This window comes from Cellvibrio sp. GW822-FHT04B05, from assembly GCF_058800985.1.
On record NZ_JBXAMU010000005.1, the window covers coordinates 1 to 57,671 of the forward strand.

The 57,671-nt window shown below is 45.9% G+C and carries 55 protein-coding genes and 1 tRNA gene; 35 read left to right on the forward strand and 21 right to left on the reverse strand.

The genetic code is table 11. The annotated features are described in order from the left end of the window. Positions 1-237: 237 nt before the first annotated feature. The 6 genes from AC1RJL_RS15765 (at position 238) to AC1RJL_RS15790 (ending at position 7,938) form a co-directional block, all read left to right on the forward strand. A complete protein-coding gene (locus AC1RJL_RS15765; protein ID WP_492915730.1) occupies positions 238-858 on the forward strand; it encodes an NAAT family transporter in 621 nt (206 codons plus the stop codon). Between the two features lie 197 nt (positions 859-1,055). Next, the gene (locus AC1RJL_RS15770; RefSeq protein ID WP_492915732.1) at positions 1,056-2,684 is read left to right on the forward strand and encodes a pectate lyase; all 1,629 of its coding nucleotides are present in this window, start codon (positions 1,056-1,058) and stop codon (positions 2,682-2,684) included. A 177-nt stretch (positions 2,685-2,861) separates the two neighbouring features. Continuing rightward, positions 2,862-4,781: a biosynthetic arginine decarboxylase gene (gene speA, locus AC1RJL_RS15775; RefSeq protein WP_492915734.1), complete on the forward strand. Its 1,920-nt coding sequence runs from the start codon at positions 2,862-2,864 to the stop codon at positions 4,779-4,781. A gap of 77 nt (positions 4,782-4,858) precedes the next feature. Beyond that, positions 4,859-6,058: a saccharopine dehydrogenase family protein gene (locus AC1RJL_RS15780; protein ID WP_492915736.1), complete on the forward strand. Its 1,200-nt coding sequence runs from the start codon at positions 4,859-4,861 to the stop codon at positions 6,056-6,058. 102 nt (positions 6,059-6,160) lie between these two features. Then, on the forward strand, positions 6,161-7,348 hold the full coding sequence (gene nspC / locus AC1RJL_RS15785; protein WP_492915738.1) for a carboxynorspermidine decarboxylase: 1,188 nt from the start codon (positions 6,161-6,163) through the stop codon (positions 7,346-7,348). An 86-nt stretch (positions 7,349-7,434) separates the two neighbouring features. Next, positions 7,435-7,938 (forward strand): RNA methyltransferase, encoded by a 504-nt coding sequence (locus AC1RJL_RS15790; RefSeq protein ID WP_492915740.1) that lies wholly within the window; start codon positions 7,435-7,437, stop codon positions 7,936-7,938. Here AC1RJL_RS15790 and AC1RJL_RS15795 read toward each other — a convergent pair. Genes AC1RJL_RS15795 through AC1RJL_RS15805 form a run of 3 tightly spaced genes read right to left on the reverse strand, consistent with a single transcriptional unit; the run spans position 7,928 to position 10,536 of the window. Next, positions 7,928-8,341 carry a hypothetical protein gene (locus AC1RJL_RS15795; RefSeq protein ID WP_492915742.1) on the reverse strand — a complete coding sequence of 138 codons (414 nt, stop codon included), beginning with the start codon at positions 8,339-8,341 and terminating at the stop codon, positions 7,928-7,930. The genes AC1RJL_RS15790 and AC1RJL_RS15795 overlap by 11 nt on opposite strands. Positions 8,342-8,361: 20 nt before the next feature. Then, the gene (locus tag AC1RJL_RS15800; protein WP_492915744.1) at positions 8,362-9,123 is read right to left on the reverse strand and encodes a TSUP family transporter; all 762 of its coding nucleotides are present in this window, start codon (positions 9,121-9,123) and stop codon (positions 8,362-8,364) included. A gap of 36 nt (positions 9,124-9,159) precedes the next feature. Next, the gene (locus tag AC1RJL_RS15805) at positions 9,160-10,536 is read right to left on the reverse strand and encodes a class II fumarate hydratase (protein ID WP_492915746.1); all 1,377 of its coding nucleotides are present in this window, start codon (positions 10,534-10,536) and stop codon (positions 9,160-9,162) included. Positions 10,537-10,684: 148 nt separating this feature from the next. Here AC1RJL_RS15805 and uvrB point away from each other — a divergent pair, with 148 nt between their 5' ends. The 4 genes from uvrB to AC1RJL_RS15825 all read left to right on the forward strand — a co-directional run bounded on the left by uvrB (position 10,685) and on the right by AC1RJL_RS15825 (position 16,087). After that, entirely contained in the window at positions 10,685-12,697 is a 2,013-nt protein-coding gene (uvrB, locus tag AC1RJL_RS15810; RefSeq protein WP_492915748.1) for an excinuclease ABC subunit UvrB, read from the forward strand. 110 nt (positions 12,698-12,807) lie between these two features. Beyond that, positions 12,808-13,809, forward strand: a complete 1,002-nt coding sequence (locus AC1RJL_RS15815) for a hypothetical protein (protein ID WP_492915750.1) — start codon at positions 12,808-12,810, stop codon at positions 13,807-13,809. A 15-nt stretch (positions 13,810-13,824) separates the two neighbouring features. Further along, positions 13,825-14,238: a hypothetical protein gene (locus tag AC1RJL_RS15820; RefSeq protein ID WP_492916590.1), complete on the forward strand. Its 414-nt coding sequence runs from the start codon at positions 13,825-13,827 to the stop codon at positions 14,236-14,238. A gap of 382 nt (positions 14,239-14,620) precedes the next feature. Continuing rightward, a complete protein-coding gene (locus tag AC1RJL_RS15825; protein WP_492915752.1) occupies positions 14,621-16,087 on the forward strand; it encodes an amino acid permease in 1,467 nt (488 codons plus the stop codon). A gap of 84 nt (positions 16,088-16,171) precedes the next feature. Here the strand turns inward: AC1RJL_RS15825 and AC1RJL_RS15830 are convergent, their stop codons facing one another. Continuing rightward, complete coding sequence (locus AC1RJL_RS15830) at positions 16,172-17,254, reverse strand: Gfo/Idh/MocA family protein (RefSeq protein WP_492915754.1); 1,083 nt, start codon at positions 17,252-17,254, stop codon at positions 16,172-16,174. Between the two features lie 217 nt (positions 17,255-17,471). Between AC1RJL_RS15830 and AC1RJL_RS15835 the strand changes: the two genes are divergently transcribed. Continuing rightward, positions 17,472-18,905: an RsmB/NOP family class I SAM-dependent RNA methyltransferase gene (locus AC1RJL_RS15835; protein WP_492915756.1), complete on the forward strand. Its 1,434-nt coding sequence runs from the start codon at positions 17,472-17,474 to the stop codon at positions 18,903-18,905. Between the two features lie 19 nt (positions 18,906-18,924). Here the strand turns inward: AC1RJL_RS15835 and AC1RJL_RS15840 are convergent, their stop codons facing one another. The 5 genes from AC1RJL_RS15840 to AC1RJL_RS15860 form a co-directional block, all read right to left on the reverse strand. Further along, a complete protein-coding gene (locus AC1RJL_RS15840) occupies positions 18,925-21,288 on the reverse strand; it encodes a bifunctional serine/threonine-protein kinase/formylglycine-generating enzyme family protein (RefSeq protein WP_492915758.1) in 2,364 nt (787 codons plus the stop codon). Between the two features lie 67 nt (positions 21,289-21,355). Continuing rightward, on the reverse strand, positions 21,356-22,222 hold the full coding sequence (locus AC1RJL_RS15845) for a PP2C family protein-serine/threonine phosphatase (RefSeq protein ID WP_492915760.1): 867 nt from the start codon (positions 22,220-22,222) through the stop codon (positions 21,356-21,358). Positions 22,223-22,359: 137 nt separating this feature from the next. Beyond that, positions 22,360-25,278 (reverse strand): insulinase family protein, encoded by a 2,919-nt coding sequence (locus tag AC1RJL_RS15850; protein ID WP_492915762.1) that lies wholly within the window; start codon positions 25,276-25,278, stop codon positions 22,360-22,362. Positions 25,279-25,312: 34 nt separating this feature from the next. Beyond that, positions 25,313-25,933, reverse strand: coding sequence for a tRNA-uridine aminocarboxypropyltransferase (locus AC1RJL_RS15855; protein ID WP_492916592.1), 621 nt, complete (start codon positions 25,931-25,933; stop codon positions 25,313-25,315). After that, on the reverse strand, positions 25,930-26,256 hold the full coding sequence (locus tag AC1RJL_RS15860) for a GIY-YIG nuclease family protein (protein ID WP_492915764.1): 327 nt from the start codon (positions 26,254-26,256) through the stop codon (positions 25,930-25,932). The genes AC1RJL_RS15855 and AC1RJL_RS15860 overlap by 4 nt, the downstream gene beginning before the upstream one ends. A gap of 38 nt (positions 26,257-26,294) precedes the next feature. On the opposite strand from AC1RJL_RS15860, the gene AC1RJL_RS15865 reads away from it, so the two are divergent. Beyond that, a complete protein-coding gene (locus AC1RJL_RS15865) occupies positions 26,295-27,113 on the forward strand; it encodes a methyltransferase domain-containing protein (RefSeq protein WP_492915766.1) in 819 nt (272 codons plus the stop codon). On the opposite strand, the gene AC1RJL_RS15870 is transcribed toward AC1RJL_RS15865, so the two are convergent. Together AC1RJL_RS15870 and AC1RJL_RS15875 are read right to left on the reverse strand one after the other, a co-directional pair. Next, the gene (locus AC1RJL_RS15870) at positions 27,100-27,609 is read right to left on the reverse strand and encodes a J domain-containing protein (protein ID WP_492915768.1); all 510 of its coding nucleotides are present in this window, start codon (positions 27,607-27,609) and stop codon (positions 27,100-27,102) included. The two genes, AC1RJL_RS15865 and AC1RJL_RS15870, sit on opposite strands and share 14 nt — an antisense overlap. A gap of 124 nt (positions 27,610-27,733) precedes the next feature. Next, positions 27,734-27,946, reverse strand: coding sequence for a hypothetical protein (locus tag AC1RJL_RS15875; protein WP_492915770.1), 213 nt, complete (start codon positions 27,944-27,946; stop codon positions 27,734-27,736). 28 nt (positions 27,947-27,974) lie between these two features. Between AC1RJL_RS15875 and AC1RJL_RS15880 the strand changes: the two genes are divergently transcribed. The 8 genes from AC1RJL_RS15880 to yajC all read left to right on the forward strand — a co-directional run bounded on the left by AC1RJL_RS15880 (position 27,975) and on the right by yajC (position 34,587). After that, on the forward strand, positions 27,975-29,447 hold the full coding sequence (locus AC1RJL_RS15880; protein WP_492915772.1) for a hypothetical protein: 1,473 nt from the start codon (positions 27,975-27,977) through the stop codon (positions 29,445-29,447). A 15-nt stretch (positions 29,448-29,462) separates the two neighbouring features. After that, the gene (locus AC1RJL_RS15885) at positions 29,463-30,056 is read left to right on the forward strand and encodes a hypothetical protein (RefSeq protein ID WP_492915774.1); all 594 of its coding nucleotides are present in this window, start codon (positions 29,463-29,465) and stop codon (positions 30,054-30,056) included. Positions 30,057-30,129: 73 nt separating this feature from the next. Further along, positions 30,130-31,173 carry an agmatine deiminase family protein gene (locus tag AC1RJL_RS15890; RefSeq protein ID WP_492915776.1) on the forward strand — a complete coding sequence of 348 codons (1,044 nt, stop codon included), beginning with the start codon at positions 30,130-30,132 and terminating at the stop codon, positions 31,171-31,173. Beyond that, complete coding sequence (locus tag AC1RJL_RS15895) at positions 31,173-32,087, forward strand: carbon-nitrogen hydrolase (protein WP_492915778.1); 915 nt, start codon at positions 31,173-31,175, stop codon at positions 32,085-32,087. Before AC1RJL_RS15890 ends, AC1RJL_RS15895 begins: the two co-directional genes overlap by 1 nt. Before the next feature lie 129 nt (positions 32,088-32,216). After that, positions 32,217-32,915: a GGDEF domain-containing protein gene (locus AC1RJL_RS15900; RefSeq protein ID WP_492915780.1), complete on the forward strand. Its 699-nt coding sequence runs from the start codon at positions 32,217-32,219 to the stop codon at positions 32,913-32,915. 94 nt (positions 32,916-33,009) lie between these two features. After that, positions 33,010-33,483 carry a thioredoxin-dependent thiol peroxidase gene (gene bcp / locus AC1RJL_RS15905; protein ID WP_492915782.1) on the forward strand — a complete coding sequence of 158 codons (474 nt, stop codon included), beginning with the start codon at positions 33,010-33,012 and terminating at the stop codon, positions 33,481-33,483. A gap of 215 nt (positions 33,484-33,698) precedes the next feature. After that, positions 33,699-34,142, forward strand: a complete 444-nt coding sequence (locus AC1RJL_RS15910; RefSeq protein WP_492915784.1) for a helix-turn-helix domain-containing protein — start codon at positions 33,699-33,701, stop codon at positions 34,140-34,142. 100 nt (positions 34,143-34,242) lie between these two features. Beyond that, a complete protein-coding gene (gene yajC, locus AC1RJL_RS15915; protein ID WP_492915786.1) occupies positions 34,243-34,587 on the forward strand; it encodes a preprotein translocase subunit YajC in 345 nt (114 codons plus the stop codon). Positions 34,588-34,646: 59 nt separating this feature from the next. On the opposite strand, the gene AC1RJL_RS15920 is transcribed toward yajC, so the two are convergent. From AC1RJL_RS15920 to rne, 7 genes are all read right to left on the reverse strand, one after another. Next, positions 34,647-34,973: a TusE/DsrC/DsvC family sulfur relay protein gene (locus AC1RJL_RS15920; RefSeq protein ID WP_492915788.1), complete on the reverse strand. Its 327-nt coding sequence runs from the start codon at positions 34,971-34,973 to the stop codon at positions 34,647-34,649. 1 nt (position 34,974) lies between these two features. Further along, entirely contained in the window at positions 34,975-35,283 is a 309-nt protein-coding gene (tusB, locus tag AC1RJL_RS15925; RefSeq protein ID WP_492915790.1) for a sulfurtransferase complex subunit TusB, read from the reverse strand. Position 35,284: 1 nt separating this feature from the next. Then, complete coding sequence (gene tusC, locus AC1RJL_RS15930; RefSeq protein ID WP_492915792.1) at positions 35,285-35,647, reverse strand: sulfurtransferase complex subunit TusC; 363 nt, start codon at positions 35,645-35,647, stop codon at positions 35,285-35,287. Position 35,648: 1 nt separating this feature from the next. Next, positions 35,649-36,041, reverse strand: a complete 393-nt coding sequence (tusD, locus tag AC1RJL_RS15935; RefSeq protein ID WP_492915794.1) for a sulfurtransferase complex subunit TusD — start codon at positions 36,039-36,041, stop codon at positions 35,649-35,651. Positions 36,042-36,105: 64 nt separating this feature from the next. Next, on the reverse strand, positions 36,106-36,789 hold the full coding sequence (locus AC1RJL_RS15940; protein ID WP_492915796.1) for a Bax inhibitor-1 family protein: 684 nt from the start codon (positions 36,787-36,789) through the stop codon (positions 36,106-36,108). A gap of 221 nt (positions 36,790-37,010) precedes the next feature. Continuing rightward, a tRNA-Ser gene (locus AC1RJL_RS15945) sits at positions 37,011-37,100 on the reverse strand. Positions 37,101-37,256: 156 nt separating this feature from the next. After that, complete coding sequence (gene rne / locus AC1RJL_RS15950; protein WP_492915798.1) at positions 37,257-40,133, reverse strand: ribonuclease E; 2,877 nt, start codon at positions 40,131-40,133, stop codon at positions 37,257-37,259. Positions 40,134-40,975: 842 nt separating this feature from the next. Here rne and rluC point away from each other — a divergent pair. Together rluC and AC1RJL_RS15960 are read left to right on the forward strand one after the other, a co-directional pair. Continuing rightward, positions 40,976-41,974, forward strand: coding sequence for a 23S rRNA pseudouridine(955/2504/2580) synthase RluC (gene rluC, locus AC1RJL_RS15955; protein WP_492915800.1), 999 nt, complete (start codon positions 40,976-40,978; stop codon positions 41,972-41,974). Between the two features lie 16 nt (positions 41,975-41,990). Then, the gene (locus tag AC1RJL_RS15960; protein ID WP_492915803.1) at positions 41,991-42,638 is read left to right on the forward strand and encodes an HAD-IA family hydrolase; all 648 of its coding nucleotides are present in this window, start codon (positions 41,991-41,993) and stop codon (positions 42,636-42,638) included. Here AC1RJL_RS15960 and AC1RJL_RS15965 read toward each other — a convergent pair. Then, the gene (locus AC1RJL_RS15965; protein ID WP_492915805.1) at positions 42,605-43,222 is read right to left on the reverse strand and encodes a Maf family protein; all 618 of its coding nucleotides are present in this window, start codon (positions 43,220-43,222) and stop codon (positions 42,605-42,607) included. The two genes, AC1RJL_RS15960 and AC1RJL_RS15965, sit on opposite strands and share 34 nt — an antisense overlap. A 130-nt stretch (positions 43,223-43,352) precedes the next feature. On the opposite strand from AC1RJL_RS15965, the gene AC1RJL_RS15970 reads away from it, so the two are divergent. From AC1RJL_RS15970 to AC1RJL_RS16025, 12 genes are all read left to right on the forward strand, one after another. Further along, positions 43,353-43,886: a YceD family protein gene (locus tag AC1RJL_RS15970; protein WP_492915806.1), complete on the forward strand. Its 534-nt coding sequence runs from the start codon at positions 43,353-43,355 to the stop codon at positions 43,884-43,886. A gap of 40 nt (positions 43,887-43,926) precedes the next feature. Then, on the forward strand, positions 43,927-44,109 hold the full coding sequence (gene rpmF, locus AC1RJL_RS15975) for a 50S ribosomal protein L32 (protein WP_310070006.1): 183 nt from the start codon (positions 43,927-43,929) through the stop codon (positions 44,107-44,109). A gap of 24 nt (positions 44,110-44,133) precedes the next feature. Further along, positions 44,134-45,135, forward strand: coding sequence for a phosphate acyltransferase PlsX (gene plsX / locus AC1RJL_RS15980; RefSeq protein WP_492915809.1), 1,002 nt, complete (start codon positions 44,134-44,136; stop codon positions 45,133-45,135). A 38-nt stretch (positions 45,136-45,173) separates the two neighbouring features. Next, on the forward strand, positions 45,174-46,115 hold the full coding sequence (gene fabD, locus AC1RJL_RS15985; RefSeq protein ID WP_492915811.1) for an ACP S-malonyltransferase: 942 nt from the start codon (positions 45,174-45,176) through the stop codon (positions 46,113-46,115). A 61-nt stretch (positions 46,116-46,176) separates the two neighbouring features. Next, positions 46,177-46,923 (forward strand): 3-oxoacyl-ACP reductase FabG, encoded by a 747-nt coding sequence (gene fabG / locus AC1RJL_RS15990; RefSeq protein ID WP_492915813.1) that lies wholly within the window; start codon positions 46,177-46,179, stop codon positions 46,921-46,923. A 194-nt stretch (positions 46,924-47,117) separates the two neighbouring features. Continuing rightward, positions 47,118-47,354 carry an acyl carrier protein gene (gene acpP, locus AC1RJL_RS15995; protein ID WP_012487300.1) on the forward strand — a complete coding sequence of 79 codons (237 nt, stop codon included), beginning with the start codon at positions 47,118-47,120 and terminating at the stop codon, positions 47,352-47,354. Positions 47,355-47,545: 191 nt separating this feature from the next. Then, on the forward strand, positions 47,546-48,784 hold the full coding sequence (gene fabF, locus AC1RJL_RS16000; RefSeq protein ID WP_492915815.1) for a beta-ketoacyl-ACP synthase II: 1,239 nt from the start codon (positions 47,546-47,548) through the stop codon (positions 48,782-48,784). Positions 48,785-48,855: 71 nt separating this feature from the next. After that, complete coding sequence (gene pabC / locus AC1RJL_RS16005; protein ID WP_492915817.1) at positions 48,856-49,737, forward strand: aminodeoxychorismate lyase; 882 nt, start codon at positions 48,856-48,858, stop codon at positions 49,735-49,737. 10 nt (positions 49,738-49,747) lie between these two features. Then, on the forward strand, positions 49,748-50,812 hold the full coding sequence (mltG, locus tag AC1RJL_RS16010) for an endolytic transglycosylase MltG (protein ID WP_492915819.1): 1,065 nt from the start codon (positions 49,748-49,750) through the stop codon (positions 50,810-50,812). A gap of 165 nt (positions 50,813-50,977) precedes the next feature. After that, positions 50,978-52,699: a glutamine--tRNA ligase/YqeY domain fusion protein gene (locus tag AC1RJL_RS16015; RefSeq protein ID WP_492915821.1), complete on the forward strand. Its 1,722-nt coding sequence runs from the start codon at positions 50,978-50,980 to the stop codon at positions 52,697-52,699. A gap of 1 nt (position 52,700) precedes the next feature. Then, positions 52,701-54,101 (forward strand): cysteine--tRNA ligase, encoded by a 1,401-nt coding sequence (gene cysS, locus AC1RJL_RS16020; protein ID WP_492915823.1) that lies wholly within the window; start codon positions 52,701-52,703, stop codon positions 54,099-54,101. A gap of 341 nt (positions 54,102-54,442) precedes the next feature. Beyond that, on the forward strand, positions 54,443-54,661 hold the full coding sequence (locus tag AC1RJL_RS16025) for a hypothetical protein (protein WP_492915825.1): 219 nt from the start codon (positions 54,443-54,445) through the stop codon (positions 54,659-54,661). A 31-nt stretch (positions 54,662-54,692) separates the two neighbouring features. On the opposite strand, the gene AC1RJL_RS16030 is transcribed toward AC1RJL_RS16025, so the two are convergent. After that, complete coding sequence (locus AC1RJL_RS16030) at positions 54,693-55,496, reverse strand: cytochrome C assembly family protein (protein ID WP_492915827.1); 804 nt, start codon at positions 55,494-55,496, stop codon at positions 54,693-54,695. 252 nt (positions 55,497-55,748) lie between these two features. Between AC1RJL_RS16030 and ffh the strand changes: the two genes are divergently transcribed. Then, positions 55,749-57,140 carry a signal recognition particle protein gene (gene ffh, locus AC1RJL_RS16035; RefSeq protein ID WP_492915829.1) on the forward strand — a complete coding sequence of 464 codons (1,392 nt, stop codon included), beginning with the start codon at positions 55,749-55,751 and terminating at the stop codon, positions 57,138-57,140. Between the two features lie 57 nt (positions 57,141-57,197). On the opposite strand, the gene AC1RJL_RS16040 is transcribed toward ffh, so the two are convergent. Continuing rightward, complete coding sequence (locus AC1RJL_RS16040) at positions 57,198-57,659, reverse strand: secondary thiamine-phosphate synthase enzyme YjbQ (protein ID WP_492915831.1); 462 nt, start codon at positions 57,657-57,659, stop codon at positions 57,198-57,200. Between the last annotated feature and the right edge of the window lie 12 nt (positions 57,660-57,671).

Here is a 57,671-nt window from a genome sequence, read left to right on the forward strand (position 1 = left end):
GTAATTTAAAGCCTAACGTGTAATCACGCTGGGTGCGTTTTATGGGAGGAGTAACGGTTGTTTCCATAATAGGTCTCTAATGTGTAAACCTATTTCAGGACGGGACATCAGGTTTCTGCGAAAAGGCGATCTTCGGATCGCCTTTTTTATTGTCATTTTAAATAGCCTGCACTACAGCAGTTGCTTTAAACCGGGCCTACACTCAAAAACAGGTTCCGCAGCAAAAAGTTTAATAACATGCTGGAAATAACTGAATACACCAAATTCCTTATTGGCCTGCTGGCGATTGTAGACCCGCTCGGTGCGATCCCCGTGTTTATAGCACTCACTGTGCATCAAAACAGAGAGCAGCGACATAAAACGGCGCGCCTTACGGTCGTCTCGGTATTTTTCGCATTGATGATCGCCTTGTTATTCGGTGAATGGATTCTCTGGGCTTTCGGCATCAGTGTGGATGCCTTTCGCTGTGCAGGTGGCATTATCTTGTTGCTGATGGGACTGGGAATGTTGCAGTCGCGCGGCCACACACTGGCAGAGATTGAGGCTGCGCAGGATGAAACTATCGCTTTGGTACCGCTCACTATGCCATTGCTCGCCGGCCCGGGTGCGATGAGCGCGGTGATTGTCTATGCGCACCAATCCAATTCAGTTACCCATTATTTATCCATCACTTTTTGTATTTTGTTGGTGAGCGCCTCGCTGATGTTGTGTTTTAAGTTTCTGCCCTGGTTTAGTGAACATCTCAGTAAGCGAAGTATTGTTATGTCCACTCGGGTGATGGGATTGTTATTGGTGGCGATTGCCGTGGAATTTATAGCTGGTGGTATTAAAGGGATGTTTCCGTATTTGACGGCATAGGCAGGTCACGGACGAAACACCGATAAAAAATGTTAAGCGACTACACGATAGTAGGGATGACGCTTATTATCACCGCAAAGCCCCTCTCAAGTATTACTTATAAAAACGGTGCTAAGTATTTCTCAGCAAAGGCTTTTCGGTCGCAAAATTCATAACCATAGAATCTATACCCGGATATCTATAATTAGAGAGCGGCTATGCGTATCATCAACCAGAACTTGATCCTGCTTGTTTTCCTTGCCCTTGGTTATACCGGCTCTGTGCTGGCTGCCCCCACGCTTGAGCAAACACAAAACACCATGAAAACTGCCTCCCAATTTATGTTGGATAAGGTGAGTTATCGCGGCGGTTTTGTCTGGTCTTATCTGCCTGATTTTTCCCGTCAGTGGGGTGAGCTTGAGGCGCGTCGCTCCATGATCTGGATGCAACCGCCGGGTACCGCAACTGTGGGGCATTTGTTGCTCGATGCCTATCATGCGACTGGCGATGAGTTTTATTACCTGGCCGCCGAGCGGGTGGCGGGAGCGATTATCTATGCGCAGCATCCGAGTGGTGGTTGGAATTATGTGGCCGATTTTAATGGAGAAGCTGCACTCAAGGATTGGTACGCGACTATCGGTAAACAGGCGTGGCGGTTGGAGGAGTTTCATCATTATTACGGTAATGCCACCTTTGATGATGTTGGCACTGCAGAGGCGGCAAAATTCCTGTTGCGCCTCTACGTTGAAAAGCTTGATCCCAAATACCGCCCTCCGCTCAACAAAGCTATCGACTTTATGTTGGATAGCCAATATCCGATTGGCGGTTGGCCACAACGTTTTCCTTTGATGCATGACCATCCGACCAAAGACCAACCTGACTACACATCTTTCATCACTTTTAATGATGATGTTGCTGCCGAGAATATCGATTTTCTGCTGATGTGCTATCAACTGCTGGGCGAAGCGCGGGTGCGTGAATCAGTTATTCGTGCAATGAATAGCTTTCTGGTCACCCAAATGGGCCAACCGCAACCTGGTTGGGCATTGCAGTACACAACTGAGTTGGTGCCTGCCGGGGCGCGCTCTTACGAACCAAAAGCCCTGCATACGCCGACAACGGCCGAAAATATCCAGCAACTGATTAAGTTTTATCGGATGACAGGTGAATCAAAGTTTCTCGCCCGCATTCCGGATGCGCTGGACTGGTTGGATAGTTTACAATTGTCTGCAAAGGCAGAATACGAGGGGCGTAACCACCCATCATTTCTTGAATTGGGCACCGATAAACCGCTATTTACACACCGGCGCGGCGCTAATGTGAGTAATGGAGAATATTACGTCGATTACACACCGGGCAATATGTTGGCCCATTACAAGTCCACCAGTAGCATTAATGTGACTAAATTACGCGCCGCTTATAAGTCAACATTAGCGCTTAAACCAAGACAAGTGACTGCAAATTCGCCGCTTAAAGCGATGGGTAATGTTGCGCTGCCAAAATATTTCACGCTCGGCAAGGTGAGCGTATCCGATTTAAACTTTCGCGCGCAAAAAAGCGTTGAAGAAAAAAAACTTCCCGATCAGGCTGCAGAATTGATCAACGGACTGAATAAACAAGGCTACTGGCCGACACCACTGTATTACACAACCAACCCATATAAAGGCACTGCGCCAGCCAAAAATGCCACCATCATCACCAATGAGTATGCTGCTACTATGGTTGGCGATGAGTGGGATACTTCGCCATATCCGGTTGAAAATCCGGTAATGGGGATTTCTACTGGCAATTATGTTAAAAATATGGGGATATTGATCCAGTATCTGCAACAAATTTCAGCTAAATAAAGCCTGCTTCACAGGCTAATTTCTATTCATATCGGCGCGATGCTTTATTTTTCACAAAAAATGTGGACAATTGCGCGCCATTTCCAATTTTCGCCATGGGCACTGATATCAATATCTATGCCTCCTGGTTTTTTTTACTTGCGGAAAAAGCCTGTTAATCACAAGGGGCGACATATTTTGAATAATTCAGAGCAATCAATCTCCTGGTCTGCGCGTAAGTCAGCTGAACTCTATGGCATTGACGAATGGAGCAGCGGCTATTTTGGCGTTTCACCACAAGGTGATGTTGTCGTGCGTGCACCAACCGCCGAAGGCGAAGTCAATGTGTCGATAATGGATATCGTCGATGGATTGCAACAGCGCGGTTTACAAATGCCGGTATTGTTGCGCCTTGAAAATATTGTCGATTCGCGTATCAGCATTCTTAATGATTCATTTGCGCAAGCTATTGCTGCAAGTAATTATCGTGGCCAGTATCGCGGCGCTTTTCCAATCAAGGTGAACCAACAGAGTCATGTGATTGCAGAAATTGTGCGGTTTGGTCAGCGTTACAACCATGGCCTTGAAGCAGGAAGTAAAGCAGAATTAATGATTGCGTTGGCCACGATTACCAATCGTGAGAGCATTATTATCTGTAATGGTTATAAAGATGCCGAATTTATTTCACTCGGTTTGCAGGCGCGCAAACTCGGATTTAAATGTTTTTTTGTGCTGGAAACCCTTACGGAATTGCAGTTTGTCATTGAACGTAGTCGCGCACTCGATATTGAGCCATTAATTGGGGTGCGGTTAAAATTGTCCACTAAAGTAGAGGGGCATTGGAGCGCGGATAGCGGTGACCGTAGTTTATTTGGTTTAAATACCAATGAATTGGTTACTGTGATTGATACATTGCGCGATGCCAATTTATTGCATTGTTTCCAGTTGCTGCATTTTCATTTGGGCTCACAAATTCCTAATATTCGCAGCATCCGCGCCGGTGTGTTGGAAGCCTGTCGCTATTACATCGAACTGGTGGGCGAGGGTGCTCCGCTCGGTTATCTCGATTTGGGCGGTGGTTTGGCAATTGATTACGATGGCACATGCAGTACCAACGGTCACAGCCGTAATTATTCTGTGCAGGAATACTGTATTGACGTAGTGGAATCGATTCAGGAAAGTTTGGATGCCCACAAAATTCCACATCCGACCATCGTTACCGAGTCAGGCCGTGCGACCGTCGCACATACATCAATTTTGTTATTTAATATTCTCGATGTAACCCACTTTGAGCCTATGGCTTTGCCTGAGGTCTTGCCCACCAATTGCCACGAAATGATTGCAAACCTGTGGTACACGCACAGTGTAATAAGCGTGGCTAATTTGCAAGAGTCCTATAATGACGTAATTTACTATCGCGATAAAATTCGCGATTTATTTAATTCCGGCGATATCAGTTTACGTCACCGCGTGTTGGGCGAAAATATTTACCTTGCCGGTCTGCAAAAAATTGTAGCTTTCTTGCCGCAACTGAAGCGTATTCCCGCTGAATTGGAAAGCTTGCCGCAATTGTTGGCGGATATTTATTATGGCAATTTCAGTGTATTCCAATCGCTGCCAGACTCATGGGCGATAGGGCAAGTCTTTCCGGTAATGCCAATTCATCGCTTGGACGAAGAGCCGACTCGCCAGGCAATCATTGCGGATTTAACCTGTGATTGTGATGGGAAATTGCAAAAATTTACCAGTCCTGAAGGTGAATCAACTACCTTGGCGCTTCACCCGATTAAGGCGGGTGAGGAATATTATCTCGGTGTTTTTTTAGTGGGTGCATATCAGGAAACCCTGGGTGATTTGCACAACCTGTTTGGCGATACCAATGTCGCCAGCGTGCGCATTAATGCCAACAGCAGTATTGATTTTGTGCACGAATTGCATGGCGATAGTATTGCAGATGTATTGAGTTATGTTGAGTATAAGCCGAATGAGTTGTATGAACAGTTTCGTCAAACCGCCGAGCAGGCTGTGCGTGAAGGTATTATCAGCGTGGCTGATCGCCAACAAATGCTCTCGGCCTATTCGGAAGGATTGCGCGGCTATACCTATTTTGAAAAATAATGAATGGTAGGTGTTAATCCAGTAGCGCAGTTATCGGTAAGAGATTTTATTTATAGATTGTTGTGGAGTGTAGATTAATGGCAAAAGTGTTAATTATCGGTGCGGGTGGTGTGAGCGGTGTTGTGGTGCATAAGTGCGCACAATTACCAGATATATTTTCAGAAATTGTGTTGGCAAGCCGCACTGAATCAAAATGTAAAGCTATTGCTGCGCAATTAAATCGCCCGATAAAAACAGCCCAAGTTGATGCGGATAATGTGCCCGAGCTGGTTGCATTGATCAACGCTGAAAAACCGGATCTGGTCATTAATGTTGCATTGCCTTATCAAGACCTGACGATTATGGATGCTTGTTTGGAAGCGGGTGTCGATTATCTGGATACTGCCAATTACGAGCCACTGGATACGGCTAAATTCGAATACTCATGGCAATGGGCCTATCAGGAGAAATTTAAGGACGCAGGTTTGACCGCGTTGCTTGGCTCGGGTTTTGATCCTGGCGTTACCAATGTCTATACCGCTTACCTGAAGAAACATTACTTCGATGAAATTCATTATCTGGATATTATCGATTGCAACGCGGGTGATCACGGCTTGCCTTTTGCGACCAATTTCAATCCGGAAATTAATATTCGCGAAGTGACCGCTAATGGTCGCTATTGGGAAAATGGTGATTGGGTAGAGACTGCGCCGCTCAGCATTAATCGTGTCTTTGATTTTCCTGCCGATATTGGTCCAAAGAAAATCTACATGATGTATCACGAAGAATTGGAGTCGCTTGTTAAACATTTCCCGGAAATTAAACGCGCCCGTTTCTGGATGACTTTTTCTGATAATTATTTAAAGCATCTGGAAGTGTTGGGTAATGTGGGTATGACAGGTATCGAACCTATTATATTTGAAGGCCGTGAAATAGTGCCACTGCAATTTTTGAAAGCATTACTGCCTGATCCCGCAAGTCTCGGCCCATTGACCAAAGGCAAAACCTGCATTGGCTGTTTTGCACAAGGCATTAAGGATGGTAAGCCGGTAGCGATGTTCGTCTACAATATTTGTGATCATCAGGAGTGCTATCGTGAAGTGAAATCCCAGGCGATTTCTTACACCACCGGTGTGCCTGCCATGATCGGGGCAAAAATGATATTGGAAGGTAAGTGGAAAAAACCGGGTGTATGGAACATGGAGCAATACGATCCTGATCCGTTTATGGAAGATCTCAATAAATACGGTTTGCCTTGGCAAGTGGTTGATGTCGATCCACGTGCAATAAACGGATGATTTTAATTTGTAGGTTGGGGTGAGGAACGAACCCCAACATGTCCACTCCACATATTGTGTTGGGGTTCGTTCCTCACCCCAACCTACATTGCTTATTTAAAAATGCAAAAACGCGAATATTTCACCCATTTTAATCCTGCCCGTGTGCCATCTCCCTGTTTTGTCATCGATAAAGCGGCGGTGGAAGATAATTTAAAAATCCTCAATCGTGTGCAACGTGAGAGTGGTGCAAAAGTATTAGCTGCACTCAAGGCATTTTCCTGCTGGAATCTCGCCCCTTTATTTCGTAAATATCTTTCAGGTACTTGTGCGAGTGGTTTGCACGAGGCGCGTTTGGGGAAAGAGGAATTTGGTGGTGAAGTTCATTGCTATTCTGCAGCCTATAAAGAGTCAGATTTGCTCGACATCTTAAAAGTTGCTGATCATGTTTTATTTAACTCATTTTCGCAATGGTCGCGCTTTAAATTCCTCGCTTTAAACGCGCAACAAGAACGACCCGAATTACAGTTTGGTATTCGTATCAATCCGGAACATTCAGAAGGTGAAGTTGCGCTTTATGATCCTTGCGCACCATGCTCGCGCATGGGGGTAACCATCGTACAATTTGAACAAGCGTTGCGTGATGATCCAAATATTCTGGATGGTATCAGCGGCTTACATTTCCACACGCTGTGCCAGCAGGATTTGCCGCCTTTGCAGCGTACCCTGGCTGCGGCAGAAGAAAAATTCGGCAAGTATTTTTCGCATATCAAATGGATAAATTTTGGTGGTGGCCACCATATCAGTCGGGAAGATTATCAAGTCGATGAATTGATCGAGCTGATTAAATCCTTTCGCGCTTGTCATCAATTGCAGGTGTATCTTGAGCCGGGCGAAGCAGTTGCACTCCGCAGTGGCGTATTGGTCGCTGAAGTATTGGATATCACCTGGAACACAATAGCGCAAGCAATTCTCGATACTTCGGCGACGTGCCATATGCCGGATGTATTGGAAATGCCGTATCGCGCGGATGTGCTGGGAGCAGGAATGCCCAATGAACTTGCGCATACTTATCGCTTGGGCGGTATGACTTGTTTGGCGGGTGATGTCATTGGCGACTACAGTTTCAATGCGCCTTTAACTGTCGGTCAACGTATAATGTTTGACGATATGGCTCACTATACGATGGTAAAAACTACCACCTTTAATGGCATTAATTTACCAACTCTCGCTATTTGGGATTCACACACTGATGAGTTGCAAGTGGTTAGAGAATTTGGATACGACGATTTCAAACAGCGCCTATCCTGATATGTAGGGGTGCCGCTCGCTGCGCCCAATTAGCTCAAGGCAACAGCGTCCTATTTTTAATCTTTAATTTCCCGTCAGGTTTCAGCATGAGTAAAAAATCAGCCCACATAGGTCTCGTTAATCCTAAAAGCCCCGCCAACGTCGGTATGGTAATGCGTGCGGCTGGCTGTTACGAAGCTGATACTGTTTTTTATAGTGGTGTACGCTTTGAGCGTGCGCAAAAATTTGCAACTGACACAAAAAATGCTAGCCGTAAAATAGCATTGGTCGGCATGGGGAATTTGCTCGATGACATCCCGCCAGGCGCAACCTTGGTTGCAATCGAATTGATTGAAGGCGCAACACCACTTATGGATTTTGTTCATCCCGATCACGCCTACTATATTTTCGGCCCGGAAGATGGGTCGATTAAAAAAGAGCTGTTGGATCACTGCGAACACGTGGTCTATATCCCTACTATCGGATGCATGAACCTTGCAGCGACTGTCCATGTAGTACTTTATGACCGCATGGCGAAATCGGACAGGGATGTGATCGAACAACGACCTGTTGCAGAGAATCGCGATGTGAATAATAAAATCAGGATTTAGCAGTAATTATTTCTTCTTCAATTAAATATTCTTCTTTTGGACTCTTTGGTTTTTTTTGTGTTTGTTCAGGAGGTCGCTTTATATTGGGGCACTTTCCGTGGCTTTCCAGCCAGTAGAGCGTATTTCCAACTAATGCAATCGATCCAGAGACAACCGCGCTTGTCGTTGTGACTAGCACTGATGTTGCAGCAGCCTCTATAAATTCTGCTTTACAACTATTTGTTATGCAGTCGATTTTATTAAACGCTTGCAGTTGTTCGGTGGTGAGTACGATCTTCTGGGTGGACACCATGCAATTTTCGTCATAACTGGCTACTTTTTTGGGCGTAACCACACAGGCAGCCAGTGAAGTGCTGATGAGGATTAATACCAGTCGGTAAAATGAATTTCTAAAGTCTCGCATGGGATTCCTGAGGTAATTGTTCAAATGCCGTATTGTTTGTACCAATACTGCCCTAACATGACTAAACAAATTGTAACGATCAGTATCCGCAACACTTTTGCATTCACTTTAAAAAGATAATGTGAGCCGACCCAAGCGCCTAGTATTTGCCCTGCGATCATCGTTAAACCTGCAACCCAAACCAGTTGGCCTGCAAAAATAAAAACAATTAATGAAGCAATATTGGTGGCGAAATTCAGCGGCTTAGCGGTTGCAGTTGCCTTGATTAATTCGAGGCCGCGCAAGCTAACACCTGCAACTGCCAGAAAAGAGCCAGTGCCTGGTCCAAACATTCCATCGTACATGCCGATAATGGGCAATACGGTCTTTTGGTAAAGGCTGGCTGACATCCTTGGCTTGGTTGATTCGAGTTTAAAATAAGGTGCGGTAATAAAATACACGGCAATTATCACTAGCACTAACGGGATGATAAAACCCAGTAGCCCGGCGTCAATGAATTGAACAATCACTGTCCCGATTGCTGAACCAATAAAAGCGGCAATCATCATCGGGTGTAATGCCTGCCAATGGATTTTTTTATGCTTAAACAATAGAAAACTTGCAGTACCGGAACCAAAAGTGCTTTGCAGTTTATTCGTGCCTAGTGCGGCTAGCGGTGGCACTCCTGATACAACCAGCGCTGGAACTGTGATCAAGCCACCACCTCCCGCGAGAGTATCCATAAAACCCGCAATGGCGGCGGCAAAAAATAAAAATACCAAAATCTCTAGCGGAAAATCCATTGTGGTTTCTCAGTCAAACACCGTACAGTTCAACAGTTACAAACCTCCGTGCGTCAACTTCTCCGGGTTTAGTAGTTGCTCCAACTCTTCGCGACTTATAGCGGTTTCTTCAACAGCAACATCGATAATCGCGCGTGCCTCTTTATAGGCTTTTTTGGCGATCGCAGCGGCTTTTTCGTAGCCTATAATGGGATTCAATGCAGTCACTAAAATCGGATTCTGCGCGAGGGATTGTTGCAAATTGGTGTGATTGACCGTAAATGTTGCGATGGTTTTATCCGCTAATTCGTTGCCCGCGTTGCTAAGTAATGCAATTGATTGCAATAAGTTGTGCGCGATCAATGGCAGCATAACGTTCAGTTGGAAATTACCTGATTGTCCGGCTATGCCGATGCTGACATCATTTCCCATTACTTGCGCGCACACCATACACACGGCCTCAGGAATAACCGGATTTACTTTCCCCGGCATAATTGATGATCCGGGTTGCAATGGTTTCAGGCTAATCTCTGCTAAACCGGCGAGTGGTCCGGAGTTCATCCAGCGCAAATCATTGGCAATTTTCATCAAGCTTACCGCCAATGTTTTGAGCTGGCCGGAGACCGCAACTGCGGTATCTTGCGCGCTCATGTGCGCAAAAAAGTTATCTGCCGGTGTAAATGATAATCCCGATGCTTCACTTAAATGTGTTGCAAATTTTTGCGCAAATTCTGCGTGAGCATTAATGCCTGTACCTACCGCTGTTCCGCCTTGCGCAAGGTTAAGCAGTTGCGGCAGAACCGTTTGCAGACGGACATAGTTACTTTCGATTTGGCTCGCCCAGCCGCCAATTTCCTGCCCAAAGGTCACGGGCATTGCGTCCATTAAATGAGTGCGGCCAGTTTTCACGACATCTGCCAGCGCCTCCGCTTTGCCCAGCATGCTGGTGTGCAATTCTTCAAGGGCAGGAAAAAGCTGCTGTTTAAGGGCAAGGGCGGCACTGATGTGGATTGCACTGGGAATCGTATCGTTACTGCTTTGGCTCATATTCACGTGATCGTTGGCATGGACCTTTTGGCCTGCGAGTTCGCTGGCGATATGGGCGATTACCTCGTTCACATTCATATTTGTACTGGTGCCGGAACCGGTTTGGAACACATCTACCGGAAATTGGTCCACATATTGTCCGGCGACGATACTGTCGCAGGCGGCACAGATCGCCCAGGCGATATCCTCGTCCAGTAATCCCAATTCACGATTGGTCAGGGCGGCTGCTTTTTTGATGTGTACCACCGCCTGGATAAATCGCGGGGGCAGGGTTAGGTTGCTGATGATGAAGTTGTCGAGCGCGCGTTGGGTTTGGGCGCCATAAAATGCGGTTTTGGGGACTTGTACCTCACCCATGCTGTCATGTTCAGTGCGAAACTCACTCATGGAAACCTCCTTGGGCTGCTGACATAGGTTGTCAGTTATAGGGATTAGTCTGCGTGGCCTGCAAGTCTAGCGAGTAATGGCAAGTGCCTGCCATCCTATTTGGGTAACTTTTCGCTACAATCCCTTTTTTATTCATTATTGAGTTCTTATGTCCAAGCAATTTGTTGTAAATAGTGAATTTGCGCCCGCGGGAGATCAACCCACCGCGATTGCCGGTCTTGTACAAGGTATAGAGGCCGGCTTGGCGCATCAGACACTGCTGGGTGTGACTGGCTCGGGTAAGACCTTTACCGTCGCCAATGTAATTGCACAGGTGCAGCGCCCCACGTTGATCATGGCGCACAACAAAACACTTGCGGCGCAACTCTATGGTGAGTTCAAAGAGTTTTTCCCTAACAACGCGGTTGAATATTTTGTCTCTTATTATGACTACTATCAGCCCGAAGCTTACGTTCCATCATCCGATACCTTCATCGAAAAAGACTCAGCCGTAAACGAGCATATTGAGCAGATGCGATTATCGGCAACCAAGGCGCTACTGGAGCGAAAAGACGCCATTATCATCGCATCGGTGTCGGCAATTTACGGTTTGGGTGATCCTGAAGCCTATATGAAAATGTTGTTGCATATAGTGCGTGGCGACAAAATCGATCAGCGCCAGATTTTGCGCCGTCTCGCTGAGTTGCAGTACACGCGCAATGATATGGAATTCTCCCGCGCAACCTATCGTGTGCGCGGCGAGGTAATCGATATTTATCCCGCTGACTCCGATATTGAAGCCGTACGCGTGGAATTGTTTGATGATGAAGTTGAGCAGATTTCGATTTTCGATCCACTCACCGGTGAGGTGTTGCAAAAAGTCCCGCGCTTTACGATTTACCCAAAATCGCATTACGTGACACCGCGCGAACAAATTCTGGATGCAATTGAAAACATCAAAGAAGAGTTGCGCGAGCGCTTGGAATATTTGCGTGAAAACAACAAGCTTGTCGAAGCGCAGCGATTGGAGCAGCGCACCCGTTACGATTTGGAGATGATGCAAGAGTTGGGCTACTGTAACGGCATTGAAAACTATTCACGTTATTTGTCCGGCCGTAATTCCGGTGAAGCACCGCCGACATTATTTGATTATTTGCCTGCAGATGCCTTATTGGTTATCGACGAAAGCCACGTAACTATTCCGCAAATCGGCGCTATGTATAAAGGTGATCGCTCGCGTAAAGAAACCCTGGTTGAATACGGCTTTCGTTTGCCATCTGCATTGGATAACCGCCCGATGCGTTTTGATGAATGGGAGCACATTGCTCCGCAAATGATCATGGTCTCGGCAACTCCCGGAAAATATGAGCAAGAAAATCAGGGGCAGGTAGTTGAGCAAGTCGTGCGCCCAACGGGACTTATTGACCCGCAAATTGAAATTCGTCCCGCGACTACACAAGTAGACGATGTGCTCTCCGAAATTCGATTGCGCGTAGTAAATGGTGATCGCGTATTGATTACTGTGCTCACCAAACGTATGGCGGAAGATCTTACGGAATACCTTGCTGAACATGGGGTGCGGGTGCGCTACTTGCATTCGGATATTGATACGGTAGAGCGCATAGAAATTATTCGCGATTTGCGGTTGGGTCAATTTGATGTGCTGGTAGGCATTAACCTGCTGCGTGAAGGTCTGGATATACCGGAGGTATCTTTGGTTGCAATTCTGGATGCGGATAAAGAAGGGTTTTTGCGTTCAGATCGCTCGTTGATCCAAACCATCGGCCGCGCTGCACGTAACATGAATGGTAAAGCAATTCTCTACGCAGACCGAATCACGGGTTCTATGCAACGCGCTATCGAGGAAACTGATCGCCGTCGCGAAAAACAAGTCGCGCACAATCTCGAACATGGTATTACTCCGAAAGGGATCAACAAAAGTATTGCCGATATTATGGAGGGTTCCGTTGCTCCCGGTGCCGGTGGCCGCAGTGCGCGTAACAAGGCAATGGCCATTGCAGAGCGCAGCGGTAAATACACTGTTGAAGTGAATCCGAAAGACATTTGGAAGACCATTGAGCTAATGGAAAAACAAATGTTCCAGGCGGCGAAAGATTTGGAGTTTGAAGTGGCAGCCAAGTTGCGCGATGAGATTGAGAAGTTAAAGAAAAAAGCAATGTAACCTGTCGAAGCTTTAGTTAAGTTGTTATGTTCATAAGAATAATTATCAAATAGAATGGGGCCACACAATAAAGCCTAAAAGGCTCCATTTTCTTGATGGAATAAGTTCAGATGAAGAGATTCTTATTTTCCCCCGTTTTTCTAATAATATTTTTATTTGGTGTGCCGCCCGCATTGGCAAGCGGATGGGTTGAATACACCTCACCTAATGTACAGCTTTATTCTGATGCTTCAGAAAGCCAGGCAACGAGTTGGATCGAGTCTCTGGAAAATCATGCCAATCTTGTGCAAGCGCTTGCGCCATCTCTGCAGATTGCAAAGGTTAAGGTCATTACCCACTCGGATTACGCGTTGTATCAGAAAATTAAACCGACCCAGAATGCAGGTGCATTTGTTGATCGTATCGAGGGTGACCAGTATTTGATGATAGGACGGGATATAAGACCAATAAGTGCAGATCTTAAAAAGCAGACGATTATTGATGCTTATTTGTGGCACTACCTGATGCAAGCTGCAATAGCTGAAAAATATCCTTTTTGGTACACCAGTGGGCTGCGAACAATCCTGAATGCAGCAGAAGTGCATGACAATCAGGCTACTATTAGTGTGATACGTAGCTTTACAGCCATTCCTTCGGCAGCAATTCCGCTTGAACCTCTTATCTTCGGCGATAAAAGCGCATCCTCAAATCCATTTTATAAGCTTAACGCTGGTGCTGCGGTGTATTATTTTTTGTTTGGCTCACTTGATAACTATCCAAACCATCAGCAGCAAGTTGCTACCTACCTTGCACCGCAAACACCTAAAACCAAAGAGGGATTCGAGCAAGCATTTGGTCAATCGATTGTTGCTGTGCAAGAGTCTTATGATCGTTATTTGGCGGAGCCGTCACTCAAGGCTGCTCGCCTGAAATTCAATGGTGCTCAGAGTAGTATCGGAAAGCGCAAGCTCAGCAATGATGAGTTAGGTCATACCATGGCGCGAGTGCTCATTCATCATAATGAATATGATTATGCGAAAAAATATTTAAAGAAAATTAATAAAAATTCTCCCCAGTATGCTGATATCGCTCTCTATTTCCAAAAGCATGAACAAGAATTACAGATGTTTTAGGCAGCAGAAAAATCACTGAAAAATAATCCTGATAATGCCGAACTGCAGGCGCAACTTGCCAATTATTATTCGGAGCAAGCCAAGATTTCCCCAGTAAAAGAGCAGCAGAGTCTCATGCAAAAAGCCATTGAATACGCTGAGCGCTCTTTGGCTCTTGCCCCGGGCAATAAAGACATGCACGTTGTTCTGCGTTTTGCTTACAACAGACTGGGAAATCAAGACAAGGTGTTTGAACACATCAAGGCTTATCATCAGTTAGCACCGAATGATGCCAGTATCAACTCGGTGATGGGGACTTGTTACTTGAGGGAGAGAAATTATACTGCGGCGCGTACCTATCTGAATCGCGCCTGTGAGCTTGATAAAGGTTATTGTGAAATGGCTCGTTTACGAATTGAGGAAATAGATAAGCTAAGTGCGGTGGATTGATGCCAATAGTATTCCTATTTTAAAGCAGCAGGGTTATTCTGTGCTGCAATGCTCCATGAATAAATATAAATGATGACGGCTCCGCTTTATCTCGTTTTTGATGGTTAGAAATAAACGGTTGTTAATAATAATGATGTAATTGCGTGGTGATTTTTTGCCATCCAAATGTACCTTGATGCACTTTATCTGTGCGTAAAAATACCCTGTTTGAAATGCGTTGGTTCTGGATCGCTTGCTGTACTTGCTATAAGCGTTCATTTGGCGTAGCTGCGGATTGAGCAGGATTTTTGCATGGTTTCAGGTGTTTTGCTCTCGCAGTAACTGATTGTGGGATTGGTGGAATCTTGGTGCACTTATAGATGAGGCTTTGTCGGAGAAAAATATGAATAAAATGTGGGCTCGCAAATCAGTTGAATCGCTACGCGATGAAGTGGATGGTAATGAGCGTGGGCTGAAGCGTTCGCTCGGAGTCTGGAATCTGATCGCGCTGGGAATAGGGTGCATTATCGGTGCTGGAATTTTTGTCCTGAGCGGACATGCTGCCGCCTCAAATGCCGGTCCTGCTGTTGTTATATCATTTATCGCGGGTGCCATTGTCTGCGTATTTGCCGGCTTGTGTTACGCCGAGTTGGCGTCTTCCGTTCCCGTCGCAGGTTCTGCTTACACCTATGCCTACGCTTCACTGGGGCAATTTATTGCCTGGATGATCGGCTGGGATTTAATCCTTGAATACGCGCTGGGCGCAACAACCGTTGCCATAGGTTGGTCCGGGTATGTGGTCAGCTTTTTGAAAAATTTTGGTATTTATATCCCCGCTGCGTTGACGCAAGGCCCTTGGTCATACAGCGCTTTGAGCGGAGAATGGATGGCGACCGGCAATATTATTAATTTACCCGCAGTTCTAATTGTGTTGATAACCTCATCGTTGCTGGCCATAGGTACACGTGAATCTGCGCGAGTAAATGCGGTGATTGTGGCAGTGAAACTGTTGGTTGTTATTACATTTATTGTATTAGGATGGAATGCGGTGGATCACCAGAACTGGGTAACCGTCGGTAACCCGGATGGTAATTTTGTTCCGCCGGTTGATAGCTTCGGTAATTTTGGGTGGGGTGGAGTATTAACCGGTGCCGGGGTGGTGTTTTTCGCCTACATTGGTTTTGATGCTGTTTCCTGCGCTGCACAGGAGGCAAAAAATCCACAGCGCGATATGCCGCGCGGTATTATCGGTTCGTTAATAATTTGCTCGGTACTTTACGCACTGGTTGCTTACGTACTTACCGGATTGGTTCCCTACGATAAACTCAACGTACCTGACCCTATCGCGATTGCTATTGATACCTTGGGTATGGCTTGGTTATCACCCATTGTTAAATTAGGTGCGATTGCTGGCCTTACCACGGTTGTACTGGTGTTGTTATTAGCGCAAACCCGTATTTTTTATTCCATGTCGCGCGATGGCTTGTTGCCTGGCATTTTTTCAGATGTCCATAAAAAATTCCGCACTCCTTTTAAAGCCACATTTTTTACCGGTCTTGTTGTTGCTATTCTCGCGGGTATTTTACCGATGGGATTGGTGGGAGAGTTAGTGAGTATCGGTACCTTATCGGCATTTGTTATTGTTTGTATTGGCGTGTTAATGCTGCGTAGAACTCGTCCTGATTTGCAACGTCCTTTCCGCGTTCCCGCTATTTGGTTTGTTGCACCGGCCGGGGCATTCTCTGCATTATTCCTGATGTCAGGCTTACCACTTGATACCTGGTTGCGGTTATTGGTATGGATGGCTTTGGGTGTGGCAATTTATTTTCTTTACAGCGCGCGCAGAGTAAACTCCCGACAAGAACTGTAAAAATAAAATGCCAGAGGATTATTATTTGGTTTCAAACGCGACTAATGACAGCGCTTTGATAAAATATTCATGCTGGTTTGCGTATTACAAGACAATACGCTTACCTTCTTTTGCGGATTTAAAAATTGCCTCCAAAATAACAATATCTTTCATGCCTTCTTCACCGGGAACAATCACTGGTGATTTATTCAAGATTGCAAGCGCATCATTATCCATTTGCTGCGCTTGCTGATTTTCCGGTGATGCTTTAAGTATAGCGCCACTGCTGGTTTTTCCCTTTACGCCGGAATAGGATTGGAAAGGACTCAATTCATACCAACCGGATTCACAATCTGCCCGGAGCAAATTCATATTTTTCGCATAACTGGTGGTGCATTTCGCGCGCGCGCCACTGGCATATTCCAATTCAAAAACTGTTGTTTCATCGACATGTTTATAAAGCTCACGGATGCTTTCCATGTGTGCTGTTACGGCGATGGGTTCTTCGCCAGCAGTGTAGCGCGCTGCATTCAATGGATAGACACCCATATCGTACATAGCGCCGCCACCGAGTTTAGGGTCAGCGCGCCAACTGTAGCCGGCATTGCCACTGTTATAACCTGCCTCAGCGGTGATTGTCTGGATTTTTCCGTAGGGTTTTTCTTTGGCAAGTTGCATAATTCGCCGGGTATTTGGCTCATGTTGCATGCGATAACCAATAGTTAATTGCACTTTGTTTTTCTTGCACACATCAATCATCGCCTGACATTCTTTTTCACTCATCGCCATGGGTTTTTCACACCACACATGTTTTCCGGCATTGGCGGCAATTTCAGTAAATTTTTTGTGCGTTCCCGTCGGCGTTACTATGTACACCACATCAATATCCGGGTTGTTGGCAAGTTGGTGCATGTTGTTGTAGTTATAAATATTGTAATCAAGCAAATTATGTTGTTTTTGCCACACCGGAATTTTTTCAGGCGAGCCAGTTACAATTCCAGCGAGATAACAATGCTGCGTGAGCTGCAATGCCGGAGCCAGGAGGTCGCGGCTGTAATAGCCAAGGCCGACCAAGGCAACACCGACACGTTTTTTAGGGAAGGTGTTGGCAAATAATGGCGCGGCAGTTGTCGCAAGCCCCAGTGCACCAAAGGCTTTTATAAGTTCGCGACGGGTAAGTTGTGCCATTGATCTTGCTCCTCAAATATTTATTTGTTTAGTTGTAATCCCCATCGCCGGTTCAAGCAAATTGCTAAACAAAAAATTACCTGCGTTAAATAATCTAAAAATATCAATGGGCTACTTATCTTGCTTAAGTGAATAAGATGTAAACCTGAGGTACCACTGGTAGAATGCACTCTTTTTGGGGCTTTCCGGGCTCCGATCCCGATAGTGGCACCTTTATATGCAATCCTCTCCTAATCCCTCGTCAAAACACCTTACTACCGACTATGAAGATTCCCGCCTGGTTCCGCTTTGGCGTGCCTGGCTGGAAGTGGCGGGAAGTATGCCGCTGGATAAGTGGCTGAAAAATACAGTGCGCCAATATGCACATTCAGGCCCGACCTCCATGCCCGAGTATGATGAGGTCAAAAAGCACAATAAATTCAAGATACCGAAAATCCTTGCAGCTGATGCGCAGCCAGAAGCTGTTAATAGTGCCGCACTGAGTTTGGCTATGTTTTCGGCATTGCGTTTCCAGCAGCTGGCTACGGCGTTGGAGTTTGCGTATCGCAATCAAAATAACGCGATTGATTGGTTGCAATGGGATTTGGATTGGCAGCATCGCGATATGCAATCCATAGCACCGATTTCTTTTTGGTATTGGATTCAGTTGCGTGTGAACGGCGATCAGCCGAAAAGAAACCTGGCGCAACTGCGCGATGCCGAAGAGCGCCGCCAATTTTTTAATCAATTTATTATTCAGGTAACACCGGTCAATATGCCTGTGTATTTGCTGTGGTATGGTTTGCGTCCACAGTGGAACGATTTGCTGGCCGCGCGCAAAAAAGCGAGTGAATGGGATGATAAAACCTTGCAGCATTTCATTCAGCAGCAAGTTACAACACCGCCATTGTGGTTGCGTGTGCAAAAAAATAGTGATGTTGCTGTTGTGTGCAACGGATTGCAGCGTCAAGGCGTAAAAGCGCAACTCGATGGGCAACAGCGTTTATCCGCGCGTGGTGGTGTAGGTGTGCACTCAACCGATGAATATAAAACCGGTGCAGTAGAAATCCAGGATATTGCCAGCCAGCAAATCGCCTTAACTGTCGCCGCAAAGCCAGGTCAAAAAGTATGGGATGCCTGCGCCGGTGCGGGTGGAAAAACCCTCGCCATTGCAGCGCAAATGAACAACAAAGGTGCATTGGTTGCGACTGATTTACACGAATATAAATTGGATGAATTAAAACGCCGCGTTAAGCGCGCTGACATTTTTAATGTGCGCGCTTTTACCTGGGCTGGATTGGAACCTTTGCGTTTGCCTAAAGAAATTGCGCAGCAAAAAGGATTTGATTGGGTGTTGATCGATGCACCCTGCAGCTCTGCGGGAACCTGGCGGCGCAACCCCGATGCGCGCTGGCGTTTTGATGCCAGGGACACTCAAGAGTTAATTCAGTTACAACGACAATTACTTACGAATGCTGCGCCAGCAGTCAGGGCGGGTGGGCATTTTGTATATGCAACATGCAGTTGGCAGGTCAGTGAGAATGAACAGCAAATTGAATGGTTTGTACAACAGCATCCCGATTTCACAATTCAATCACAGCGCATTTTAGGCGTGCCCGAATTGGATGCGGATACGATGTTCGTTGCAGTCCTGGTTCGTAATAGCCGATAAAGTTATTCGGTGGTGATGGTTACTTTAACTCCATCACCACACGAAAACCCAAATGCGCATCAAAAATCTCAGCGTGGTGATAATCGCGGATGTGATTGGCAAGACGCTCGGCATTGTCCTTTGCTGATCCTCCGCGTACGACATGCGCGTCGCAGCTTTTCAGGATCATTGCCTGGCCATTTTTAGGATGCTGGGTATAGTTCTCGGCGAAACAATCTTCCACCCATTCTGCGACGTTACCGGCGGTGTCGTAAACACCAAAACCATTTGCCGGATAACTTCCAACCGGCGCTGTTTTTGCCCCAAATAAACCGGAGAATTTGCTATTGCAGCCACGGCGACAATTGGCTTTTCCGGCAGATTCCTTAACCTCATTCCCCCACCAAAACAGCGTTGTAGTATCGGCGCGGGCAACATATTCCCATTCGGACTCTGTCGGCAATCGGTATTTTTTTCCGGTAGTTTCGCTCAGCCATTTTGCATAAGCGCGAGCATCTTCAAGGCTTACATTAATCACCGGACGATTACCGCGCCCCCAGCGATTATCACTCGGCAATGTGCGCTTGGTTGCTTGGGCAAACATATCGTAATCGTCAAAGGTGATTTCGTATTTGCTCATTGCAAAAGGTTTGCTGATGACCACTTTATGCACCGGCATTGTCATAGGATTGTCTTTATTGCCCATAAAAAATTCGCCAGTGGGAATGCTGATCATGTCAGGTCCCTGGCTTTTTATGGATGTCACAACCTGGCTGCTAATTTCATCGCCTGGTGCAATGGTTTCGCTTAATGAAAAGGTAGGTGCTAGCGGTTGATCAACAATCTCAACCCAGGTGCGTTGGGTATCGTAGCCCGCTTGACTAACTTCAATCTGATAGCGACCTGCAGGTAATTGAATACCCGGTTCATATCGTTCAGGAATATTCATTATGCGCACCCGTGCTTGCGCCGGTGACGTTTTTACCGTGAGTGCATAAGTGACGAGTGGTGCGCTACTTGCCGCTGATGATGCATGTTCCGTTGGTATAGCAGCCATGCCGATAGACGCTGCTATTGGTGTATCGCCTGCATCGCTTGCAGCAGATGAGGCTGCATTATTACTTGAATTGGCATTATTTGAGACAGTTGCAATAACTGTAGTTTCATCCGGGTTAGCTACTGCTGTCGTCGGGACAATACCAAATAGAGTCGCTGTTGCGATTGCCAGTTTTCCTGCAGCAGAAGTGTTTTCGTTAACGCCAGCGTTTTTTGTGTACCAGATACTGAATCCAATCCAGCCTATTACAACAAGGCTTGCTGCTATTCCCAGTTTGGCAAATGAAGCATTTTTTTTGCTGAATACTTCGTGAACTTGCGTTGCCATTTCTGCGCGTACTGTGAGTGCTGGCGTATGTTGCGCATTAAAAAAGATTTCAGTAATTTTAGTGGCAGGGCGCTGATAAAATCCTCTGCCTGGTGTCCAGCGTATCGCCCTGATTTTATTCCAGCGCCAGCGCACTGCATTGTAAGTTGCAGAGATTAAGGCTCGCGCTAAATTTATTACCGTTAAATCGGCAGGATGAGTTGCTGTGGTACTCGGTGCACGATAATTTTTTTCCAGGTCTTCAATCGCTGCAATCAAATCACGTCCGCGTTGAAAGCGTTGTTCAGGATCTTTTGCCAGTAATTTTTCCAGGATTTTCTGGTAAGCCAAATATTGCATTGGCAATTTCGGGATTGGTGCGCTGATATGTTTGAGCGCGATAGTAACTGCTTCATCGCCCTGATAGGGAAGGGTGCCGGTGAGCATTTCGTAAAATACGATGCCCAAACTGTAGAGATCAGAGCGACCATCGACGGTGTTGCCCTTGGTCTGTTCCGGGCTCATGTAATGGGGTGTGCCGACAACTGTGCCCACATGAGTCATGCGTGAATTAGTGGCCAGGCCGCGTGCGACACCAAAGTCGGACAGCACGGCAGAATTATCCGCGCGAAATAAAATATTTTCCGGTTTTATATCGCGATGGATATAGCCTTTTTCATGCGCGTGATCCAGTGCACTGGCGATCTCGCGGGTAATGCGCAATACTTCTTCGCCACTAAGTCCCGTACCCATTTTATCGTGCACTGAGCCATTGGGCAGGTAATCCATGGCGATGTAATTTAAATCGTCGTGACGACCGATATCGTAAATTGCCACAATATTGGGATGGGATAATTGTCCAACGATGGTTGCTTCACGTTGGAAGCGTTCACTAAATGCAGGATCATTGTTGAGTTGCGGATTCATTACTTTTAGTGCAACAACACGCCCCACGCTGATTTGGATCGCGAGGTAAACTGTGGACATCCCACCCTGGTTAATTTTTCTTATCACCCGATAGCCGGGAATCTGCATTGCCATATCAAATCTGTATCAAGATCAATTCTTTAATTTAATTTTTGCCGTTGTTCAGTATTGTCAGGAACCGTTAAAAATGTATTACATAAAACAAGAGCCCTATTAGCGATGCAAGCGCAGCACCGAAAATCCAGGCATCTACCAGTGTTTTGCCGGTGAGGTAGGGCACCCATTGCCACAGGCCTTTGCGCAACGGATTATTGCGTAGCGGTGATTCAATAATCTGTAAGGTAATGTTGTCGCGACCACCGCTGGTTAACGCTGCGTGGAGTAATTGATCTACCGCTGCCAGGCAATCATTGGATTCAAATAAAATTTGCGCGATGGTTTTGTCATTCACCTCGTCAGTCAGGCCATCGCTGCACAACAATATCCACTGGTCTTTTTGCCATTGGTGCTCAATGAAGTCTACTTTGACTTGCGGGAGTTCCTGCATTCCCAGGCATTGGGTAATGATATTTTTTTCAGGATGAAATTCGGCATCCTCCGCCCGTATTACCCCTGTCTCCACCAGCATTTGCACGTAAGAATGATCGGTGCTCAATCGCTCCAGTCGGCCACCCTCGCGCGAGGGGGTCCATAAATAGGCCCGGCTATCACCCACCCAAGCGATCTGGTAATTTTCTGAATTGCTTTTCAGGGCAACTACAGTGGAACCCATGCCGGGTGCACCTATGCCTTTTGCGGCGGAAGTAAGGATTGTGGTGTGGGCGTGTTGGATGGTATCAAGGAGGGATGCGTTGGGATTTTCGTCAGTTTCTTGCTCAATGGTGTCGCGCACAATCGCACTTGCCACTTCGCCAGCTTCATGACCGCCCATTCCATCAGCAACCAACCAAAGCCCATGTTCAGGCCGACTGAGAAAACAGTCTTCATTATTGTCGCGCATTAATCCCGGATGGGAAGCGGCGCTGTATTCCAGCGGGTTGATGGTCATAATTGTTGGTAAGCTTCAATGCTATTGTAGGAATTGTTATTGAATCGTTACGTGTCAATACTAGATGACTTTAGAAGGGAAAACTATGTGGCCGGGGGAAAACTATGCGCCCCGGCACATTTCGTTTGACCTTTGTATTAACAGGTCTTGATTGTTAGCCCCATATTTTCTGCTAACTCTTTATGACCTGCATGGGTAACCAGTGCAATGCTGGCTTTTTCCGGTATCAAATAAATACCTGCTACGCGTTTCAGATCTTCAGCTGTAACTGCTAAAACGCGATTGCGGAATAGCTCGCGTTTTTCACGGGTACGATTAAAAAGCTCAGCCTGATAAGTTGATTTTGCTTCGCCTGCCGGTGAACCGGGTTTATCAATACTGCCAATAACACCGAGAATCGCTTCTTCCACTGCTTGCCATTGGTGATCGGTTTCTTGCAGCCAGGTCAGCGAGTTGTCAAAATCGCTTAATGTTTCACTCAAGCGTGGATCGCGATAAGAGTAGAAACGGAATGAAGCACTGTTGCTGTCCTGGCTTGCGCCGCCACCATAGGCTCCGCCTTGCTCGCGAATCGCACGGTGCAAATAACCATTGCGCAAGAATCCGCCCAGCACTGTCAGTGCAGCGGCATCTGGATGTTCACTCGGTACTGTTGCATAGGCTTTAGCGCAAAAATTCACTTGGGTATTAGTGATCCAGGCTTCGCGAATAGTTTCACTGACGGGAGGCAAATCAAACGGTTTAAAATCACCATTAATAATTTCTTCGGGCCAACGTGTTTGCAAGTCATTGCGATAGGTAGCCAAATGTTCCTCTTCACCCACAATTAAAAACTGCTTTGGTGCTTGCAATACCAACTGATGAATTGCATTTAATTGTGCAGCAAAACTGGCCAGATTTTTTTCGTCATCGAGAGAATTGTCGAGTGTTTTGACGGCGGCTATACCTTCCAATCCGCCCAGCTGATGCGACACTTTTGCTGCCGGGCTCATACCCGCACAGGCAGCAGTCATTGCCAAACTATGGCCATGGCCAGTGATGCTCTGTTCACGACGTGCGCGATTTTGCGCAATCAATTCGCGTATACGTGCCAATTCATCAAAGCGCACCTTGAGTAATGTTTCTTGCATTAATTCATTCATGGCAGCGCTATTGCGGCTCAGCGCTTTTGACGAAAGCGTTAAGTAGGCATCGATATTTTGTACATCATTGCCTGCACCGCGAATGCTGCTGAATGCATGAATTGATCCGATAACTTCTGCCTGCCAGCGTTGGGTTGCCAAATAATCTTTATCACCTGCGCCCAATTCAGTGAGGCAAATACTGTAAAACGGAAGGAGACTGATTTGATCATCGGTAAGGGCAGGCAGCTTGCAGGTAATTTGCTGATACACCAAACCGTTAGTACCCGCGCTGTAGCAACGCAATGGGAAATTATTGAAAGATTCATAAGTCCCAGATGTGTAATGCAAATTAGCAGGTATATCTTCCAAGCCAACTTTGGGCAGAATACTTTCATCATCTTGCTGCAATTGGCGCTCTTGCAATGCATGGGTGCGCGCAATAATGCTTTGTTTTTCTTCTTCACTTAATGCTGCTTTAAGCTGCGCCAAGCGCGCAACTTCGGCTGCCTGGATACGTGAACTCATTTGTAAATCAGGGCGCATGGTAAGGCGTACGCGATGGGGATTATCCACTAACCATTTATACACGGTTTCCTGGATAAAGTTTGGATTGCGGGTTTTACTGCGCAAGTTTTCCAATGCTGCGTCCATATCCAGTAATGCGATAGGATCGCCTCTGTGTGTTGCAGACGTAAGTCCCGTTAGGATCAGTTGCAATCCGTAGGGGTAACCATCACCACCGACTTCGCGTTGTGATAATTCCAATTGGTGTAGTGAAGCTTCAATTTGTTCTTGTGGTACACCCTCGGTTGCCACTTTTTTCATGATGTCCAAAATCATGGCTTCAACTTTTGCAGCATTCTCTAATGAACAACCTTCGAGGCCACACACAAATGCCATCTCGCGTGAAGAGTCATCAAGGCCGCACAAGGGTGATGGGGCTTGACCGAGTTCGCTGGTTTCCAATGCTTGTTGCAATGGCGATGCGCTGTTGTCGAGCAGAATATTGGAAATTAATTGTGCTTCCAGCGATTCATCAAGATTGGTGGTTTTGCCCAAGAGCCATGCAACTACTACATGGTGTTTGTTTTCAATGTCATCCGCATCATTTTCATCCAGAGGATAGGCTTCTTCTACCGCTACTGGAGCGTGGTAACGCTTTTCATCACCGACAGCAATAATTTCTTCAAGCTTTTCAAATTTGCTTAATGCCTGGGTTTCAAATTTTTCTTGATGAACCGCAGCAGGAATATCTCCATAGGTCATAAAGATGGCATTGCTTGGGTGATAGTGAGTGCGATAAAAATCTTGCAGTTGTTGATAGGTTAAATCGGGAATATCTTCTGGTTCGCCACCACTGTTGTAATGATATGTCGTGGTTGGGTAGAGATATTTACACAGCGTATGCCATACCTGCGATGAGATAGAACTCATCGCCCCTTTCATTTCATTAAATACAACGCCTTTAAAAACCAAATCGGAACCAGGATTATCAGCTTCCGCAAATTCGACACGATGACCTTCCTGTGCAAAATCCAATTCATCCAAACGTGAGAAAAAGACTGCATCCAAATAAACATCTAACAAATTATTGAAATCTTTTTGGTTTTGGCTGGCGAAGGGATAGGCAGTCCAGTCGGAGCTGGTAAAGGCGTTCATAAAGGTATTCAGTGAGCGGCGCACCATCATAAAGAATGGATCGCGGACAGGATATTTTTGGCTGCCGCAGAGGGCCGTATGCTCAAGGATATGTGCTACGCCGGTAGAGTCATGCGGGACTGTGCGCAATGCGACGAGAAAAACGTTTTCATTGTTGTCGGCAGCCAGATGAATATGCTGGGCGCCGGTAACTTTGTGTCGATATTCTTCAACACGGATCTTCAACGCATCGATAGTTTGGCTACGCAGTAATTCAAACGTTGGGTAACTCATAGGCTTGGAATTCTCTCATCGGGAGCAAATGGATTTAGTGGGAAACAAAAGAGTTTTGTTGCGCAACGAACAGACTCATAGCGGTTAAAAGCCGAGCATAGTCGAGCTGCCGCTGTTCCAGTTGCTGTAGAGCGTAACAACTTGCCTCCAGCGTGGAAAGCTGATTTTCGCTATGTGCTTTGCGAATTTTGTAAATAGATACCGGTGTTTCGGCCAATGTAAGGCGCGGAAGACTTTGCAGGGCAGGATTGAGATAAACCATCTTCCGACTTTTGCGCCAGGTCGCATCTATTACCACTAGGCGTAATTGGTTAAGGGCAACATCATTGATTATCAAATGCGCCGGCGTAGCCAGCCCTAATGCCTTATGTTCAGTAATTTCCGGGTAAAGCAGAAGCGGTCGTTTTCCTTCGTGATGTAGCCAGCTATCCAAAATCTGGTCATCGAAGGTTTCTCCTACCTCAATCTGGCTATTTTTTAGGCTTAAATGAAGAAGCCCTGCAGTATTTTTGGCATTTTGTGTTTCTGCGGGATGTTGCAAGATAAGGATGTCAACCTGGTTGGTAATCGCCGTAATCAAATGGCAAATGCAATTGCGCCGGGGTCTATTGCAGTGGGCGCAAATAGGGCGTTTTGTGATCGGCGCTGTGATCAATGAGGCAACTCCTCTAATTGATGTAATGCAATAATCGTATTTGTTCGGGCCGTTTGCAGGGCGATAAGTTGTCTTTTTGCACTGGCACTCATGGCTTTGATGGCACATTCGCGCTGGCTTGCAGTGGACCGATTATGATCGGTCTCCAAATAGCAAAGTTGCGCCGGTTTGCGCCCGCGAAAATAGCGCGCGCCCATCTTGCCTGATTCGTGTTCATGCCAGCGACGTGCCATATCTGTCGTGATTCCGGTGTACACTTGTTCATCGCTGGTACGAATCATGTAGACAAACCAGTGTGTTGGTGAGGTCTTGGGTAGGGTCATATGGCAGCAGTATGTTTTGGGTGGGTACAGAGAATTATATGGTAAAAGAATCAACCGGTCAGGATCGCAATTTTGATGATCTTGCAAAACGTTTTAAGAAAAATATCTACGGTGGGTTAAAAGGCGATATTCGCCTTGCAGTTTTGGAGCGCGATTGTACTGAGCATTTGCCCATCGCCCCCTTTGGTGAAGCAGAGGAGCATTGGACAATCCTCGATGCTGGCGGGGGGCAAGGACAGTTTTCATTGCGCTTGGCGCAAGCTGGTCATAACGTTGTTATTTGCGATATTTCAGCGGAAATGCTTAATTTAGCCCGGGAACAGGTTGAACAATTGGGATTGATAGATCGTGTGCAGTTAATTCATTGTGCGATACAGGATCTACCGCACCATTTACCTACCTATCAGCAGCAATTTGATTTTGTTATTTGCCATGCGGTAATGGAGTGGATGCAAGAACCTCAATCATTACTGCCTTGCCTGCTAAATTATATTAAGCCGCAAGGTTATTTATCACTTACTTTTTATAATATTCATTCATTGATTTACAAAAATTTACTACGAACAAATTTTAAAAAAATCATTGATAAAGATTATGGTGGTTCACGTGGCAGCTTAACGCCGATCAACCCGCTCAAACCGCAAAAAGTCTTGGATTGGGTGGCCGATTTACAATTACAACCACTCAGCCATAGCGGTATTCGAGTATTTCACGACTATATTTTCAATGAGGAGCATCGTGAACGTGAGCCGCAGACGCTATTGCAACTGGAGTTAGCATTCTCACAACAAGAACCCTATCGCTCATTAGGACGTTATGTGCACCTGTTGCTAAAAGCTCCAGTTATGAGTGATTGATTTTTTCCAGTAGCAGATCGCGAGCCTGATTGATTTTTGCTGCCAAATAATCGTTGCCACCGCGATCAGGATGGAGTTTTTGAATCAGCCTGCGATGTGCTTCCTGGATCATAGGCTCAGTAATTTCACCCTTGGTTATATTGCCCGATAAACCAAGTAAATCTAATGCTTCCTGGGTTTCCATAGGCATTGAAGTTGATTTTGGTGGTTCCTGGGGCTGGCTATTCTGCTGCGCATTTTTGCGCTGCAACCAGTAAGGCAATATGTGGCTAATCAAGCTATAAGCATTGCGGATAAACAGGAACATTGTCCCCAATGCGGCGACTATCCAGGGGATTGCGCCTTTTAAAACCAGTAGGATTAATACGCAAATAAATACGCCTGCCGCTATATACTTTAAGGCTTTGCGTTTTTGTGCCTCATCCATTTTCTTATAGCGCGCACTGCCAATGATAATTAGCGTCACTATGATTGCAAATAACAGAATTTTACCCATAGAGCCTCCGGTAACCAGAGCGCCATTATAGGTACAAGACCTTGTTATCGATAGCCTCATTTTTGTGCTCCAAGGTGATCTTATCTATGTTTGTTGTAATCTGTTCATCACAACATTGTGATAATCAAAAAGGTAATGATTCAATGGGGCTGAAAGGCAGGCTGACAATCTCAACGATATTGGTTTCTTGCATGCGATTGCTAATCCTGGTGTGCTGCTGCATGGCGTTGCTCGCCTGTGGGGGCGGCAGCAAAGGCAATTCGCTCACCCCTTCGCCAGCAAGTAGCAAAGTCGCAGTATCGGTAACAGTATCTTCTTCATTAGCACATTCCTCCACGCCCTCGAATGTCAGCCTGACGGGGCGAGTGACTTACGATTTTGTTCCCCATAACGATAATAAAATTGGTCTGAATTATTCTGCGGTTGCAGTACGAGCTGGACGAGGGTTATTGATTGAATTGCTGGATAATAATAATCTCGTTTTAGCCATAGCCAATACCGATAATCTTGGTAATTACAGTTTTGATGTTGAACTCAACAAACCTGTAAAGGTTCGTGTTAAAGCACAGTTGTTACGCACACAATTACCCACGTGGAATTTCAAAGTTACCGATAATACTGATGGCAATAAGTTGTATGTAATGGATAGCACTTTAATAGCGGCAAGTGAAGCAACAGCTGTACGCAATTTGCATGCTGGATCAGGTTGGACTGGAACCGGCTATACCCAGCCACGTGTTGCTGCACCTTTTGCAATTTTAGATGCGGTGTTTGATGGATTGGAACGGATAGCAGCGGTTAATCATAGTCTGGCTTTTTCACCGCTGGAACTGCGCTGGAGTGTTAAGAACAAAGCAGCCGATGGTAATTTGGCATTGGGCGAAATAGGTACCAGTTTTTATGGCGATTCAGCGATCTATATATTAGGTGACGAGAATAATGATACCGATGAATATGATCGCCATGTGATATTGCATGAATGGGGGCACTATCTCGAAAGTCAGTTTTCGCGTTCGGACTCAATTGGTGGCGATCATATGTATGGCGACAAGCTGGATATGCGTGTTGCTATGTCTGAAGGTTTTGCCAACGCTTTTTCGGCGATGATGTTGGATGATCCTGCGTATCGCGATGCTAGTGGTGCAGGTCAAACTAAAGGCTTTGTTAGTGATGTTGGCCGTAAAACCCACAGTGTCCGTGGTTGGTATTCTGAGGCCTCTATACAGTCGGTGCTTTATAATTTTTACGCTAATAAGCGAAATTTTGGCGATATTTTTAATGTGATAAATTCGCCAGGGTATGCGACTAATTCTGCAATGATTTCGATTTATGCATTTGCTAATGAACTACGAACAATCGCACCGGAAAATATTACAAGCTTCAATAATCTTTTATATGAGCAAAATATAGAGACCACTAACGCCTTTGGCGAAGGTGAAAGTAATAGTGGTGGTTATGTAGACAGTTTGCCTGTTTATAAAATGTTGCAGACAAATAATACTCCTATCAATGTATGTAGCACTAATCGTTTTGGTGCCTATAACAAGTTGGCTGTAGCCCAATTCCTTGTATTGGATATTACTTCACCAGGAACTTATCAGATCAGTGTTCAGGAAGTCGGCGATGACTCGGGTAGTTCAGATCCCGATATTTATCTTTACCGTCGTGGAAAACTGGTGGCTTATGCAGAAGGAGCGGTGATTGATCAGGAGAGCCTGCTTCGTTTCTTATCAGCAGATACTTATGTGCTTGAACTTGTAGATGATAGAGCAAAGTACAACGAAAGCATTGGTGAAATTACTGCGTGTTTTGATGTGCGTGCAGAGCGCATCAATTAAACCGGAGGCCGAACATTGAACAACGAATTTATAAGTTATGAAAAAATACTGGCAATAGTTCTTGCTTTGATTAGTTTGAATGGCTGTCGATCTGAACTCCAATCAGTAGATGCTAATTCCATGGTTGAAACAACGAGCACTGCATCAACCGAAAATGTAAAATCACCCCGGCAAGATTATAAGCGTGTTAAACCGGGAGCCTCAGTTAGTTTAAAAGATTCCACACCATTATATGAATCTGCCCCGGGAGTATACGACTACAACCTTTCATTAATATCATCTGATCATTCGGGCAAAATGACGGTCGTTGCATCTGTCGGTGAAGGTGCCACGATAATTTCGCCGGTCAACCACTTTGAATTTGTATTGGCAGATAATGGCGAATATGTGGTTCCTCTAACGATAAATGTCGCTCAGGAAGGACGTTTTTATATCCAGTTGCATATATCGATAACGACTGAGGGGCAATCTACCTCCCGGGTTATTGCAGCCATTTTACAGGTAGGAGAGCAGATCATAAAAACACAAAAAACATTGAATAAGAGTTCTACTACCAGTGCGGAAGAGGTGATTATATTACCTGCCCAAGAGACTATTTCTCCGCGGTAATATATTGCTCGAACATGTTTGTTTATAATGGCCAGTATAAAGACTGGCCATTTGCATTTATTGAGGAAATTTTATGACAAGTCAACGTTTGCCTGCTGAATGGGAACCACAAGATGCCGTTATGCTGACCTGGCCGCATAAAAATTCGCCGTGGGATTGGATTTTAGATGACGTAGTCGAATTATATGAAGCATTGGCGACGGTCATTTGTGATTATGCCGATGTGATTATTGCTGTGCCGGAAGCACAGTTAGAGGAGGTGCGTGCTCGTTTGGAAGCTATGGGCGCACCATTGGAGTATATCCATTTATATCCATGCGCCAGCAATGATAGTTGGACGCGTGATCATGGCCCAATAACAGTCAAAACAACGGAAGGTTTTAAGTTACTGGACTTTCAATTTAATGGCTGGGGAAATAAGTTTCCACATGATCTTGATAATCGAATTTCACTTCAATTATTTGCACAAAGAGCATTTCCTTACGCCACCATTGAAACTAAAGATTGGGTTTTGGAGGGTGGATCAGTTGAGGTAGATGGGCAGGGTACCTTGATGACTACATCCTCCTGTTTGCTAAATAAAAATCGTAATCCAAATTTATCAAAAGCTGACGTAGAGGCGCGCTTAATTGCTGAATTTGGTGTTCAAAAAATAAATTGGTTGGATCATGGTTACCTTGCGGGCGATGACACTGATGGTCATATAGATACACTTGCACGCTTATGCCCAAACAACACAATTATTTATACCGCATGTGATGATGATCAGGATGAGCATTATACGGAGCTGAAAAAAATGGAAGCTCAACTGCAATCGTTTACCAATGCTGAGGGTGAACCTTATCGGTTATTGCCGCTACCCTGGGCAGGAGTAGTGTTGAGTGATGAAAGTGATGCTCGTCTCCCGTCTACCTATGCTAATTTTTTAATTATCAATGAAGCAGTGCTAGTTCCCATCTATAACTTACCGATGGATGAAGATGCATTGGAAGTTGTTTCCCAAGCATTTCCCGGGTATGAAATTTTTGGTATTCCTTGTTTGTCTTTAATCGAACAAGGTGGCAGCTTGCATTGCATCACTATGCAGCTACCTGAAGGCGTATTGGAGAAATTGTAATGCAACATTCAAATCCTAAAGAAAATGCCAAATCAAAAACACTTCAGATTGGTGTGGTGCAGCAATCATGTACTGCCGATGTGGATGCAAATTTTGCTAAATCTATTGCGCAAATTCGTACTGCTGCAAAGCAGGGTGCACAGTTGGTCGTGCTGCAGGAGTTGCATCGCGGATTATATTTTTGCCAACAGGAAATAGCGGCGCATTTTGATTTGGCTGAAACGATTCCTGGACCAAGCACTCAGGCTTTAGGTGCGCTTGCGCAAGAATTGGATATCGTCATTGTTGCTTCGTTATTTGAAAAGCGAGCGGTGGGTTTACATCACAATACCTCTGTTGTGATTGAGCGCGATGGAAGTATTGCTGGTAAATATCGCAAGATGCACATCCCGGATGATCCCGGCTATTACGAAAAGTTTTATTTCACTCCTGGCGATTTAGGTTTTCATCCAATTCAAACCTCGTTAGGAAAATTAGGAATTCTTGTATGCTGGGACCAATGGTTTCCAGAGGCTGCACGCCTGATGGCAATGGCAGGAGCAGAGTTATTAATTTATCCAACGGCAATTGGTTGGAGTCCTGACGAGGATGCAGAGGAAAAAGTCCGTCAACGCGATGCCTGGATTACCGTTCAGCGGGCCCATGCGATTGCTAACGGTATACCCATCGTCAGTGTTAACCGCGTAGGACATGAACCTGACCCGGCTAATGGCGCTGGTCTGAATTTTTGGGGTAGCAGCTTTGTTGCCGGACCACAGGGCGAGTTTTTGTTCAGTGCGAGCGTTGATCAGGAGGAAACACATGTTGTTACCGTTAATATGAATCGTAGTGAACAGGTCCGGCGGATGTGGCCATATCTGCGGGATAGAAGAATTGAGCACTACGGTGATTTGTTAAAAATCTATCGTGATTGATACTAAAAAGCCGTGTTTTCCACGGCTTTTTTATTGATGGCTAGCTAGAAATACTTTCTGGTGGTGACCGGATATATCGTCTAGACTTGAAGCAATTTACCTATTCCTTTACCGAACAAAGCAACGTTTATGGATTCTCCTGTATCCCCTTCAGATTTTGCTTCACAGTCATGTCCGCTTAGTGATATTCCTTGCCAATTTCTCCAAGAACTTCAAACCTTGCGGCAAGAAGTTGATTTGCTCAAAGAGCAAGTACGCACTGACGCACTGACCGGGCTTTATAATTTTCGTTTTTTCTCGGAGGTGTTGCCACTTGAGATGGAGCGTGCTCGCCGTTCATTCCAACCTCTTTCATTAATTCTTTTAGATATCGATCATTTCAAAGCGTTTAATGATCGGTGGGGGCACGAACTCGGTAACCGTGCGCTATCGCATATTGCAGAATTGATTGGCCTGACAATTCGAAAACTGGATTTCGCTTGCCGATTCGGTGGTGAGGAATTTGTGATTTTGTTACCCAATACCGATTTGCGTCACACAATGATTGTTGCCGAGCGGCTACGTGAAATCATTGCCTCCACGCCCCTGGTGAATGCAAACGATGTCATAACAGTTACTGCCAGCTTGGGTGTTGACGAATTTCGGGGTGATCATAGTGATAGCCCGCAAGGCTTTGTTGAACGTGTCGATAGTTGGTTGTACCGTGCAAAACATGTTGGCCGCAATTGCGTACAAGGTCCCATTATTGAAGCTTCTGATGTGAGCACAACTGTGACACCAGAAGAAAAAGATGCATTGTTTGGAGCATTTGGACCAGATGATGAATGATGTATTGTACTGTAAAATTTGTGTCATTCTGTCAACATCAAATAATTCAGATATATTCAGTAATTTAATTGGTTATCCTAAGGTTGTGTAAAAAATGTCTTTTCCTAAAATTGGTAATCTTGCCCCTGCATTTACACTTAAAAATCAAGCCGGTGTTGATGTGGAGTTAAAGGATTACAAAGGTAAAAAGAATGTAGTGTTATATTTTTATCCTAAGGCATCCACACCTGGCTGCACTGTTCAGGCTTGCGGCATCAAAGATCATCGTGCAGATTTCGATGCACTTGAAACGGTGGTGTTAGGGGTGAGCCCTGATGCACCAGCAAAGTTGCAAAAGTTTGTCGATAAATACGCATTGAATTTCGATCTATTAGCAGATGAAGATCATGCGATTGCTGAAAAGTATGGTGTATGGGGTTTAAAAAAATTTATGGGAAAGGAATTTATGGGGATATTAAGAACCAGCTTTATTATCAATAAGGAAGGGCGCCTGAGATACATTGTTGATAAAGTGAACACCAAGACCCACGATCAAGATGTACTTGGTATTCTGCGCAATGGCATTTAAACTATTTTTGATATAATTTCTTATGATAAAAAAAGAGTGTTTTGAATGGAAATTATACGCATTTCTCTTTGTTTCAAACGAAGTTCGTCTATAATCGCTCCATAGCTGAGTGTCACTTGCAAGGCTCAGGGAGGGTTCTTGATATTTTGTACTACCAAGGAAAACACTCCTGACTGATTTCATAAATGCCTTTGATTGGCAAAGGAGACGCCTGGATGATCCAATTACAGCGAATTTACCGTAACAGCGAACACTTTTCTGAAAACTCATTTGAAGGGTCGGAAGTCCGATCCTACGAAGAATACCTTGCCATGGCTGATATTCCCAAATTTGAAGGGGTATCCGCCCGTGTTATTGACGCTTTAAAGCAAAGAGTTGGGCGCGATGACCTTTCTATTGATCGCATTGCTGAAGATCTGAAGCTTTCTAAAAGAACTTTGCAGCGCCGTTTGCAGCAGCAAAGCGCAAATTTTGCACAGTTGCGCGATATTTTACGCTTCCACTATGCAATTAAGTATTTGATTGATGAGCATATGAGTGTTGATACAGTATCCAAGGCTCTGGATTTCTCGGATCGCACCAGCTTCACAAATGCTTTTAAACGTTGGACCAGTTTGTCTCCCAGTGTTTTCAGAAAGCTATTCCGGGATTACGCCTAGTTCGTTCCAGCAACATATCCTTTATAGATCAAGAGCGCTAATTGCCTGCTTCTTTCAAAACAGGTAAAGTTAGCGCTTTTTATTCTACGAGGTTAGTTCCATGAGTTTCTTTATAGCATCCGCAATGGCTCAGGCTGAGGCAGCGCCAGCTCAACAAAGCAACCCAATGATTACATTGTTGATGTTTGGTGGCATGTTCCTATTTATGTACCTGCTGATTATTCGTCCGCAACGCAAGCGCCAGAAGGAACATCAGAATTTGGTTTCTGCCTTGGGTAAAGGGGATGAGGTAATAATGACTAGTGGTATGCTGGGTAAGATTCTCAAGGTTGATGAAAATTATGTTGTGATCGAGACCGGCAACAATGTGGAACTTAAGTTCCAAAAGGTAGCAGTTCATGCCGTTTTGCCCAAAGGCACTATTAAATCAATAGATGCAGCCTGATTAACAAAAAATAAAAAAGGGGCTTCTGCCCCTTTTTTATTACCTCTGATATTGAATTGTTACAGGCAATTGGTTGGGCGCGGCAAGCCTGCAATTTTGCTTGCGATTTTAGCCGGGCTTGGAGGAAAAAGTTGCAGTAGATAGATACTCTTTCCTTTATCAGGTCCGAGTTTTTTTTCGGTGTATTTTACGAGTGCTCTCATTGCCGGCGAAATTTCAAATTCCCGATAAAAGTCCTGCAATAAATTAATAATCTCCCAGTGCGCTGCTGTGAGAGAAATATTTTCTTGTTCTGCTATCTCATAAGCTATTTCGGAATTCCACTCATTTGAGTCAATTAGATAACCATCTTTATCAAAGGCAACTTTCTGATTGTTGGTATTCATCTTAATACCAGCTTTGAACACGGTGGTGGTCAAGGGTTAATTGAACAAATGTATTGTAATCAATGGGCTCGATATTGGAGGCCAGCTTTTCTTCCAGTCCTCGCGCTTTAAGGTCATTTATTAAAGCAAAAACCTTAATTCCATTTTTTATAAGCGATTGTAGTTCATTGGCAGTTGGTGCAGAGGAGGTTGCGCCAAAAACGCCATCCTCAAGTAACAAAATTCCATCATCTACCGTACATACTCTCAAGCAGGAGCTGAGGGCATTATTTGTGTAGGGAGATTTGTTAATTGTGTGAAGTGTGCTCATATCAAAAACCCAGGAGATGATCCTGTTTGCTTAACAAGTTTTTTACACCATTATTATTTAGCGTTTTTATATCATCAAGAACAAGCTCTTCAATGCTTATTGCTCTTTCATGCAGAGATTCCTGATGCACATATATATTCTCTATACCGTACAGTGATAGTGCAGGAAGAGTGGATGCAATGTTTTTTTGGTCTATAAATTGGCTGCGCTGATTTTTTAATAATTGAAAAACCCCATCATCCATAAATAGCACACTTATATCCTGATCATAAATTGAGGCTGCTAATGCTGTGTCTAGCGCTTCTCTCGCCGTACTATTGCCGTACGGAGCGTGACGACTAATGACTAAGATTTTCTTTTGCATCTTAATTACCAAAACTAATTAATCTGTCTGACACAATTGCAGCTTCAATTAATTGTCCCAGACCGCTAATGGTAAATTCTTCTGCAATGTTATGTGAAGGTTTGTTATAACGGTTTGCTTCACCGCTATCCATTATTCCCCGGCGTAATCCAGCCGCTATGCATACAACCAGATCAAGATTGTGATTTTTTGCCAAGGCCTGCCAAGAGTGTTGCAAATTAAACTCATCTTGCGGTGGGGCTGCCAGATTGGTTGCGTTATGAACTCCATCCTGATAGAAAAAAATGCGGTGTAAGCGATGCCCCTGGCTTAACACTGCTACGGCAAACTGATAGGCGCTGTAGCTTGCCTGAGAAGAGTAGGGGGCTGAATAAACAGCTAGCGAGAAAATCATAATGTAAGTACTACCAAAAAATAAGGCTCCACAATGGGAGCCTTTAGTTCATTCAACACTATACTTACTCATCACTTGTTACGCCAAGCAGGTGCAACAAACTTGTAAATAAGTTAACAATTGAAAGAAAAAGACTGGTGGTTGCCATAATATAGTTACTTTCACCACCATGGATAATTTCGCTGGTTTGATACAGGATGAGCGCTGACATCAATAAAACGATGCCGGCAGAGAAGGCCAAATGTAAACCGGAAAATTGATAGCCAAAGAACGAGGCGCCTAATAAAAATAACATTACTGCAATCATTACCATCATGCCAACAGCAACAAATCCACCGAGAAAGTTGAAGTTTTTGCGAGTGGTAAGAACATAGCCAGAAAGGCCCACAAAGACGAATGCAGTTCCACCGAGCGCTTGCATAATTATTGTGGAACCATTTGCCATGGAGAGATATTTATTGATGATTGGGCCGAGACCTGCGCCTATAAGGCCAGTGAATACAAACACTACTAAAAGGCCTGTGGCTGAATTGGCTGTTCTTGGCAGCACAAACCAGATAAGTGCCAAAGCAATCAGGCTCATGATCAAACCAGCGCCGTGGCTAAGTCCAGCCGCCATTGAAATCCCGGCAGCTGCAGCACTAAATGCTAAGGTGAGGCCAAGAAGCATGTATGTATTGCGCAATACTTTGCTGGTTTCTGTTTGGCTTAGTGCTTGAGTTGTTTGAACACCGTAAAGTTCTTGCATAAAACCCTCCATTAATCACTGAGATATAATCATTTAGTTGGGGCGATAATACAAATAAGCAATCATAAAGCCAAGCTATTATGGAATTTACTTGTGGGTGGGATTCAGGTTCTCTTTAATTGGATGAATCTTGGACCTAAAAAGCCTAAAGATGTTTCGTTACTACGAAAAAGGCTTAACAATAAAAAAAGGCGCTAGAGTTCTCTAGCGCCTTTTTGATATGGCGGAAGGGCAGGGATTTGAACCCTGGGTAGGCTCGCACCTACGCCGGTTTTCAAGACCGGTGCATTAAACCACTCTGCCACCCTTCCGAGTGCGGCAAATTATACATAGGTTTTTTTATTGGGCAAGTGAAAATGACTATTTTTATAGCCAAATATTACAATCAAATTTGCGCAATTGTAATTATTGAACATAAAAAAGCCGAATTGTTTCCAATTCGGCTTTTTGAGTTTTACGGTGCAATCTTATTGATCGTTATTGCTGCGTTTATTGAGTCGCGGATCGTTCGATGGCCTGCTTAAAGGACGAGGATTATGATCAATACTTGGTGGCAAACTTGTATCCAATGCACGTGATGCCTGGCTCTCAATAGTTTCAGTAATAATACTTACCTGATTTACCGGCTTGGGTGCTTTACGTGGATCATTGCTTGCTCTCGCTGGCTGAGCAATATTAACCTCGGTTGTAGTTTTTCTTTCTGTTGTCTCGATTTCCAGGTCACTAACTTCTTTGATAGGCGCTGTATGAACTGCATCATCACTCACAATTTCTGAAGTTATTGTTGCTTCAGTAGGTTCAGTGATTGCTGGTGCTAAAGGTGCTGATTCCTGCTTGGGTATTTCGAGCTTTATTGTCTCAGGTGCCGCTGTTTCCGAAAGCACAGGCAACTCATTTGAGCTGGTTGCAATTGTATTGAGAGCTTCTGTGCCAATTTCGTCACTTTCCGCTGGTGTTTCTGTGTTGATAACGGGGGCAGTTTTGATCACTTGAGTTTGTTGAGCATGTTCGGCAATTGCCGCAGAAATTTGTTGTGCTAGCTGTGCTGATTCGCTAAGTACTTTTGGCTCATCAGAAGATGCAATTTCTTGCTCAATAGTCTCGTTAGCTACGATTTCGCTTTCTGCGCCCTCAGTTCCATCGCGACGGGTACGGCGACGTTGTTGTGAGCGGGTGCGACGACCTGCGGGGCGCTTGGATGGGCGTTGGTCATCACCATCTTCCAAGGGGATTGCCACATCAAGGTTTACCGTCTCCACAACTGCCGGCTCTTCTTTAACTGGCTGGCGGCGATTGTTGTCGCGATCATTACGTTGATTGCGATTACGTTGTTGGCGCGGCTCATCATCGCCAGCTTGTGCATCGCGTGGCTGCTGATCGCGTTGTTGGTCGCGGTTATTGCGCGGTCTGCGCTGCTCATTGCTCTCGCGGTTTACGTTATCGCGTTTTTCGCCGTCGCGACCACTATCACGCTTGTCTTGCTCGCGTGCAGGTTTTGCTTCGTTGGTCGAGCGATTGTCCAGGTTATCAATAATCTCGCGATCTTCTTTGCGGTCTTTGTCGCGACGATTGTTGCGACCATCGCGACGGCTGTTGCGACCTGAACTACGACGACTATCGCTACGCTTTTGCTCGCGCTTACCTTTGCTTTCTTCGCTCTTCTCGCCACCAAAAATGCTGCTAATTGAGCCAATAAGGCGCGACAGCAGGCCGGGTTTTTTAACCGGTTCAGGTGCTGGTTGGCTTGGGCTGCTTGGTTGTACCAGCGGCTTGGGTGCGTTGAACGGTTTGGCTTTGAAATCTTCTTCATCAGCTTTTGCTTCGTCGGTATGTGCAACGATTTTGTAGCTGGTTTCCAGGGTGCCTTCGTCATCGTCACGGAGGCGCTGAACTTCAAAGTGCGGTGTCATTAATTCAGCGCTGGGTACTATTACTACACGGGTATTGTTGCGCGACTCAATGCTGGAAATCGTTTTGCGCTTTTCATTCAAAAGATAAGTGGCTACAGACACCGGGCAGATCGCACGAATTTCTGCGCTGCGCTCTTTTTGCGCTTCGTCTTCAACCAGGCGCAGAATTGATAATGCAAGCGAACGGGTGCCGCGAATGTTGCCTACACCATCGCAGCGTGGGCAGATCTTTGAGTGGGTCTCGCCCAGTGACGGACGCAGGCGTTGGCGAGACATTTCCATCAAGCCAAAGCGGGAAATGCGACCGATCTGTACGCGCGCTCTATCCATCATCAATGCATCGCGCACACGGTTTTCAACTTCGCGCTGATTGCGTACGGGTTGCATGTCGATGAAGTCAATAACAATCAGGCCGCCCATATCACGCAGGCGCAATTGACGTGCGATTTCATCGGCTGCTTCCAAATTGGTTTGCAATGCAGTTTCTTCAATGTCGCCGCCTTTGGTGGCGCGTGAAGAGTTGATATCAATGGCAACCAGAGCTTCGGTAGCGTCGATAACAATGGAACCGCCGGAAGGCAATTTAACTTCGCGTTGGAAGGCGGTCTCAATTTGAGACTCGATCTGATAACGATTAAATAACGGGATATCATCCTGATATAGCTTTACTTTGCTGCGGTAGTTCGGCATTACTTGCTGGATAAAGCCAGCCGCCAAATCAAAAGCTTCTTTGTTGTCTACGATGACTTCGCCTACATCCTGGCGCAGATAGTCACGGATGGCGCGGATGATGACGTTGCTTTCCTGAAACAAAAAGGCAGGAGCAGGCGAGGTTTTTGCCGCTGTTGCTATGGATTCCCACAGTTGCAGCAGGTAGTTGAGGTCCCATTGCAGTTCTTCCGAACTGCGACCTACGCCAGCGGTACGAATGATTACACCCATACCATTGGGTACTTCAACTTCGCCGAGTGCATCTTTAAGCTCAGCGCGATCTTCACCCTCAATGCGGCGGGAAATACCGCCTGCTCTTGGGTTGTTCGGCATTAATACCAGGTAGCGACCGGCAAGACTGATAAAGGTAGTAAGGGCTGCACCTTTATTGCCGCGCTCTTCTTTATCGATTTGAACAATAACTTCAGTGCCTTCTTTCAGCACATCTTTGATTTTGATGCGGCCGTCTGAATCGCCAGAGTTTTTGGTGAAATATTCGCGGGAAATTTCTTTAAGAGGAAGGAAGCCGTGGCGTTCTGCACCGTAGTCAACAAACGCAGCTTCGAGGCTTGGTTCTACGCGAGTGATGCGACCTTTGTAAATGTTGGATTTTTTTTGTTCGCGATTGCGATTTTCTATGTCCAGATCGTATAGCCATTGGCCGTCGACCAAAGCTACGCGCAACTCTTCCGGTTGAGTTGCATTAATAAGCATTCTTTTCATGTGTTACCTAATTGTCTGTGTGCATCGGACTGACGCGACAATCAAGGTCAACACGGCGATGTTTTGCGCAACCTTGTGGACTAACGCGCTACCCATTAAGTTGGGCTCGCACTAGCGGTTGGTGGGGTTACCTGTCGGCTACGCAGTATTATCGCTTTGCAGCGTCTGCAATAACTAGCCTGTAAAATCCAGATGGCCCATTTGGCTCATTCATGTTCACCGGGCATGCCCGGCTTTCCTATTTGTAGTGCTTGTTTTCGTGTTCGGCCAAGGCGGTATTCCATCCTGTTACGACCGGGTTGTTCATTCATTGATCTCGGTTGATCGAGCGTGAGTCTTGAAGATAATCGATCTTCAAATCGGCTTCTCAATCAGGTGGTTAGCTTTAGTAGTTAAGCCACAAGATTAAATTTGCAACCTGCAAAATTAGCTTCGGATAATTATGCTGCATCGTGTGCGGGCGGGGTTATCCGGAATTTACAAATAGAGCTTTCTTGAGTTCAGCAAAACAAAAACAGTGTTAACAATGAGTGCAACGTTGGTTGACGCGATTGTTAGGATAGTTGGCGAGCTTTGCGCGCGTTCTACCATTGTCAGTGTCATCAAGAGCAGGAGCTTTACACGTTAATAATGTGTCAAAGCTGGCGCTCTTGCTGTCAGCGGTATTTCCTAATGATGCGCCTGTCTTTTGCACGCTATCCGGAAACCAGCCTGTATCAGCTCCTTGAATATAGCAGTTCTGCCCGGATGCAGCAATTAAATCAGTGATTTACATAAGTTTTTGGTATCGCCAATAGAACTGCTGGTTCGGTTATCCGACGGTATCGGGTATTATGGCGGCTATGAAAATACCTGCGGAAAATACCCCCCAAACTGTTGAATCTACATCGCTCGCACAAGTAATGGTCCTGTCGATTGATGAGGATCAGGCTGGTCAACGCCTTGATAACTTCCTGATTGCGCGTCTTAAGGGCGTGCCTAGATCGAAAATTTACAATGTTATTCGCAAAGGCGAGGTGCGTGTTAATAAAGGAAGGATAAAGCCTGAATATAAATTGATGGCAGGGGATTCTGTCAGGGTCCCTCCTATCAGGACCGCTGAGGCTGGCACTGAGGCTAAAGCCAGCAATCAAATGATGTCGTTGCTCGCCAAATCGATTTTATTTGAGGATGACGGATTGCTGGTTATCAATAAGCCGCCTGGTCTTGCCGTGCATGGTGGTAGCGGTATTACGCTCGGGTTGATTGAGACCTTGCGCCAGATGCGTCCCGAGGCACGGCATTTGGAGTTGGTACATCGTCTTGATCGCGATACATCCGGATGCATTATGGTGGCCAAAAAGCGCAGCTATCTGCGCCACTTGCAGGCTGCATTGCGGGAAAAATCTGCTGGCGCAAGTGGTATTACCAAGGTGTATCAGGCGTTGGTGAATGGTGATTGGTCGAAGCGTACGCATCAGGTCAATGCGCCTTTATTAAAAACAGAGGTTGCTGGTGGTGAGCGGGTGGTACGGGTTCATCCTGAGGGTAAGCCGAGCTTGACCGAATTTAAGGTGCTGCAGCGATTCGATGGTTTCAGTTTGGTGGAGGCGCGTCCTATCACTGGTCGTACCCACCAGATTCGCGTACATGCCCAATATGCGGGGCATAGTCTTGTTGGTGACGAAAAATATGGTGACGATGATGTCAACGAAGTGATGCGCGGGCGGGGGATAAAACGATTGTTTTTGCATGCGTCGGCCCTCTCTTTTTATCTACCTGAAGCTGAGGAGCTTACACATGTGAATGCTCCCTTGCCGCCTGACCTGTCTGTTCCCTTGAGTAAGTTGTCTGCGATTTAGTCTGTGGAGAGTGTAATTGCTGTTTATTTTTGATTGGGATGGCACCCTGAGTGATTCAAAAGCCAAAATCACCAAGGCGATGCAGTTTGCTGCGCACGATATGGGGTGGAACCCGCTGGATGATCACCATATCCATAACATTATTGGACTGGGTTTGCCGGAAGCGATTCACCGATTGTATCCCGATGTTGATTTGCCTGAGCGTCAGCGTTTGCGCGAAGCCTATGCGAGTCACTTTTTGTCCCTTGATGAGGCTCGCCCATCGGACTTTTTTCCGGGAGTTATGGAAACGTTAGATCAGCTTAAGGCTGGTGGGCACACATTGACGATTGCCACGGGCAAGAGTCGCAAAGGATTGGATCGTATTTTCAGTGTTCTGGGTGTCACGGATTATTTTCATGCTACCCGATGTGCTGATGAGACTGCCTCCAAACCTGACCCTCTTATGCTTGATGAAATTCTGCGTGAGTTTGGTACGGATGCGTGTGAGGCGGTCATGATTGGCGATACAGAGTACGATATGGAAATGGCGCGCCGGATTAATATGCCGCGCATCGCCGTTAGTTATGGCGCCCATCATATTGAGCGCCTCCATAGTTATCAGCCCGAATTATGCCTGGATCAATTTGATCAATTGCTTGGCTGGAAAAAACTGACCGCCTGATTGAGCGGATCCATCCCCTCATTGGCTAGCATTCTGGTGAGGGCAATTAAGGGTAAGCCTATTAATGTGTTGAAGTCTTCTCCCTCAAGTTGTTCGAATAGGCAAATCCCCAATCCCTCTGATTTGAAGCTTCCTGCGCAATCGTAAGGTTGTTCGCGGCGTAGGTAATTTTCTATCTGGGTATCGGTGAGATTGCGGAATCTGACTTTATAGCTTTCGACGCTGCTTTGGGCTCGATTAGTTGCAGAATTAAATAGGCATAATCCTGTCATGAAGGTGACTTCGCGATTGCGGAAGCTGGCTAGTTGTGTGAAGGCCTTGTCGTGGTTGTGGGGTTTTCCGAGAATCCGGTTGTCGATTGTAGCTGCCTGGTCCGAGCCGATAATCAAATGGTTGTGATAGCGATTGGTGAAGTGGCGAGCTTTGGTTTCGGCCAAGCGTTGTACCAAAGCTGCGGGCGGCTCTCCGGCCAATGGGCTTTCATCTATGTCCGGGCTTTCCCATGCAAAGCCAAGGCCCAGTTTGCTTAATATTTGTCGGCGATAGGGCGAGCTTGACGCAAGTAATATTTTCGGGTGAGTCATGGAGTGGCCACATTTTAAAGATGGATAAACGCTAAATAAAGGGGCAATTCTACGCCCAAGCCACTAAATAGCGCCATTTAACCAGTTTTTCTTTGACACTCCGGGGCGATATCCCTATTATGGCGCGCTTATGTTTAAGACCCCTTTTAACAAAGTTCTGCCTCGGCAGGGAGATCCCCGAAAATTCGCCCAGCATGGTGTGTCTTTGGAGGGTGTAATTCCTGTATCTGAGCTACCTCGCCTTCTGGAGGCGACGGAAGATTCTGGCAGAGAAGTTCAAGTAAAGCTTGAATTTACCATTAGTGAAGAAAGGAAAAAGGTTGTTATTGGAAATGCAAGTGCTGACTTGGCTTTAGTGTGCCAACGGTGTCTTGAACCAGTGACAGTGCCTGTTGAAAGCAATATCTCGCTTGCGATTGTATGGGATGAAGAGGCTGCAAAGGCATTACCTGAGCGCTTTGACCCATGGATAACAGGTGAGGGAATGGCAGATCTTTACGAGATGATCGAAGAAGAACTGCTATTGAGTTTACCCGCGGTTGCCTACCATGAAGAGCCCTGTTTAGACAGTAAGCTTTACTCGAGTGGTAAGCCGGTCGAGGTAAAAAAAGAGAAAAACCCATTTCAAGTGTTGGAACAACTTAAGAGCTCGCCGAAATCCTGAGGCGCCTCGGTTCCAATGAGTCAGTAAATAGGAGCAAACCATGGCAGTTCAACAAAACAAAAAATCTCGTTCCAAGCGTGACATGCGTCGTTCACACGATGCACTGACTGGCCCAACCCTGTCAGTTGATGCTACTAGCGGTGAGAAACACCTGCGTCACCACGTGACCGCAGACGGTTTCTATCGCGGCCGTAAAGTGATTGACAAAGGCAGTGACGAGTAATTATTTACTCAAGACGACTGCATCTTGTCGGCAAGAATTCAAATAGCGGTTGACGCTATGAGCGGGGACTTAGGTCCCCGCGTTGCTATTTCAGCCTCGCAAAAATTTGTAACACAGTTTCCGGATGTCGATTTGATGTTAGTCGGCAACGAACATCAGCTTCTTTCTTTGCTTCCTAATCCCCAAAAATTACATAAACGTATTACGCTTGTGCACGCTGCTGATGTGGTTAGCATGCATGATGATCCATTGCTCGCATTACGCCAAAAGAAAGATTCATCTATGTGGATGGCGCTGGATTTGTTGCGTAACAATGATGTAGATGCATGCGTCAGTGCAGGTAATACGGGGGCACTGTTAGCGATAGCAAAATTTTTAATCAAGACTTTTCCTGGTATTGAGCGCCCTGCGATTGGTAAGTCCATGCCTGTCGAGCACGGCGTGACTTATTTATTGGATTTGGGCGCTAATATCAATTGTTCCCCGGAACATCTGCATCAATTTGCTTTGATGGGGAATGTTCTGGCGAGCGTTTCGAGCCCTCGCGTTGCATTATTAAATATTGGTACAGAGCAGCAAAAAGGCACCGATACGTTAAAAGCTGCACAAGCATTGTTGCAAAATGATAATCGCATTAATTACGTTGGTTTTGTCGAGGCAAATAGCATTTTTACCGGAGCGGTAGACGTTATCGTTTGTGATGGATTTCATGGCAATATTGCATTGAAAACCAGTGAGGGGGTTGCTCGCTTCATTGCAAATAAAATTTCAAAAGTTACCAGGCAGAATTTCTTTATCCGAATATTGAGCTTGTTGTTATGGCCAGTATTAAATCGTGTGCAACGTGAGTTGGACCCATCTTTATACAATGGTGCGAGTTTTCTCGGGTTGCAAAAAACCGTTGTGAAAAGCCACGGCAGTGCGGATGACAGGGCATTTTTACAGGCGCTGATTGTGGCCCGTGAGCAAGTTATCCAGCAGGTGCCTGAGCGAATTCGACAAGTGCTGTGTGTAGCCGGAAATTAACACTAAATTTCAGTTAAAAAGAGAAGCGTTTAATTACTATGACTAATCAACATCTTGCTTTTGTATTTCCAGGCCAGGGTTCACAAAAGATTGGCATGCTAGCTGAATTGGCGGCTGAATTTCCAATTGTGGAAAAAACCTTCGCTGAAGCATCAAGTGTATTGGGTTACGACTTATGGGCTTTAGTGCAAGATGGTGCACAAGAAGAAATTAACTTGACCGAGCGCACCCAGCCATTGTTGTTAACAGCAAGTGTCGCTGTATGGCGCGTTTGGCAGGAAAAAAATGGTGCGCAGCCTACGCTTATGGCTGGGCATAGTTTGGGCGAATGGTCTGCATTGGTATGCGCTGGTGTGGTTGCATTCACCGATGCAGTGAAGTTGGTGCAGCAGCGTGGAAAGTTCATGCAGGAGGCTGTTCCAGCCGGACAAGGCGCTATGGCGGCGATTATCGGTCTTGATGATGCGTTAATCCTGGATGCGTGTAAAAAAGCAGAGCAGGGCGAAGTAGTTGCCGCGGTCAATTTTAACTCGCCAGGTCAGGTTGTTATTGCGGGGGCAGTAGCGGCAGTTGAACGTGCTGGTTCGCTTTGCAAGGAGGCTGGCGCTAAGCGTGCGTTACCTTTGCCGGTGAGCGCTCCCTTTCACACTGAGTTGATGCGTCCTGCAGCAGAGCGTTTGGCTGATCAGGTTGCGACAACAATTTTTTCTGTGCCGCAAATTCCAGTGGTGCACAATGTCACTGCAGCAGTGGAAACTAATCCTGAAAAAATTAAAGCATTAATGATTGAACAAATTTACAGCCCTGTGCGCTGGGTTGAGTGTGTAAATACTATGGTTGCAACAGGAGTTACTTTTACGCTGGAGTGTGGGCCAGGTAAGGTACTTTCCGGTTTGAATAAGCGCATTCATGCGGAATTGGTGACAGCTTCAGTTGAGAAACCAGAAGAATTGCAGGCAGCATTAACGAGCTTTGCGTGATTATTTATTTTAGTTTTCGATTGTTAGCTTTCTACTTTTTATTTTTATACGGGAACGATAAATGTTAAATCTTAACGATAAAGTTGCCTTGGTTACCGGTGCCAGTCGTGGTATTGGTGCAGCAATCGCTGAGCAATTAGGTAAGGCGGGTGCAGTGGTTATTGGCACAGCAACCAGTACCTCCGGTGCTGAAAAAATTTCAGCGCGTTTTGCCGAGTTGGGTATTCGCGGCGCTGGTAAGGTACTGAACGTAACAGATGCGGATTCTGTTGCGGCGTTGCTAAAAGAAGTGGGTGATGAATTTGGTGCGCCTGCTATTTTGGTAAACAACGCAGGTATTACTAAAGATAATTTGTTAATGCGTATGAGTGATGAAGAATGGTTTGATGTTATCAATACCAATCTGAGTGCAATTTATCGTTTGAGCAAAGGTGTGTTGCGCGGAATGATGAAAGCTCGCTGGGGACGTATTATCAATATCAGTTCAGTCGTGGGTGCAATGGGTAATCCCGGACAATCCAATTACGCTGCAACCAAAGCGGGCGTTGCCGGCTTCGCTCGCTCTTTGGCGGCAGAGGTGGGTTCACGTAATATTACAGTGAATACAGTTGCACCGGGTTTTATTGATACCGACATGACCAAAGTGTTGCCGGAAGAGCAAAAGCAGCAATTATTGTCTCGTATTCCACTGGGTAGGCTGGGTGCACCGGAAGAGATAGCCTCTGTAGTCGTTTTCCTGGCCAGTGATGCTGGTGCTTACATCAGTGGCGAGACGATTCACGTCAATGGCGGCATGTATATGTCGTGATTTTTGAATTGTAACTCATTGTTTTTTATGGGTTATATTCTAAAAATTAAAGAAATTTGCCTCATGGCATTACAACAACCTGAAAATCGATGTAAAATGCGCGACGATTTTGACCGGAACACTCGGCCCAGTCGATTTTTGGCTTGAACCGTCAGGTGTTTCGAACATATAACCACTAGGAGTTACATAACATCATGAGTAGCATTGAAGAACGCGTAAAAAAGATCGTTGCTGAGCAACTGGGTGTGAAAGAAGAAGAAGTTAAAAACGAAGCTTCTTTCGTCGAAGATCTGGGCGCTGATTCTTTGGATACCGTAGAGTTGGTAATGGCTCTCGAAGAAGAATTTGAAACTGAGATTCCGGATGAAGAAGCCGAGAAGATCACCACCGTTCAATTAGCTATCGATTACATCAATGCCAACCTGGCATAATTTGCCTGCTTGGTGTGATTTGATTGGCAGCTGATATCTGTTTTTCAAAAAGCCGTATTATTGCAAAATAGTACGGCTTTTTCTTTTGCCTTAAGGCATATCCAATCGTAGTTTCCGATTTCTTACGAATCATCAAGATAATTGGAGTGCTGCTGTTGCACCCAATCATCTTTCGCAGGAGAGCTTTAAACGTGTCTCGTAAAAGAGTTGTAGTCACTGGTCTGGGTATGATCAGTTCACTGGGTAATACCGTTGCGGATACCTGGAATGGCATCGTCAACGGGAAAAGTGGCATAGCAACAATTACCCAATTTGATGTCTCGGCTTTTACCACGCAATTCAGTGCATCGGTGAAGGGTTTGGTGGTGGATGATTATTTCCCTGGCAAAGAAGCGCGCAAAATGGACCCGTTTATCCAGTACGGCATGGTTGCCGGTATCCAGGCAATTCGCGACTCGGGATTGGAAATTACCGAGGCGAATGCGGGACGAATTGGTGTATCCATTGGTTCCGGAATTGGTGGTATCGGGACTATCGAAGAGGGTTCATCAACCCTTGAACATAAAGGCCCGCGCCGTATCTCCCCATTTTTTGTGCCCAGCGCCATTATTAATATGATCTCCGGTAATTTGTCGATCATGTTTGGTCTGCGCGGCCCGAATATCGCCATCACCACTGCTTGCACTACAGGCACACACAGTATTGGTTTTGCCGCCCGTATGATTCAATACGGCGATGCCGATGTTATGGTGGCCGGTGGTGCTGAAATGGCGACTACGCCGCTTGGTTTGGGTGGTTTTGCTGCTGCCCGTGCACTTTCTACCCGCAATGATAATCCGCAAGCGGCAAGTCGCCCGTGGGATAAAGACCGTGACGGTTTTGTGCTGGGTGACGGTGCTGGTGTTTTAGTGTTGGAAGAATACGAGCACGCGAAAGCGCGCGGCGCGAAAATTTATGCTGAGTTGATTGGTTTCGGGATGAGCGGTGACGCCTACCACATGACCTCTCCACCGGAGGACGGTTCAGGTGCAGCAGCGTCCATGCGCAATGCGATCCTGGATGCAGGTATTCCGTTAGAGTTGATTAATTATATTAACGCTCATGGAACCTCTACTCCCGCAGGCGATAAAGCGGAATGTCAGGCAGTCAAATCAGTGATGGGTTCTGCGGCCAGCCAGGTTGCGGTAAGTTCAACCAAATCCATGATCGGTCACCTATTGGGTGCGGCTGGTGCTGTTGAAGCGATTTTCAGCGTATTGGCTATTCGCGATCAGGTTGCACCACCCACAATCAATCTGGATAACCCGGAAGAAGGCTGCGATATCAATCTGGTGCCGCACACTGCGCAAGAACGCAAGATCGAAGCTGTGTTGTCCAACTCTTTTGGTTTTGGCGGTACAAATGGATCTTTGATCTTCCGCAAGCTCTAAATATCATTTGTTTTACGCAAAAAATAACGCCGGACTGGAGACAGTCCGGCGTTTTTGTATAGACTCCCATCATGCCAATCAATCTTCCCCTTATTAGTGTTAACGGCGTGCTCGATGCGGCTATATCGCCCTTGGATCGAGGGTTCGCCTATGGTGATGGGATATTTGAAACCTGTCGTTATCAGAATGGTTCTATTCCCCTGTGGCAATACCATCGCGAGCGCTTATTAAAAAGTGCTGAACGTTTGGGTATCCCTCTGGATGAGCAATTATTGTTGCACTACCGGAATGAATTGCTTGCGCAAATCGATGCGCTGCAAATGACTGATGCCGTATTGAAAGTGACGGTAACCCGCGGTGTCGGCGGTCGTGGGTATCGTGTACCGGATGCAGTAAAACCAACCTATTGCCTGGGCATTTTTTCCGGTAATCCACTGGCTACCGAGCAGTACCGTGAGGGTGTTTCGGTGCGGATTTGCAATCTGCGCTTATCGCAAAGTCCGGCGCTGGCAGGTATGAAACATTTGAATCGCCTGGAGCAGATCCTCGCGCGCGCTGAATGGACAAATGAGTTTGCCGAAGGTTTGTTGCTGGATACAGATGCTAATGTTATTGAAGCAACTGTCAGCAATCTTTTTGCTGTGAAAGATAATCAGCTTTACACGCCTGATTTAGCAAACGCCGGTGTTGCCGGTGTTATGCGTAGGTTGCTCATTGATCAGTTGGCGCCTGCATTGGAGTTGGATATTAATGTTGTTGATATGGATTTGGATTTTATAGCAGCAGCGGATGAAATTTTTCTTTGTAATAGTGTCTACGGTATTTGGCCGGTAAATAATGTGGTTGATGATCGGCAAAAAACGCCACAGCAATACGCGTATCATCAACATCAAATAACACAAGCATTGCAGCAACGGCTTGAACAGTTTTTAGGTAATTCGGGTGAGTCATAACGACGTTTCTATGAGTAAAAAATTATCCTTGACAATGAAGTTGCTGGGCTTGTTTGCCGGTATTTGTCTTGCAGGTTTATTAAGTCTGTTGGCGGCTTGGTTTTATGTGCAAAATTGGTTTGTGACACCGTTGCATATCCCTGAGCAGGGATATACTTATGAGCTAAAGCAGGGTCATTCTCTCAGTCATTTGGCAAATGATTTGGGGAATGAAAAAATATTAAATCACCCGCGGTTGCTGCGCTTGTATGCGCGTTTTGATGAAACAGCAAAGGTTCATGCTGGCGAGTATTTCTTTCCAGTCGGAACCACACCGAAAGATTTATTGTTAAAGCTTAAAAGCGGCGATGTAGTTTTGTATCAGGTGACTTTTGTCGAGGGTTGGACGGTGAAACAAGTGCTGGCTGCGCTGGAAAAGTTGACCACTATTCGCCATCTACTCAGCGATAAAACCGAGCCGGAACAGTTGGCGCTGCTGCAGTTGTCCGTCCCGCATCTTGAAGGATGGTTTTTTCCTGATACTTACAGCTTTAGTCGCAATACCAGTGATGTTGAAATACTGCAGAATGCCCATCGTAAAATGCAATCGTTATTGGAGTCCGAGTGGGAGAAGCGCGCCCCCAATTTACCTTACAGCAATAGTTATGAGGCCTTGATTATGGCGTCGATTGTTGAACGTGAAACCGGGCATCACAGCGAGCGGGACCAGATTGCCGGCGTGTTTGTTCGTCGTTTGCAGCAGGGGATGAAACTGCAAACTGATCCCACGGTTATTTACGGAATGGGCGATAGTTACATCGGTCGTATTACGCGCAAAAATCTTGAAGAGGCGACCAGCTATAACACCTACGTGATTCCAGGGTTGCCTCCTACACCTATATCACTGCCGAGCGCTGCATCAATCAAGGCGGCGCTTAATCCTGCACCGGGCAAGGCGCTGTATTTTGTTGCCAAAGGTGATGGTACCAGCGAATTCTCCGATAACCTGGAAGCGCACAATCAGGCAGTTCGTCGCTATCAATTGAACCGTCGCAGTGATTACCGTGCTGCGCCACCTCCGGTGCAGCAAAACTGATTGTTTTTTGTGCTGGCAGCGGTTATTTCCCACGGTATGAAAAGCGCGCTCGACTCAGTACAATAGCCCTCAATATCAATGACCGCCCCCCGGATTTGTGATCCCATCCCTGACGGATTTACGATCCTGCCCCAAGGTCCTTACCCTAACGGATTTATTTATCCCATGAGCGACAATCATTCAGCGATTGATACTGCCGACACCGGCAATACCGAAACAAAAAGCAAACCTTTGCATTTTATCCAGCAAATTATTCGCAAAGATTTGGAGCAGGGCTTACACCAAAAAATCGTGACCCGTTTTCCACCCGAACCCAATGGCTATTTGCATATCGGTCACGCTAAATCCATCTGCCTCAACTTTGGTGTGGCCGAAGAGTTTGGTGGTGTCTGCAATTTGCGTTTTGACGATACCAATCCTGAAAAAGAAAATGAAGAGTTCGTTAACGCCATCAAGCAGGATGTAGAGTGGTTAGGTTTTAAATGGGATGGCGCAGTTCGCTATACCTCGGATTATTTTGATCAACTACATGCATGGGCTATTCATTTAATTAAAAACGGGTTGGCATTCGTTTGCGATTTGAGCGCAGAGCAAATGCGTGAATACCGTGGCACTTTGGTTGAAGCGGGAAAAAATAGCCCTTTCCGTGATCGTAGCGTAGAAGAAAACCTTGCACTGTTTGAAAAAATGCGTGCAGGTGAATTTGAAGAGGGTGCTTGTTCCCTGCGTGCCAAGATTGATATGGCATCCCCCAATATTAATTTGCGTGATCCCATCATCTATCGCATTAAAAAAGCACATCATCATCAAACGGGTGATAAGTGGTGCATTTATCCATCCTATGATTTTGCGCACGGCCAGAGCGATGCGCTGGAAGGTATTACCCATTCAATTTGTACGCTGGAATTTGAAGACCACAAGCCTTTGTACGATTGGTTTATTCAAAATTTGCCGGTGCCCGCAAAGCCGCGTCAATATGAATTTGCGCGTTTGAATATCAATTATGCTGTAACCAGCAAACGTAAATTAAAACAATTGGTTGATGAAAATCATGTTGACGGATGGAATGATCCACGCATGCCAACTATTTCAGGAATGCGCCGTCGCGGTTACACGCCAGCGTCATTGCGCGATTTTTGTGAGCGCATCGGTGTTACCCGTTCTGACAGCATCGTTGATGTAGGTGTATTGGAATTTTGTGTGCGCGATGATTTGGATAAAAATGCACCGCGCGCTATGTGTGTTTTAAAACCACTCAAATTGACTTTGACCAACTATCCCGCAGAGCAAGTGGAAACATTGACTGTACATAATCATCCTAATCGTGATGATTTAGGGGATCGCACAATTCCGTTTACCCAAACTGTATTTATCGAGCAAGAAGATTTTCGTGAGGAAGCAAATAAAAAATACAAACGCTTGGTGACCGGCAAGCGTGTGCGCTTGCGTGGTGCTTATGTAATTGAAGCTGATGAGGCGATTAAAGATTCTGCCGGCAATGTGATCGAAGTGCGCGCGCGCGTTATCGAAGGCACCTTAGGTAAGGATCCGGCTGATGGTGTAAAACCTAAAGGTGTTATCCATTGGGTTTCAGCGACTCAAAATCTTGATTGTGAAGTGCGTTTATACAATCGCCTGTTTAACGATGAAGCACCGGATGCCGGCGGGAAAAATTTTTTGGATTCAATTAATCCAAACAACCTTGAAATTCTGCAGGGCTGTAAAGCAGAGCTTAGCCTTGGCAATTCAAAAGTGGGTAACGGCTACCAGTTTGAGCGCCAGGGTTATTTCTGCCTTGATAGCAAATACAGCACTAGCGAAAAATTGGTATTTAATCGCACCATCAGTTTGAAAGACAGCTTCGGCAAAACGGAAGATCAGGAATAATATGCTGCAAATATACAACACACTTACGCGTCAAAAAGAAGTTTTCAAGCCGATTAACCCTGGCAAAATTTCTATGTATGTTTGTGGTATTACCGTATACGACTATTGCCATATCGGTCATGCACGTGTTTTGGTTGCATTTGATGTCATCACCAAATTCCTGCGCAGCCAAGGCTGGGATGTTACCTATGTGCGTAACATTACTGATATTGACGATAAAATTATCAAGCGCGCGAATGAAAATGGCGAAGAGTTTACTGCGCTAACCAAACGCTTCATCGACTTTATGCATGAAGATGAAACCCGTTTAGGGATTGCGCGTCCTGATATTGAACCGCGTGCGACAGCGTTTATCGACCAGATCGTAGATATGAATAAAACCTTGATCGATAAAGGTTTTGCCTACGCTGCCAGTAATGGTGATGTTTATTATCGTGTAACGCGCTTTGCCGATTATGGAAAACTCACCAATAAAAATGTTGATGAGTTGCTTGTCGGTGCGCGCATCGAAGTTGATGAAATAAAAGAAGATCCGCGTGATTTCGTATTATGGAAGGCGGCAAAGTCTGACGAGCCTGCATGGAAATCACCTTGGGGAAATGGTCGCCCCGGTTGGCATATTGAATGTTCTGCAATGAGCAAAAATTGCTGCGGCGAAACCTTTGATATTCATGGCGGTGGTCCTGATTTACCATTTCCGCACCATGAAAATGAAATCGCACAAAGCGAAGCGGCCAATGGTTGCAAGTACGTTAACTATTGGATGCACGCCGGAGCTGTGCGCGTTGATGGCGAAAAGATGTCAAAATCACTTGGCAATTTTTTCACTATTCGCGATGTGCTGGAAAAATATCATCCAGAGGTTGTGCGCTTTTTATTGGTTAGCAGCCATTACCGCAGCCCGATTAATTATGCGGAAGATAATCTTATCGAGGCGCGTGCCGGATTGGAGCGTTTTTATGGTGGCTTGCGTGATTATGCAGATGTACCACCAACACCTTTGGCTAAAATAGTCGATAGCCCATATTACCAGGCGTTTGTTGAAGCCATGAACGATGACTTCAATACTCGCGTAGCTTTGGCGGGAATGTTTGATTTGGTGCGTGACCTAAACAATGCCAGAAATAATCCAGAGCTGGCTAAAAGTCTCGCTGGCCAGTTGAAAGCATTAGGGTTGATTTTAGGTGTGCTGCAAGAAAACCCTGAGGTATTTTTGCAGGCAGGCGGAGCTGACCAAATTACCGCCGAACGCGTTGAGCAATTAATTGCTGACCGTATTCAGGCTAAAAAAGACAAGCAGTATGCGCGTGCAGATGAAATTCGTAAGGAATTACTTGCATCAGGCGTTGTTCTGGAAGATTCCCGCGATGGCACTACCCAGTGGCGTCGTGAATCTGTTTGAGCGCCTAACTGACTTATGACCAGCTTTTTTGATCAGCATGCACTTTACTGGCTTGGCGGGTTTATTCTGATTTATACGCTCGCCCATTTATTGGTAACCAGACATTCGCGTTCCGCATCTTTGTCGGAAGCGCACAAAAAGATAATAACTAAGCTTCTCGCTATCGGCATTTTTACAGCGGTGTATTTACTTGTGAAATTATTAGGCCGGTGATCATAAATGTCACCGGCTGATCATTTACTTTCCGCAGCTAATTTTTGCGCGGACTTCTCTGGCGGCTTACCCACAATGCCACTACGTTAAGCCAATGGATTTGTTAGGATGGCATCACGGAGGCTTACATGTTTCGTAGACTATTCCGTCACCGTGGTTTAGGTGTAAACCTGATTGTTGGTTTCAGCTTTTTAATGCTAGCGGTATATGGATGGGGGTTGAGTTGGGACTCTCTTGGTGAGCATCTGATCGTTATTGCAGGGTTATCGATAGGATTGATTTTTATCGCTGCTTTGCTGGGTTGGTTGTTGCGCAAATGGATGCGAAGCCGGTGCGAGCGAAAGTAGGGTGAGGAAAATTATTCACGCGAGCTAATTATCAGACCCGATTCAGAATAATTTCCAACACCAGCTTGCTGCCAAAATACGCAAGCATCAAACAGATAAAACCTGCCAGTGCCCAGCGAATCGCCTTATTTCCTCTCCAGCCCATTTGGTGGCGTCCCCAAAGTAGCAGTGCGTAGATGAGCCACGCAATGAGTGCAAAAACTGTTTTGTGTACCAGATGCTGGGCAAACATATCTTCCAGGAAATAAAACCCGGACAGTATCGCGAGCGTTAGCAAAATTTCGCCTACCCACAGTAACTCAAATAATAATGATTCCATGGTTTGCAGCGGCGGTAAAAGGCGCGCGCTGGCGATGCGATGTTTATTGCGCAATGCCCTATTTTGGTAGGCCAATATCAACGCTTGGAGACTGGCGATAGTGAGCAGGCTGTAGGCAAGCAAGGCAGGAACAACGTGGGCTGCGATCGTATAGCTTAAGGAGTGTTGCCATTCAGGATTATTCAGGCAAATAGATACCAGCACTGAAAGTGCAGAGAGCGGAAACAGCAGGAGAAATAAATTATGCAGCTCTTTTTTTAAGCTGCTAATCAGGACTATCGCATTAATTAGCCAGAAGATGAGCGACGATGCTGAAAATAAACTGAAATTAAAACTGTTTCCGTCCGCCAGGCTAATCCCATAGATGCCAACACCATGTGCCATCAGGCCCGCTGCCGCAGTACCAAGGATTTGTGAGGAAGCAAAGGGTTTTTGACGTGCAAATTGGCTGCCGAAATAAACAGCCGCCGCAATGTATATAAGAATGGCAATCAGGTTGGCGCTAAGGGTTATCATGCTGGTAGGGTTAGTCCGTAACGGAAGATTTCATAGGCTAAGCTGAGGCCGCAAGTGTGTCACAAGGTACCGGCAAAGAGAAGGGTAAATGAGAAACAGCCTTATCAAGCTCTCGCCCTGAGGATCTTATAGATTGTTTATCAATACACCCTTTAAACCTGCTTTGGGGGTATAATCGCGGCCACTTTTCCTGGCTGATATGGTCTACCTGAATCAGCCCACCGAGAATCAACCGTTTGTTTGAGACAGGCTATGTTTGAGAATCTAACCGACCGTTTATCCCATACACTGCGTAGCATCACCGGCAAGGCACGCCTCAGTGAAGATAATATTAAAGACGCCCTGCGCGACGTGCGTAAGGCATTGCTTGAGGCCGACGTTGCGCTGCCGGTAGTTAAGGTATTTATCGATCAAGTGCGCAGTCGCGCGTTAGGCCAGCAAATTAGTAAAGCGCTGAATCCCGGCCAACAATTTATCAAGATTGTTGAGGCTGAATTGGTTGCCACTATGGGGCAGGCGAATGAGTCACTGAATCTGGCTCAACAGCCGCCAGCCGTTATATTAATGGCAGGCTTGCAGGGGGCGGGCAAAACGACTTCTGTTGCCAAGTTGGCGCGTTTCCTGAAGGAGCGCGAGAAGAAAAAAGTATTGGTGGTGAGTGCGGACGTATATCGTCCAGCCGCTATCCAACAGCTGCAAACATTGGCGACTGAGGTGGGCGTGGAGTGCTATCCATCCACCGGTGAGCAAAAGCCGCTCGACATCGCTCGCAACGCAATTGATCACGCCAGAAAGCAATTCTTTGATGTGCTGATTGTGGATACCGCCGGTCGTCTTCATATCGATGAAGACCTGATGACCGAGATCAAGGATCTGCACGCCGCAATTAATCCGATTGAAACCCTGTTTGTGATCGACGCCATGATCGGTCAGGATGCGGTTAACACGGCCAAAGCTTTTAATGATGCGTTGCCGTTGACCGGTGTAATCCTCACTAAGGCGGACGGCGATGCACGTGGCGGCGCTGCATTGTCAGTGCGCCATATTACTGGCAAACCGATCAAGTTTCTGGGGATGGGGGAGAAAGTCGATGCATTGGAGCCTTTCCACCCTGATCGTATCGCTTCGCGTATTTTAGGAATGGGTGATGTGCTTTCGCTGATCGAACAAGCCGAGCGCACTATCGATAAAGAAAAAGCGGAAAAGCTGATCAAGAAAGTGACCAAAGGTCAAAAATTTGATCTTGAGGATTTGCGTGATCAATTACAGCAGATGCAAAACATGGGTGGCTTGACCTCCATGTTGGATAAATTGCCCGGCCTTGGTAATGTTGCGCAAATGGCGCAGACAGCGAATATGGGCAAACAATTTAAAACCATGGAAGCCATTATTAACTCCATGACACCTGAAGAGCGTCGCAACCCGGATGATTTGAGCGGATCGCGTAAGCGCCGCATCACTATGGGTTCTGGTACACAAATCCAGGACTTAAACCGTTTGTTAAAACAATATAAACAAATGGCAAAAATGATGGGCAAAATGAAAGGTGGCGGTATGCAAAAAATGATGCGCGGCATCGGCGGTATGATGCCGGGCGGTGGTGCAGCGCCAGGTGGTATTTTACCTCCGGGCTTCCGCAAATAAGCTTTGCGCTATGCAATAAAAAACCCGCAACGAGCGGGTTTTTTATTATTCGCAATTTTAAAAAGTATCACCCTGTAAGGTAGCGACTAAAGTGCGACTGCCTCCACGATTGCGATGCTCGCACAAATAAATTCCCTGCCAAATCCCCAGGTTCAAACGGCCATCAGTAATCGGAATATTTAAGCTGGCACCGAGGAGGCTCGCCTTTAAATGCGCCGGTAAATCGTCGCTACCTTCATCGTTATGCAGGTAATAAGGTTGATCTTCTGGTACAGCGCGATTGAAGAAACTTTCAAAATCCTTGCGCACGGTGGGATCTGCATTTTCGTTAATGGTTAGTGATGCCGATGTGTGTTTAATCAAAATATTCAACAAACCAATTTTATAATTGGATAGCTCTGGAAGCTGGCGGAGGATTTCATCTGTCACCAGATGAAATCCACGCGCACGCGCGGTCAGACGAAATTCTTTTTGCGTCCACATAGTTGTTATTGCCCAGTGGAGGTTAGTGTTGGACATTCATCGGGAATA

What these genes read in the sequence shown, in the direction of transcription:
- AC1RJL_RS15845 (WP_492915760.1), bottom strand. Translation starts at nt 22,222, where the DNA reads ATGACCATCAACCCGCTGGAATACAGCGCCGCTTCCCATCCGGGATTA.
- AC1RJL_RS15970 (WP_492915806.1), top strand. Translation starts at nt 43,353, where the DNA reads ATGTTTAAGACCCCTTTTAACAAAGTTCTGCCTCGGCAGGGAGATCCC.
- AC1RJL_RS15800 (WP_492915744.1), bottom strand. Translation starts at nt 9,123, where the DNA reads ATGGATTTTCCGCTAGAGATTTTGGTATTTTTATTTTTTGCCGCCGCC.
- AC1RJL_RS15910 (WP_492915784.1), top strand. Translation starts at nt 33,699, where the DNA reads ATGATCCAATTACAGCGAATTTACCGTAACAGCGAACACTTTTCTGAA.
- uvrB (WP_492915748.1), top strand. Translation starts at nt 10,685, where the DNA reads ATGTCCAAGCAATTTGTTGTAAATAGTGAATTTGCGCCCGCGGGAGAT.
- rpmF (WP_310070006.1), top strand. Translation starts at nt 43,927, where the DNA reads ATGGCAGTTCAACAAAACAAAAAATCTCGTTCCAAGCGTGACATGCGT.
- AC1RJL_RS15865 (WP_492915766.1), top strand. Translation starts at nt 26,295, where the DNA reads ATGGTAAAAGAATCAACCGGTCAGGATCGCAATTTTGATGATCTTGCA.
- rne (WP_492915798.1), bottom strand. Translation starts at nt 40,133, where the DNA reads ATGAAAAGAATGCTTATTAATGCAACTCAACCGGAAGAGTTGCGCGTA.
- AC1RJL_RS16040 (WP_492915831.1), bottom strand. Translation starts at nt 57,659, where the DNA reads ATGTCCAACACTAACCTCCACTGGGCAATAACAACTATGTGGACGCAA.
- fabG (WP_492915813.1), top strand. Translation starts at nt 46,177, where the DNA reads ATGTTAAATCTTAACGATAAAGTTGCCTTGGTTACCGGTGCCAGTCGT.
- AC1RJL_RS15870 (WP_492915768.1), bottom strand. Translation starts at nt 27,609, where the DNA reads ATGGGTAAAATTCTGTTATTTGCAATCATAGTGACGCTAATTATCATT.
- pabC (WP_492915817.1), top strand. Translation starts at nt 48,856, where the DNA reads ATGCCAATCAATCTTCCCCTTATTAGTGTTAACGGCGTGCTCGATGCG.
- AC1RJL_RS15920 (WP_492915788.1), bottom strand. Translation starts at nt 34,973, where the DNA reads ATGAATACCAACAATCAGAAAGTTGCCTTTGATAAAGATGGTTATCTA.
- nspC (WP_492915738.1), top strand. Translation starts at nt 6,161, where the DNA reads ATGCAAAAACGCGAATATTTCACCCATTTTAATCCTGCCCGTGTGCCA.
- AC1RJL_RS15815 (WP_492915750.1), top strand. Translation starts at nt 12,808, where the DNA reads ATGAAGAGATTCTTATTTTCCCCCGTTTTTCTAATAATATTTTTATTT.
- fabD (WP_492915811.1), top strand. Translation starts at nt 45,174, where the DNA reads ATGACTAATCAACATCTTGCTTTTGTATTTCCAGGCCAGGGTTCACAA.
- AC1RJL_RS15825 (WP_492915752.1), top strand. Translation starts at nt 14,621, where the DNA reads ATGAATAAAATGTGGGCTCGCAAATCAGTTGAATCGCTACGCGATGAA.
- AC1RJL_RS15805 (WP_492915746.1), bottom strand. Translation starts at nt 10,536, where the DNA reads ATGAGTGAGTTTCGCACTGAACATGACAGCATGGGTGAGGTACAAGTC.
- AC1RJL_RS16025 (WP_492915825.1), top strand. Translation starts at nt 54,443, where the DNA reads ATGTTTCGTAGACTATTCCGTCACCGTGGTTTAGGTGTAAACCTGATT.
- AC1RJL_RS15770 (WP_492915732.1), top strand. Translation starts at nt 1,056, where the DNA reads ATGCGTATCATCAACCAGAACTTGATCCTGCTTGTTTTCCTTGCCCTT.
- AC1RJL_RS15780 (WP_492915736.1), top strand. Translation starts at nt 4,859, where the DNA reads ATGGCAAAAGTGTTAATTATCGGTGCGGGTGGTGTGAGCGGTGTTGTG.
- AC1RJL_RS15940 (WP_492915796.1), bottom strand. Translation starts at nt 36,789, where the DNA reads ATGCAAGAACTTTACGGTGTTCAAACAACTCAAGCACTAAGCCAAACA.
- yajC (WP_492915786.1), top strand. Translation starts at nt 34,243, where the DNA reads ATGAGTTTCTTTATAGCATCCGCAATGGCTCAGGCTGAGGCAGCGCCA.
- AC1RJL_RS16030 (WP_492915827.1), bottom strand. Translation starts at nt 55,496, where the DNA reads ATGATAACCCTTAGCGCCAACCTGATTGCCATTCTTATATACATTGCG.
- AC1RJL_RS15860 (WP_492915764.1), bottom strand. Translation starts at nt 26,256, where the DNA reads ATGACCCTACCCAAGACCTCACCAACACACTGGTTTGTCTACATGATT.
- AC1RJL_RS15795 (WP_492915742.1), bottom strand. Translation starts at nt 8,341, where the DNA reads ATGCGAGACTTTAGAAATTCATTTTACCGACTGGTATTAATCCTCATC.
- rluC (WP_492915800.1), top strand. Translation starts at nt 40,976, where the DNA reads ATGAAAATACCTGCGGAAAATACCCCCCAAACTGTTGAATCTACATCG.
- tusC (WP_492915792.1), bottom strand. Translation starts at nt 35,647, where the DNA reads ATGCAAAAGAAAATCTTAGTCATTAGTCGTCACGCTCCGTACGGCAAT.
- AC1RJL_RS15850 (WP_492915762.1), bottom strand. Translation starts at nt 25,278, where the DNA reads ATGAGTTACCCAACGTTTGAATTACTGCGTAGCCAAACTATCGATGCG.
- tusD (WP_492915794.1), bottom strand. Translation starts at nt 36,041, where the DNA reads ATGATTTTCTCGCTAGCTGTTTATTCAGCCCCCTACTCTTCTCAGGCA.
- AC1RJL_RS15895 (WP_492915778.1), top strand. Translation starts at nt 31,173, where the DNA reads ATGCAACATTCAAATCCTAAAGAAAATGCCAAATCAAAAACACTTCAG.
- AC1RJL_RS15790 (WP_492915740.1), top strand. Translation starts at nt 7,435, where the DNA reads ATGAGTAAAAAATCAGCCCACATAGGTCTCGTTAATCCTAAAAGCCCC.
- AC1RJL_RS16015 (WP_492915821.1), top strand. Translation starts at nt 50,978, where the DNA reads ATGAGCGACAATCATTCAGCGATTGATACTGCCGACACCGGCAATACC.
- ffh (WP_492915829.1), top strand. Translation starts at nt 55,749, where the DNA reads ATGTTTGAGAATCTAACCGACCGTTTATCCCATACACTGCGTAGCATC.
- AC1RJL_RS15835 (WP_492915756.1), top strand. Translation starts at nt 17,472, where the DNA reads ATGCAATCCTCTCCTAATCCCTCGTCAAAACACCTTACTACCGACTAT.
- AC1RJL_RS15840 (WP_492915758.1), bottom strand. Translation starts at nt 21,288, where the DNA reads ATGGCAATGCAGATTCCCGGCTATCGGGTGATAAGAAAAATTAACCAG.
- AC1RJL_RS15900 (WP_492915780.1), top strand. Translation starts at nt 32,217, where the DNA reads ATGGATTCTCCTGTATCCCCTTCAGATTTTGCTTCACAGTCATGTCCG.
- AC1RJL_RS15890 (WP_492915776.1), top strand. Translation starts at nt 30,130, where the DNA reads ATGACAAGTCAACGTTTGCCTGCTGAATGGGAACCACAAGATGCCGTT.
- bcp (WP_492915782.1), top strand. Translation starts at nt 33,010, where the DNA reads ATGTCTTTTCCTAAAATTGGTAATCTTGCCCCTGCATTTACACTTAAA.
- acpP (WP_012487300.1), top strand. Translation starts at nt 47,118, where the DNA reads ATGAGTAGCATTGAAGAACGCGTAAAAAAGATCGTTGCTGAGCAACTG.
- tusB (WP_492915790.1), bottom strand. Translation starts at nt 35,283, where the DNA reads ATGAGCACACTTCACACAATTAACAAATCTCCCTACACAAATAATGCC.
- mltG (WP_492915819.1), top strand. Translation starts at nt 49,748, where the DNA reads ATGAGTAAAAAATTATCCTTGACAATGAAGTTGCTGGGCTTGTTTGCC.
- cysS (WP_492915823.1), top strand. Translation starts at nt 52,701, where the DNA reads ATGCTGCAAATATACAACACACTTACGCGTCAAAAAGAAGTTTTCAAG.
- AC1RJL_RS15830 (WP_492915754.1), bottom strand. Translation starts at nt 17,254, where the DNA reads ATGGCACAACTTACCCGTCGCGAACTTATAAAAGCCTTTGGTGCACTG.
- AC1RJL_RS15965 (WP_492915805.1), bottom strand. Translation starts at nt 43,222, where the DNA reads ATGACTCACCCGAAAATATTACTTGCGTCAAGCTCGCCCTATCGCCGA.
- AC1RJL_RS15765 (WP_492915730.1), top strand. Translation starts at nt 238, where the DNA reads ATGCTGGAAATAACTGAATACACCAAATTCCTTATTGGCCTGCTGGCG.